Annotated in this window: 38 protein-coding genes; 17 read left to right on the plus strand and 21 right to left on the minus strand. The window is 46.9% G+C overall.

Going from position 1 to position 45014, the window contains the following annotated elements; translation table 11 throughout:
- Nucleotides 1-94 precede the first annotated feature (94 nt).
- The 10 genes from MMG82_RS15495 to MMG82_RS15540 form a co-directional block, all read right to left on the minus strand.
- The gene (locus tag MMG82_RS15495) at nt 95-682 is read right to left on the minus strand and encodes a cytochrome c3 family protein (protein ID WP_037418266.1); all 588 of its coding nucleotides are present in this window, start codon (nt 680-682) and stop codon (nt 95-97) included.
- 8 nt (nt 683-690) lie between these two features.
- Complete coding sequence (locus tag MMG82_RS15500; RefSeq protein WP_240292029.1) at nt 691-1176, minus strand: nitrate reductase cytochrome c-type subunit; 486 nt, start codon at nt 1174-1176, stop codon at nt 691-693.
- A 10-nt stretch (nt 1177-1186) separates the two neighbouring features.
- A complete protein-coding gene (gene napA, locus MMG82_RS15505) occupies nt 1187-3676 on the minus strand; it encodes a nitrate reductase catalytic subunit NapA (protein ID WP_140907067.1) in 2490 nt (829 codons plus the stop codon).
- Between the two features lie 2 nt (nt 3677-3678).
- Nucleotides 3679-3936, minus strand: a complete 258-nt coding sequence (locus tag MMG82_RS15510; RefSeq protein ID WP_047537299.1) for a chaperone NapD — start codon at nt 3934-3936, stop codon at nt 3679-3681.
- A gap of 43 nt (nt 3937-3979) precedes the next feature.
- Entirely contained in the window at nt 3980-4138 is a 159-nt protein-coding gene (locus MMG82_RS15515; protein ID WP_241407065.1) for a periplasmic nitrate reductase, NapE protein, read from the minus strand.
- Nucleotides 4139-4837: 699 nt separating this feature from the next.
- Nucleotides 4838-8719 (minus strand): ATP-dependent RNA helicase HrpA, encoded by a 3882-nt coding sequence (gene hrpA / locus MMG82_RS15520; RefSeq protein ID WP_241407066.1) that lies wholly within the window; start codon nt 8717-8719, stop codon nt 4838-4840.
- 114 nt (nt 8720-8833) lie between these two features.
- The gene (locus MMG82_RS15525) at nt 8834-9250 is read right to left on the minus strand and encodes a CBS domain-containing protein (RefSeq protein WP_172590838.1); all 417 of its coding nucleotides are present in this window, start codon (nt 9248-9250) and stop codon (nt 8834-8836) included.
- Between the two features lie 294 nt (nt 9251-9544).
- On the minus strand, nt 9545-10003 hold the full coding sequence (locus MMG82_RS15530; protein WP_277622235.1) for a low molecular weight protein-tyrosine-phosphatase: 459 nt from the start codon (nt 10001-10003) through the stop codon (nt 9545-9547).
- A 68-nt stretch (nt 10004-10071) separates the two neighbouring features.
- Nucleotides 10072-11088, minus strand: a complete 1017-nt coding sequence (locus MMG82_RS15535) for a hypothetical protein (RefSeq protein ID WP_047533424.1) — start codon at nt 11086-11088, stop codon at nt 10072-10074.
- 103 nt (nt 11089-11191) lie between these two features.
- Nucleotides 11192-12100 (minus strand): DNA ligase, encoded by a 909-nt coding sequence (locus MMG82_RS15540; RefSeq protein WP_172590839.1) that lies wholly within the window; start codon nt 12098-12100, stop codon nt 11192-11194.
- A 243-nt stretch (nt 12101-12343) separates the two neighbouring features.
- Between MMG82_RS15540 and MMG82_RS15545 the strand changes: the two genes are divergently transcribed.
- On the plus strand, nt 12344-12715 hold the full coding sequence (locus tag MMG82_RS15545; RefSeq protein WP_037430715.1) for a diacylglycerol kinase: 372 nt from the start codon (nt 12344-12346) through the stop codon (nt 12713-12715).
- Between the two features lie 101 nt (nt 12716-12816).
- Here MMG82_RS15545 and hdfR read toward each other — a convergent pair whose 3' ends face one another.
- The gene (hdfR, locus tag MMG82_RS15550; RefSeq protein ID WP_037430718.1) at nt 12817-13677 is read right to left on the minus strand and encodes an HTH-type transcriptional regulator HdfR; all 861 of its coding nucleotides are present in this window, start codon (nt 13675-13677) and stop codon (nt 12817-12819) included.
- Nucleotides 13678-13785: 108 nt separating this feature from the next.
- Between hdfR and MMG82_RS15555 the strand changes: the two genes are divergently transcribed.
- The 3 genes from MMG82_RS15555 to MMG82_RS15565 all read left to right on the plus strand — a co-directional run bounded on the left by MMG82_RS15555 (nt 13786) and on the right by MMG82_RS15565 (nt 16514).
- On the plus strand, nt 13786-14244 hold the full coding sequence (locus tag MMG82_RS15555; protein WP_037430721.1) for a DUF413 domain-containing protein: 459 nt from the start codon (nt 13786-13788) through the stop codon (nt 14242-14244).
- Nucleotides 14245-14264: 20 nt separating this feature from the next.
- Entirely contained in the window at nt 14265-15224 is a 960-nt protein-coding gene (locus tag MMG82_RS15560) for a RimK family alpha-L-glutamate ligase (protein ID WP_037418145.1), read from the plus strand.
- Nucleotides 15225-15650: 426 nt separating this feature from the next.
- Nucleotides 15651-16514: a hypothetical protein gene (locus MMG82_RS15565; RefSeq protein ID WP_037418173.1), complete on the plus strand. Its 864-nt coding sequence runs from the start codon at nt 15651-15653 to the stop codon at nt 16512-16514.
- Nucleotides 16515-16807: 293 nt separating this feature from the next.
- Here MMG82_RS15565 and MMG82_RS15570 read toward each other — a convergent pair whose 3' ends face one another.
- Nucleotides 16808-18433, minus strand: coding sequence for a M28 family metallopeptidase (locus MMG82_RS15570; RefSeq protein WP_241407067.1), 1626 nt, complete (start codon nt 18431-18433; stop codon nt 16808-16810).
- Nucleotides 18434-18592: 159 nt separating this feature from the next.
- Between MMG82_RS15570 and MMG82_RS15575 the strand changes: the two genes are divergently transcribed.
- The gene (locus MMG82_RS15575; RefSeq protein ID WP_241407068.1) at nt 18593-19618 is read left to right on the plus strand and encodes a GGDEF domain-containing protein; all 1026 of its coding nucleotides are present in this window, start codon (nt 18593-18595) and stop codon (nt 19616-19618) included.
- 80 nt (nt 19619-19698) lie between these two features.
- Here the strand turns inward: MMG82_RS15575 and MMG82_RS15580 are convergent, their stop codons facing one another.
- The 3 genes from MMG82_RS15580 to pdsO are packed head-to-tail and all read right to left on the minus strand — an operon-like array spanning nt 19699 to nt 23505.
- Entirely contained in the window at nt 19699-20385 is a 687-nt protein-coding gene (locus MMG82_RS15580) for a class GN sortase (protein ID WP_241407069.1), read from the minus strand.
- A 9-nt stretch (nt 20386-20394) separates the two neighbouring features.
- Complete coding sequence (locus tag MMG82_RS15585; protein ID WP_241407070.1) at nt 20395-22662, minus strand: marine proteobacterial sortase target protein; 2268 nt, start codon at nt 22660-22662, stop codon at nt 20395-20397.
- A 45-nt stretch (nt 22663-22707) separates the two neighbouring features.
- Nucleotides 22708-23505, minus strand: a complete 798-nt coding sequence (pdsO, locus tag MMG82_RS15590) for a sortase-associated OmpA-like protein PdsO (protein WP_241407071.1) — start codon at nt 23503-23505, stop codon at nt 22708-22710.
- Nucleotides 23506-23737: 232 nt separating this feature from the next.
- Here pdsO and pdsR point away from each other — a divergent pair, with 232 nt between their 5' ends.
- The 3 genes from pdsR (at nt 23738) to MMG82_RS15605 (ending at nt 27947) form a co-directional block, all read left to right on the plus strand.
- The gene (gene pdsR / locus MMG82_RS15595; RefSeq protein ID WP_023268247.1) at nt 23738-24430 is read left to right on the plus strand and encodes a proteobacterial dedicated sortase system response regulator; all 693 of its coding nucleotides are present in this window, start codon (nt 23738-23740) and stop codon (nt 24428-24430) included.
- Nucleotides 24431-24462: 32 nt separating this feature from the next.
- Nucleotides 24463-26622, plus strand: a complete 2160-nt coding sequence (gene pdsS / locus MMG82_RS15600) for a proteobacterial dedicated sortase system histidine kinase (protein ID WP_241407072.1) — start codon at nt 24463-24465, stop codon at nt 26620-26622.
- Between the two features lie 125 nt (nt 26623-26747).
- Nucleotides 26748-27947: a cystathionine beta-lyase gene (locus MMG82_RS15605; RefSeq protein WP_047538058.1), complete on the plus strand. Its 1200-nt coding sequence runs from the start codon at nt 26748-26750 to the stop codon at nt 27945-27947.
- Nucleotides 27948-28045: 98 nt separating this feature from the next.
- Here MMG82_RS15605 and MMG82_RS15610 read toward each other — a convergent pair whose 3' ends face one another.
- The gene (locus MMG82_RS15610) at nt 28046-28555 is read right to left on the minus strand and encodes a CreA family protein (RefSeq protein WP_156143192.1); all 510 of its coding nucleotides are present in this window, start codon (nt 28553-28555) and stop codon (nt 28046-28048) included.
- 22 nt (nt 28556-28577) lie between these two features.
- A complete protein-coding gene (yegD, locus tag MMG82_RS15615) occupies nt 28578-30032 on the minus strand; it encodes a molecular chaperone (protein WP_241407073.1) in 1455 nt (484 codons plus the stop codon).
- Between the two features lie 319 nt (nt 30033-30351).
- On the opposite strand from yegD, the gene ppk1 reads away from it, so the two are divergent.
- Complete coding sequence (ppk1, locus tag MMG82_RS15620) at nt 30352-32514, plus strand: polyphosphate kinase 1 (protein WP_173944698.1); 2163 nt, start codon at nt 30352-30354, stop codon at nt 32512-32514.
- 42 nt (nt 32515-32556) lie between these two features.
- On the plus strand, nt 32557-34074 hold the full coding sequence (ppx, locus tag MMG82_RS15625; RefSeq protein ID WP_144375053.1) for an exopolyphosphatase: 1518 nt from the start codon (nt 32557-32559) through the stop codon (nt 34072-34074).
- A gap of 103 nt (nt 34075-34177) precedes the next feature.
- Here the strand turns inward: ppx and MMG82_RS15630 are convergent, their stop codons facing one another.
- Entirely contained in the window at nt 34178-35047 is an 870-nt protein-coding gene (locus MMG82_RS15630) for an ion transporter (protein WP_037418109.1), read from the minus strand.
- A 157-nt stretch (nt 35048-35204) separates the two neighbouring features.
- Here MMG82_RS15630 and MMG82_RS15635 point away from each other — a divergent pair, with 157 nt between their 5' ends.
- The 3 genes from MMG82_RS15635 to MMG82_RS15645 all read left to right on the plus strand — a co-directional run bounded on the left by MMG82_RS15635 (nt 35205) and on the right by MMG82_RS15645 (nt 36894).
- On the plus strand, nt 35205-35720 hold the full coding sequence (locus MMG82_RS15635; RefSeq protein WP_050991306.1) for a L,D-transpeptidase family protein: 516 nt from the start codon (nt 35205-35207) through the stop codon (nt 35718-35720).
- A 66-nt stretch (nt 35721-35786) separates the two neighbouring features.
- Nucleotides 35787-36401 carry a VOC family protein gene (locus tag MMG82_RS15640; RefSeq protein ID WP_172587315.1) on the plus strand — a complete coding sequence of 205 codons (615 nt, stop codon included), beginning with the start codon at nt 35787-35789 and terminating at the stop codon, nt 36399-36401.
- Between the two features lie 232 nt (nt 36402-36633).
- Entirely contained in the window at nt 36634-36894 is a 261-nt protein-coding gene (locus MMG82_RS15645) for a DUF5062 family protein (protein WP_011626406.1), read from the plus strand.
- Nucleotides 36895-36964: 70 nt separating this feature from the next.
- On the opposite strand, the gene MMG82_RS15650 is transcribed toward MMG82_RS15645, so the two are convergent.
- Together MMG82_RS15650 and MMG82_RS15655 are read right to left on the minus strand one after the other, a co-directional pair.
- Nucleotides 36965-37885 carry a M23 family metallopeptidase gene (locus MMG82_RS15650; RefSeq protein WP_241407074.1) on the minus strand — a complete coding sequence of 307 codons (921 nt, stop codon included), beginning with the start codon at nt 37883-37885 and terminating at the stop codon, nt 36965-36967.
- A gap of 65 nt (nt 37886-37950) precedes the next feature.
- Complete coding sequence (locus MMG82_RS15655; protein ID WP_037426454.1) at nt 37951-38826, minus strand: 6-carboxytetrahydropterin synthase; 876 nt, start codon at nt 38824-38826, stop codon at nt 37951-37953.
- Between the two features lie 505 nt (nt 38827-39331).
- Here MMG82_RS15655 and ccpA point away from each other — a divergent pair.
- Nucleotides 39332-40333 (plus strand): diheme cytochrome c5 peroxidase CcpA, encoded by a 1002-nt coding sequence (ccpA, locus tag MMG82_RS15660; RefSeq protein WP_047534893.1) that lies wholly within the window; start codon nt 39332-39334, stop codon nt 40331-40333.
- Between the two features lie 125 nt (nt 40334-40458).
- Here the strand turns inward: ccpA and yejK are convergent, their stop codons facing one another.
- Nucleotides 40459-41487 carry a nucleoid-associated protein YejK gene (gene yejK, locus MMG82_RS15665; protein ID WP_037418093.1) on the minus strand — a complete coding sequence of 343 codons (1029 nt, stop codon included), beginning with the start codon at nt 41485-41487 and terminating at the stop codon, nt 40459-40461.
- A gap of 77 nt (nt 41488-41564) precedes the next feature.
- Between yejK and MMG82_RS15670 the strand changes: the two genes are divergently transcribed.
- The 3 genes from MMG82_RS15670 (at nt 41565) to MMG82_RS15680 (ending at nt 44781) form a co-directional block, all read left to right on the plus strand.
- The gene (locus MMG82_RS15670) at nt 41565-41783 is read left to right on the plus strand and encodes a YejL family protein (protein WP_011622981.1); all 219 of its coding nucleotides are present in this window, start codon (nt 41565-41567) and stop codon (nt 41781-41783) included.
- A gap of 66 nt (nt 41784-41849) precedes the next feature.
- Nucleotides 41850-43640 (plus strand): DUF3413 domain-containing protein, encoded by a 1791-nt coding sequence (locus MMG82_RS15675; RefSeq protein WP_047534904.1) that lies wholly within the window; start codon nt 41850-41852, stop codon nt 43638-43640.
- 199 nt (nt 43641-43839) lie between these two features.
- A complete protein-coding gene (locus MMG82_RS15680; RefSeq protein ID WP_172590845.1) occupies nt 43840-44781 on the plus strand; it encodes a GGDEF domain-containing protein in 942 nt (313 codons plus the stop codon).
- Nucleotides 44782-45014 lie beyond the last annotated feature (233 nt).

Genomic DNA, 45014 nt, shown 5'->3' on the forward strand with positions numbered 1-45014 from the left:
TTCAGATAGATAAATCATAGATTGCAATCTAAAAATAAAAGGCCAAGTGTGGAGAGCACTTGGCCTTTGACTGGAGATGAAATATTACACGCGATTAGAAACCTTCAACGCCCGCCATATCGGGAAGATGATGGGCAATACCTTTGTGGCAATCAATACAGGTCTTCTCACCACTGGCCAGCGATGTGGAGTGCATCTGCGCGGCGCGTGGTGACTGCCTAGTAAAGTCCATATAGGTAAAGTTATGGCAATTTCGACACTCGAGCGAGTCATTTGCCTTTAACCTTGCCCATTCATGTTCAGCCAGCTCGCGACGTTTACTCTCAAACTTTTCGCGGGTATTGATGGTACCAAACACTTTACCCCACACTTCTTTCGATGCCTGCATCTTACGGGCAATTTTATCGGTCCAGTTGTGTGGCACATGGCAGTCAGGGCAAGTTGCACGCACCCCACTACGGTTAGTGAAATGGATAGTCGACTGTAACTCTTGGTAGACGTTATTTTCCATTTCATGGCAACCAATACAAAAGGCTTCTCTGTTCGTGGCTTCAAGCGCAGTGTTAAAGCCCCCCCAAAAGATCACCCCTGCCACAAAGCCACCTAAGGTTAGAAACCCTAAACTGTAGTGCACACTCGGACGATTGAGCACTTGCCAGATCTTTTTAAGTTTATCTAACATGCTGACTCCTAGTGTTTTTTCTGCTCAGTGTTCGCTTTAATCAGATGATCCATATCCACAAAGTCGTTCTCGACCAGTAATTTGGCATCCAGTTGCGGCACATGGCACTGAGTACAGAAATAACGCCTTGGTGAAAGCTCAGCTAAAAAGTTGTTATCCCTATCCATATAGTGCGTCACGCTCACCATAGGCGCTTGGGAATCCCCTGTGCGGTGTCTGGCATGGCATGACATACACTTGTTGACCTTAAGATCGAGCTGATAGCCGTCGATCTTGTGCGGGATCACCGGTGGCTGCATTGGGTAGTTACGCACCTCTTTGATATCTTTATTCAGCACTGCCTGCATCGCGGGCGGTGTTGGCTCAACGTTAATCGGCGCCTGACGTAAGGTATCGATCTTATCCTCAGGAATACTGGCTGCAGTCACACTGGTCATCATCAGGGCTGAAAAGGCAAGCGCACTAAATGCTGAAGCTAATTTGAATGTTTTCATCCTGTACTCCTTATACCTTGACGATTTTCACGGCGCATTTCTTAAAGTCGGTTTGTTTCGACAGCGGATCTGTCGCATCCAAGGTGACTTTGTTAATGAGCTGACTGGCATCGAACCAAGGTACGAACACCAAACCCACCGGCGGCTTGTTGCGGCCACGGGTTTCGACACGGGTTTTGATTTCACCACGGCGAGACACGACTCGAACTTCATCACCACGGCGTAAACCACGTTTTTTGGCATCTTCTGGATGCATAAAACACACAGCATCGGGGAAGGCACGGTAAAGCTCAGGCACACGTTGGGTCATCGAGCCCGAATGCCAGTGTTCAAGTACACGACCCGTGGATAACCAAATATCGAACTCTTCATCAGGAGACTCTGCTGGTGGCTCATAGGGCAGCGCAAAAATCACCGCACGGCCATCAGGATGTCCATAAAACTCAAAGCCTTTACCCGGTTTAACATAGGGATCCGTTCCCTCACGGAAACGCCATTGGGTTTCTTTGCCATTAACAACTGGCCAGCGAAGGCCATGGGCTTCGTGATAAGCATCAAACGGGGCCAAATCGTGACCATGACCACGACCAAAGGTGGCATATTCTTCAAACAACCCTTTTTGAACATAGAAGCCGAAATGTTTCGCTTCATTGTTCAGATACTTAGGATCAGTATCTGCCAACGGGAACTTATCAACATTGCCGTTTTGGTAAAGCACTTCAAAGAGGGTTTTGCCTTTAAATTGCGGGTTTGCAGCTAAGACTTCCTTCGGCCAGACTTCGTCGGTGGTGAAGCGTTTAGAAAACTCCATCAACTGCCACAGATCTGAGTGTGATTCGCCCGGCGCCTGCACCATTTGATGCCAAAATTGAGTGCGACGCTCAGCATTACCATAAGCGCCCTCTTTCTCAACCCACATCGCGGTTGGCAGAATTAAGTCCGCAGCTTGAGTCGTTACTGTGGGATACGCATCGGATACCACAATAAAGTTGGCAGGATTGCGATAGCCAGGTAAGCCTTCCTCATTGATGTTAGGCCCTGCCTGCATATTGTTGTTCACTTGCACCCAATAGCAGTTCAAGTCGCCATCTTTTAAGCGGCGGTTTTGTTCTACGGCGTGATAACCAGGTTTTGGTGGAATAATACCGCTGGGGATCTTCCAAATTTCTTCGGCGTGTTTTCGATGCTCAGGGTTAGTTACCACCATATCCGCGGGTAAACGGTGGGAGAACGTCCCGACTTCACGAGCCGTACCGCAGGCAGAAGGCTGACCGGTTAACGAGAATGGGCTATTACCGGGAGTTGAAATCTTACCTGTTAGTAAGTGGATGTTATAAATCAGGTTGTTACACCACACACCACGGGTATGTTGGTTAAAGCCCATGGTCCAGAACGAGGTGACCTTGGTATCAGGATCGGCATAAAGCTTCGCCAATTCGATAAGTTTAGCTTCAGGTACGCCCGACATCTTGCTGACCTTCTCCACCGTATATTCGGCGACAAAGGCCTTAAAGGTATCGAAATCAATCGGAGTCGAATCCCCTGCCGTTTTCACGTTTTTGGCTTTCTGCTCCAGCGGATGGGTTGGACGTAAACCATAGCCGATATCCGTGGTACCTTGGCGGAAGTTAACGTGCTTCTTCACAAAGTCCCAGTTTACTTTATCGTTTTGAATGATGTAGTTGGCGATAAAGTTCAGGATGGCTAAGTCGGTTTGTGGCGTAAATACTATCGGTAAATCCGCCAAGTCGAAGGAGCGATGCTCAAACGTCGAGAGTACCGCAACCTTCACATGGGATGCGCTTAAACGGCGGTCAGTCACTCGAGTCCATAGGATCGGGTGCATTTCAGCCATGTTGGAGCCCCACAGCACAAAAGCATCGGCCGCTTCCATATCATCGTAACAGCCCATAGGCTCATCGATACCGAAGGTACGCATAAAGCCGACCACGGCTGACGCCATACAGTGACGCGCATTCGGATCAATGTTGTTAGAGCCAAAGCCCGCCTTCATCAGTTTAACCGCGGCATAGCCTTCCCAGACGGTCCACTGGCCCGAGCCAAACATTCCAACTGCGGTAGGGCCTTTGGCCTTGAGGGTTTCTTTCCATTTTTGCGCCATGATATCAAAAGCGCTGTCCCAGCTAATGGGAGTAAATTCACCGTGCTTGTCGTACTTGCCATCGGTCATTCTGAGCATTGGCGTGGTCAAACGATCGCTGCCATACATAATTTTCGACAGGAAGTAACCTTTAATACAGTTAAGGCCGCGGTTCACTTCGCTGTTTGCATCGCCGTGGGTCGCAACCACTTTGCCATCACGTGTCGCAACAATCACAGAGCAGCCCGTACCACAGAAACGGCAAGGCGCTTTGTTCCACTCTAATTTGGTTTGCTCTGAGCTAGTAATTAAATTGCTGGCTGATGCCGGCAGCGCTAAGCCTGCGGCGCCCGCTGCTGCAATCACCGCATTGGCTTTAATAAAGTCACGTCTATTCATGTTCATTCTTCACCCTCTTCGAGCTGTTCACTCTGGTGGTAAACCATAGTGGCGGACAAGACGCCAGGAATGGCATTAATCTGTTCGATACCGTCCATTAAGGCACGTTGGGAGTTACCTTCAAGTACAACGACGAGTTTTACTTCGTTATTGACAGAGAGTTCGGCATTCTCAATCGCCATAATGTGTTGCCTAACATCCGCCATCTTATTTGGCATGACTTGCACCACGAGACTTGTGATATGCAGCTCTTTGCTCATCCGACACTCCGCTTTAATTCTGTTGTTATTATTTTGTATTGACTCAACCAGCCCCAGGTGGGCCGGTGAAGATTTGGCTAAACCATATGGCAAATCCCAATCCACTCACCAAGAACACGGATAAGAGGGGGGCGAGAAATACGGTTAAAAAGATAAAAATTTTCAGTTCTAAGGATTTTTCTGCTGCGCTGTTAGCACTCATGCGTCCTCCAAGAGGTTCGTTCCTGTGATGGATTACTCTGATCACTACAGGATTTATAGGTATCTCTATTGCATCTTTGATCCACCAATTGATCATAGCGTTAAGGTGTTAACAAACTGTATACCTCAAAATCGGTAAACCCTTTGATGCTTGATCCAGATCATCAATTTGGCGATAGATTTAATTAGATCATGGTTTTTGAGCGTTTTTTCAGATTGTAAACAGGTTGATTAGTTATGTTTTTTTATTAACCAATTGCTAAAGCATGGAAAAGAGATAGGCGTTAGGCAACTAAACCGCACAAGATTTAAACAAAATATTCCTTAAGGAGTATTAGGGGATGGTAAAGGAAGGCACAAATTACCGATTATCCGCAGCGAAATTGGCTTAACATCTTCGTCAAATCGTTAACTCGCTCAAGATATAGCCAAAGTCCCTACCGTATTGGCTAACTGTTTATCAATTAAAAGCCATTAGGGGCCATTCATTCGCTACCTACTTTGCCCTTTGGGGTTAGCCTGTGATAGCCGATAGCAAACAATCACGCCTGCAACGACATGCTGATCGCGGCTAATTATAGTTAGGTGAAAATGAGCAATAAAAAAGCCGAACCCTAAGGTTCGGCTGTTAATGCTAAAGATGATGCATTATGCATAACTGACTGAATCTACAGTTTCAGTCAGTTATGTATCAACATCATTAACTCAGCAGGATATGATTTAATATACGTTTTTCTGAAATGGGATACGCTGTACCAAGCGCCTGGGCAAAGCAAGATACGCGGTACTCTTCAATCATCCAACGGGCTTCAATCAGTGCCGCAGGCACGGGCTGTGAGCGTGGCACCTTAGCAAGTTGAGCCGCTAAAGCCTCCTGCACTTTAGTGATACTCTGCATATGCAAGCGGTCACGTGTCGGGTCTACAGGTAATTTATCGATGCGGATTTCAATCGCCTTTAAGTAGCGCGCCACATCGGCTAAACGCTTCCAACCGCAAGCTTCAACAAACCCCTTAAAGACTAAGTGGTCTAATTGGCTTTGAATATCACTCATAGCAAAAGCGATATCTAAGCTGATTTTACCCTTAGTCCGCTTTTTAATGCCTTGGTAGAGCGTCAGAATTTGTTCCACCTTAAGTGCAATTTGCTCAGCGGTAGGATTCAATTCTTGGCGCACCCAATCCTTGGCCGCATCAAACTGCGTTGCATCGCGCACATCCAGCGCCTTTTCATCAAGCAATTGCTGTACCGCTGCGGCAATGATGTCATCAATCAGAATTTGCACTTGGCCAAATGGATTGAAATACATCGCCAATTTGGCCTTGTTGGGTAGTGCCTGTTGCAGGTGTTTTACAGGTGAAGGAATGTTGAGTAACAACAAGCGACGTAGACCTTGACGATGCGCCGCCTGCGCCTCAAATTCATCATCAAATAATTTGATGGCAACTGAATCTTTATTGTCAATCAATGCGGGGAATGCCCGCACTTGATAGTTACCCTTACGCTGCTCAAATTGCTTAGGTAAGTCGCCAAATGACCACTCAGTGAGTGCTTCCTTTTCAATCCCCTTATCCGCCACCTGACGAATCGCCTTCGCGACCACGCCCTGTAACTCGGCCTTTAAGGTATCAAGCACCCGCCCCTGTGCCACTAACTTGCCCTTGTCATCCTCAATCTTAAAGTTCATCAGCAAATGCACTGGCATCTGCGAAACATCAAAATCTTCAGGATTGACGCGCGTGCCACTCATACGCAGCAGCTGTTTGCACATGGCCTCGAGTAAACTGGCGCTAAAGGGCTGCATCGCCTGCACGCAGGCACGGGCATAATCGGGCGCAGGCACAAAGTTACGTCGCAGCCCCTTTGGCAGGGATTTAATTAGCGCGACGCATTTCTCCTCACGCATCCCCGCTACTAGCCAATCGAAATCCGTATCATCGATTTGATTAAGTAACGCCACAGGAATATGCACAGAGACGCCATCATCACTCGCAGCTGGGTCGAAGTGATAACTGAGTTGCAGGCGAATATTGCCCTTGTGCCAAGTATCGGGAAAATCGAGCGCCGATATGTGATCGGCACTGCGCTGCATCAATAGCGACTTATTAAAATCGAGTAAATCGGGCTGAGCTCGGCGCGCTTCTTTCCACCAGCTAAAGAACTTAGGCGCGTTATAGATGCCTTCGGGAATGCGCGGCTCGTAAAAGTCCATCAACACTTGTTCATCGACCAAAATATCGCGGCGGCGGGACTTGTGCTCGAGCGCTTCGACGTCTTCCAATAACTTTTGGTTAGCGATAAAGAAGGCTTCTTTGGTTTGTAATTGCCCTTCGGCGAGCGCGCTACGGATAAAGATTTCCCGCGCTTCAACAGGATTAATCGGCCCATATTGCACGCGGCGGCGATGCACCACGGTCAAGCCATAGAGCACTTGATTCTCAAAGGCGATCACACTGCCCTGTTTCGCCTCAAAATGTGGCTCTAGGTGATTCTTTTTAATCAGATGTGCTGCTAACGGCTCGAGCCACTCTGGCTCAATTTTGGCGCAGCAGCGGGCAAACAGCTTAGAGGTTTCCATCAGCTCCGCCGCCATAATCCATTTCGGGCCTTTCTTAGCCAACGGAGAGCCGGGGAACACAAAAAACTTACGATTGCGTGCGCCTAAGTATTCGTTGTTATTGTCCTTAAAGCCAATATGGCTGAGCAGACCCGATAACAGTGCACGGTGCAGCGCATCGTAGTTCGCAGGCGTGTCGTTTATGCGCCATTTTAAGTCGTGAACCGCTTGTTTTAGCTGAGTATATAAATCCTGCCATTCGCGCACACGCAGGTAGGCTAAATATTCATCACGACATTTTTTACGGAACTGACTGGCGGATAATTCCTTTTGTTGCTCTTTTAAGTGCTGCCATAAGTTTACCCAACTGACAAAATCAGACTGGGGATCGGCAAAGCGGCGATGGGCTTCATCGGACGCCTGCTTTTTATCCATGGGCCGCTCACGGGGATCTTGAATAGACAGCCCTGAGGCGATCACTAACACCTCATTTAAGCAACCAAGTTGGTGGCTTTCGACCACCATACGCGCTAAACGTGGATCGACGGGGATTTGCGATAACTGCCGCCCAAGCGGCGTTAACACAATATTGCCCTTCTGCTGCTTAACCGCCTGTAATTCCTCAAGCAGTAAGAAGCCATCACGAATATGGCGCGGATCGGGCGGCTCAATAAACGGGAAAGCAGCTATATCACCAAGCCCGATGGCGAGCATTTGCAAAATCACCGACGCCAAATTGGTTCGTAAGATTTCGGGATCGGTAAAGGCTGGGCGGTTATTAAAATCCGCCTCATCGTATAAACGAATACAAATCCCTGGGCCAACACGGCCGCAGCGGCCTTGACGCTGATTGGCACTCGCCTGTGAAATAGGCTCAATCGGCAAACGCTGCACCTTAGTGCGATAGCTATAACGGCTGATGCGCGCTGTTCCTGGGTCAATCACGTAACGAATACCCGGCACAGTCAGCGAGGTTTCCGCTACGTTAGTCGCAAGCACGATACGACGCCCTGTATGACTACTAAAGACCTTGGACTGCTCGCCGTAGGAGAGGCGCGCGTAGAGCGGCAAAATCTCAGTATCGCGGTAATTACGCCGATTAAGCTGCTCAGCAGTATCGCGAATTTCACGCTCACCGTTCATAAAGATCAAAATATCGCCTAAGCCTTCGGCAACCAGCTCATCAACGGCGGCAAAAATCCCTTCAATTTGGTCGAGATCGGCCTCAGTATCTTGTAACAATGGGCGATAACGGGTTTCGACCGGATAGGTACGCCCTGACACCTCAATAATCGGCGCATTATTGAAATGCTTAGAGAAACGCTCAACATCAATGGTCGCCGAGGTGATGATGATCTTAAGATCGGGGCGTTTTTTAAGAATTTGCTTAAGGTAACCCAAGATAAAATCGATGTTGAGGCTACGTTCATGCGCCTCGTCGATAATGATAGTATCGTATTGATCTAAATAACGATCTGAAGTCAGCTCCGCCAGTAAAATCCCGTCGGTCATCAGTTTGATATAGGATTCACTCTTAAGCGCATCGGCAAAACGCACCTTAAAGCCCACGACTTCGCCGAGCGGGCTTTGTAATTCTTCAGCCACCCTTGACGCAACACTGCGCGCAGCTAACCTCCGCGGCTGGGTATGACCAATAAAACCACGGCTGCCTAAGCCCAGTTCTAAACAGATTTTAGGCAACTGAGTGGTTTTACCCGAGCCGGTTTCACCCGCAATGATCACCACTTGGTTTTCACTGATGGCTTTGGCGATGTCTTCGCGCATGCCACTGACGGGCAGATTGTCAGGATAATTGATCTTAGGGCGAGCCTTCAGGCGCTGCTCTACTTTCCCGAACGCTGCTTGCGCCTGCTCAGCAAGTTTGGCTAATTCTTGTGTTTTTTTGTCAGAATCGGCTTCTTTATGGAGCTTAAATAAACGGCGGCGGATCCGCGAGGCATCACTTTGAAAGCATTGCTGGAGAAAAGCGCTCGATAGCGGATGTTTGTCAGAGTTCAAAACCAAATTCCATTGCTAGCATCGAAAAAGGCGATCCTAGCAAGGAACCTGGTTTATTGGTATGGCTAATTGTTCAAAACACACCGTAAACCGCGGGAAATTAGCCACCCAAATAACGGCTTAAGCGGGTGCAAGATAACATTGCTGCATGTACACATTCATCGCCTTCAACACATTGGTGCGATTGATTGTGCCGATGACTTTGCCATTATCCACCACCGGATAGGTCTTTGGTTTAGCGCCCAGCATCTGCTCCGCGAGTTGTAAAATACTCTCATCAGGACCGACATACAGGACTTCAGTGCGCATACAATCCTTCACCACTGAGGTTAAGTCACAGTGATAGCTGCTCTTTAACATGACAGCTAAGCAGTCTTGCTGGGATAAAAAACCCACTAAATTACCACTGTCATCCACGACAGCTGCACCCATCTTGTTATTATCTAACAATTTATCAACCGCAGTAGCCAGTGACATATTTGCACTGAGCAACACAGGCTGACGGTCCATATGGTCGCGTATTTTGATTGAATCCATAGCAATCTCCCCAAACTTACCTGTAACAAACTCACTTACCTGAGCTTTGAGTCTAGTCAAAATCTCGCAAGAGTTAAGCAATTAATATCGATTGAGCTTATCTGACGACTAGGGCATGTTGACGTTTTAAGGTTATAGCGGTAAGAACTGTTTGAGATAGATTTAGTATCCCGAAATAAGCTTAGTTAACGCTTAATGAAATTAATCCAATGATTTTACGTTCTATTGCATAGGTAAGCAGGGGTTGATACTTTGACTCATCGAGGTTCTAAGGTACCTACTCCGCCTTAATCATTAATCTGTGTCATTCGTTTTTCCTGCTAATTGATCTAACAAGCTATCGATACTCTGTTCGAGCAAATCGAGGACTAATTCAAATCCTTGAGTACCGCCATAATAGGGATCGGGGACCTCATCAATTTCACTATTTCCGTAAGACAACATTAGCTGAAGTTTGTATTGATACTCAAGCGGACAACGACTACGTAAATCCACTAAATTACCATTATCGGCTGCTAAAATAAGATCAAAATACTCAAAATCGGCATCAACAATTTGTCTTGCGCGCATACCATCGAAACTTAACCCGCGTTTTATACCCGCAGCTATGGCGCGACTGTCAGGTTTATCTCCTTGGTGATAACCAATGGTGCCAGCAGAATCAACTTCAATATTGAGGCGACGTTCACGAATTTTTGCACGGCAAACGACCTCAGCCGTGGGCGAACGACAAATATTCCCCATACAGACCATTAAAATTCGTCTTATATTTTTTGCTTTTAACGCTTTATCTTCTAACAACTTAGCATCCTCTGGCAGTGCTATTTAGGGGGTGATGCGATTTGCCCAAAGGCGGGAGAAATACATTTTTTCACTTCAAAATGATAACCGTATTTCTCGTTAGCAGACTCGGTGATTTCCAGTATTTCGTAATCGTTTAACTCAACCACCACAGAATTGGCTAATTTTTCACAACGACTACGGCCATCGGCCTCAAACTTATAGGCAAATAACGCGATTAATTCTCGGATCCCCTTGTAGTATGTGTGCCCAAAAGTTCTTAAGGATTCGATAGTGCCATCAGCAGATTGCATGGTGAGATCATTAGCCGCTTTCTCTGCTTCAGTCTGGGCTTTTTCGGTTATTTTGACTTCAACAACAGTGTTTGCAAGACTCACTTTTTCATTTTTTTGTATTTTGTTCGCAACGTTCTCCAATAAAGTTTCACCATCGGAGATGGCAACAAGATTCATTAATAACACCACAGATAACACCATACGTAAAAATGCCGTTGTTACCACAAAGCGTTTTTTATTGTCCTGTTGGTTGGTCTCTAACCCTAAAATCCGTAAACCGATATGGAACAATAAATAACAAGGGATCACAATTTGCAGAAGCAGTAACGCGAGAATAGAAATACACACGAACCAAATGGGTAAATACAGCAAAATGGCAAAGTTGTGGGTGTAAGACAAATGTGAAGCTGAAACACCTGTGATTTCATTAACCACACTACCACTGGCGGCCAAGGCAAAGTTGGCAATAACGGCATAAAAGAGTAGGAAAATGGCTTTTCCAGCCAATGAATGCCACGCTATTGCAAATTTTGGCCAAAATTCAATGATTAATGCAACCGCAGTGATAATAGCGGCTAGCCAAATGTCTGACTGAAATAGCAATAAAGCAATTAATGCTAATAGATAACAGCGCTGGGCAATGGTTAAACTTTGCAAAAAAGCTTTAGCGGTGACAATGGGCTGCTTAGTCCATTTGGGGACCGTTAAGATTTTAGCCAAGCGTTGCTTCAAAGAATGTTCACTAAATTGAATATCAACCAAAACCTACTCCTTGGTGTTATTGCCTATTAATAATCAGTATGATACCCGGCAAAACCCTTATTGATAGCGTTCGATTTTTATCAATATCCAACAATTTCGCAACTTATTCTTTAACTTCTTTATCCTCAGGCACAATGTCTGTCCTGATCCGTAAATAACTAGCAAATCGCGGCAAGCCATTCACCGTTAATCCTAGATACTTGTAAGTGATAAGTGTACCGATAGCTGGGGGATGCTGACGCTCTGCAAGGTTAAAACCTGTGCCAATACTAAAAATTCGCCCCTCTGGTGTTTGCACTCTTAAGGCACCCATTTTCCCAGCAAATTGCCCTTTGCCAGCAACATAACCAATCACCGTCGCTTCAGCATCTAAATAGGGCTTTAACTTCATTACATTAGGATTACGTCCCGGCGTATATACCGCAGTGCGTCGATGTAACATTAATCCTTCAGCGCCAAGGGCAACTAAGGTATTTAAAGTGTCATAGAGGGCCTCGACACTATCGACACTAAATTGCTCAATAACTTGAAGATAAGCCGATTTTCCCTCGATAAGAGTTTGCATTTGTAGATAACGGTCTTCAAAGCTCCCCTTGGTTGTCGGTAAATCAAATACCATAAAGCGTACCTTTTGCCAGTCCGTATCCTTTGCCGATGTTTGACGTATTAATCCTGAAATCGCCTCAAACTGCCCTCGCCCGAGCCATAACTCACCTTCCATTGCGATAGTGGGAAACTCGGCGGTAAACCAACTTGGGGCCAGAATGGGATTCCCCTGACGAGTAAACAAACGTTGCCCATCCCAGTAACCACGCACACCATCAAGTTTTTCACTGACCAGAAACGCGCTGATTTGAGTATGATCGTCGAGTGCATATTCGGTTGCTAATTGAATATTCGGTGCAGGACTTGCATAGCTAACCGCAATAAATAAGCTGCAAAGACCAATGAGAAGCCCAAAGCACTTGGCAAGTGCATTTCTTAAAAAAAGTACGCGAATTGTCAGAGTCATTCCTTTGTCTCTCTGTAAGTCATCCCACTGCAAGCTTAGTATTTAGCCTTGACTGCCGCTAATCCGGCCGCAATATGATCCCCCTATCAGAGCGAGCAATTTGTATAGTTAACTATTTATACACATAAATTATCGGGCTATACTGCGGCCTCTTTTTTAAGCTAGTTCAAAAGCCGGCAGACAAGTCGTATTCGGTTTGAACGAAAATGCTCACGAACAACCGCCCAAGTCGATGGAATAATTATGAAACCAGCAAATAACCACGGTATAAAACGCATCTTTAGAGCGACGGGATTTTCAATGAAGGGCTTAAAAGCGGCGTGGGTCCATGAAGCTGCGTTTAGACAAGAATTGATGCTTGCGGTGGTGATGCTCCCCATCGCCCTATTGGTCGATATCAGCACCATGGAACGCTTAATGCTGATCTTAACGCTGTTTATCGTGTTAATTGTAGAGCTATTAAATTCTGCTATTGAAGCAGTTGTTGACCGTGTTGGAAGTGAGATCCATCCCCTGAGTGGTCAAGCAAAGGATATCGCCTCTGCTGCGGTGTTCATGAGTTTAGCGCTCTGCGGGATCACTTGGCTCGTGGTGTTATTACCGCGCTTGATATAATCCTTTGTGCGCATTAACACTGATTTAGGTCATTAAATTCGCTGATAAAAAAAGCCTTTAGGAATTATCCCAAAGGCGTTTTTTTATCCAACTCAACAAATTTAGTTATCTTCAATTACGAGCTTATCCGCTAAAAAACTTATCGCCTGCTTAATTTGCTCTAGTCTGTCATTTTCAGCCCAATAGGCGACATACACACTGCGTGAAATCGCACTCGCCCCCGCGACCAAATTCAGTTCGCCTCTTTGAAGCAAAGGCTGCACCAAATGCTCGGGTAAAAATGCGCAGCCGCCGTTATTTAAGATAAAATCTAAGGCGATTCGAGCCGAACTGGTATGTAAAGTTGGCACAGGTAAAGCCGCATATTCCTGCGCATGAATAATATTAAAGGCCGTCCCCCAATCGACTTTGACATATTGTCCAGCTTGCACCTCATTAACGGCCACATCCCGGGATTTAGATACCAGCAGCAAATTGATTTGGCCTAATTGGATTAATTCAAATTGGTCAAGTTTGGGTGGATCAAAAGAAATCGCTAAATCAAGGGTGCGGTCCATCAATTGCCGTGTCATTACGGTGAGTGGCAAAACCTCGGTCCGCAATGCAACCCCAGGAAGTCCCACATGCAGATGCTGTAAATACCGCTGTAAATAGGCATCCCAAATATTGGGACCCGCACCAATCGCTAATTGAGTCGATTGTAACTGACTAAGCGAAACATCCTGCTTGGCGCGCTCCCATGCTGTCAATACCGCTTCCGCATGGCCCAACATCCGTTCCCCAGCAGGGGTCGGCTGAATATTATTTCGTTGGCGCTCAAACAAGGCAACACCAAGAATGCTCTCAAGCTGTTTAACTCTAAAACTTACCGCACTACGGGTAAGGTAGAGGTTTTCCGCCGCCTTACCAAAATGGCGGGTACGAGAGACTTCCAGAAAGGTCTTTAGTAAATCGGTATCCATAAAAATTCTTGACCAACATAGGCAAATTTTTTTGATTTATAAATCAATAATACTAGCCAATACTCCACTTGCAAATCTTTGTATACCAAAATCTAGAAGGTAACAGCCATGTCTGAACAGTCTTTTTCAAACGCTAACAGGGGTTCTGAGACGCTGAACGGCTCAGCTGCCAGTTTTGTATCTCACAAACGCTTTTACGACGATACTAATTTCCCCAAAGGTTTTAAGCGCAGTGGCGACTTCACTAGTAAAGAAGCCGAACTGCTCGAATTACATGGTCATGCCATGAAAAACCTTGCTGAAGGCAAAACACTCCCAGTGACCGCCGACGAAGCACAATTTGTCGAAGTCATCAAAGGAAACATCGCTCCGAGTAGCTTGTTAGAGCAGATCTGGTTAAAGTACCGCAAACTCGCCCGGGGTAAGCCCTTTTATGCAGTGGTTGGTACGGTTCATTTACCAGCAACCAAACCTGAGGTTGAGCCAGAAGCGGCATTCGATGTAGATGTGGATGTTGAAATTGAAGATGATGTTCAGGATGAAGCTGAACCCGAGGACAAAGCATGAAAATGAAGGTTTGCGATTAAATGCGTGGTTGGATTTTATATAAAGAAACCGCGACTCAGCTAAAACCTGAATGGTATGAAATCGAACGTCTGTTGGCGGCAGCTAAGGCCGACAATATTGAATTAGCCGTTTATGCGCCGGATGAGTTTGATCTCACCGTGACGAGAGAAGATAACAAAAGTATTTTGTTAAATGGACAACCCGTTGAATTGCCGGATTTTATCATTCCGCGCATGGGTTCTGGCACCACCTACTTTGCGTTGGCAATCATTCGCCATTTAGAACGCTTAGGGGTCTATTGTTTAAATCCTTCAAAAGCCATTGAGATTGTTAAAGATAAGCTCTTCTCCCAGCAATTGTTGGCCGAGAAGAATTTACCGACACCAAAAACCATGTTGGTCAAATTCCCGGTTGATATTGATCTGGTTGAGCGACATTTAGGTTTTCCCGTAGTGATTAAAACGCTCTCAGGCTCTCAAGGCAGTGGTGTATTCTTATCACACAAAGCCCGTGAGTTTGATGACTTAATGCAACTAATCGAAGCGACTAATAAAAACGCCAACATTATTTTGCAAGAGTTCATTGCCAATAGTCATGGCCGCGACTTGCGAGTCTTTACTATTGGCGGACGCGTTGCAGGCTGCTACGAGCGACGTGGGCAAGAAGATAGCTTTAAAGCTAATGTCAGTGCGGGTGGCTCGGCGAGGCCCTTTGAAATCACCCCTGAAATCGAATGGCTCGCGACGCAAACCGCCAATATTCTCGATTTAGATGTGGCAGGTATCGATTTATTGTTCGATAACGGCCATTACAAAATCTGCGAAGCCAACTCATCACCTGGGTTTGAAGGATTAGAATCGTGCTTAAATGTGGATATTGCTGCGCAAATTTTGCACTTTATCCGCATCCGTTTAGGCATGTTTAACAAGGACGAGAAAAGCAGCGAGCCAACATCGGCCGCTAACACGCATAACAATTGATGCGGTCTCGTTAAGCTCTTATCGGCGGCTCAGTCTCTACTGGGCCGTTTTTTTAGGCTTTACGACATATTCCCGTCACTAGGGCGTGTTGACGTTTCAGGGTTATTTTTGCAGTAATGTGGCTGGCTTTTATGCAAGGCAAAGTCCGTACAGTGTAGTTATTCTACATAAATGGACGATAACGCAGCAGAAACCTCAACACGCCCTAATCACCAAGATGTAAATTACTGTGATCCCTCCCTCAAGCCTGCGATACCAAAGCGATTAACCATACAACTTTTGTTTTAAATCACGAAAATCCACACTTTTCAAAACATTTTATTCACATTTAAAGATTTACTGATACACTCCAAATGGTCATAACTTATGGCACTTAAGTCTGATGTTATCGCTGGATATAATAAGAAGAATACTGGAGTAGCGTTGATTTCCACTCGTCTAACCCCCTTAGTGATCGCCCTTCTCACTTGCACTCCTGTGCTGGCGGGCGAATTCAGCTTGGAGCTAGGGGGATTTTATTCGCAGTCAGATACCAATATGGAAGTGACTAACCCGAATACCGCGAGTAACTTCACCTTAAACTATGAGTCCGATCTGCAACTGGCCGAAAACGAATTTTTGCCCTTTGTTGAGCTAAATTATCACTTCAACGAACGCCATCATCTTTACCTCGACTGGAAACAACTACACCGCACAGCCGAAACCCAAGCCCTTTCCAAACCATTCCAAATTGAAATTAACGATACAATTTACGATATTAAAGCAGGCGGAAAACTCAGCTCCACCTTAAATATCGATATTCTACGTGTTGGTTACGGTTTTGATGCAATTCAAGGCAGTAACTATGATGTTGGTTTGTCTCTTGGTTTACACACAATGTTTATCAAGACAGGATTTGAAGGCATTATCGGCGTCTGTAAAGCCTCTGAGTTACTGAATAATGTCTGTGCGAGCCAGGCAATACCGCAAATTGTCGATGAGAATATCACTGCACCACTGCCGGACTTTGGCGTCTATGCTAATTACGAATTTATTTCTGGATGGGATTTAACCACTCACGCCCAGTATTTCTATATCAACCTCAATGATGTCAAAGGCGAGTTGGTTGATATTAAATTAGGCATAGATGCGCAAATTACTCCCAATTGGCGTATGAGTGTTGCCTATAACTATTACAAAGTTGACGTCGATATCGCACAAAAGTCCCCAAATAAAGAGACTCAAATTGCCGATTACAATATTTACTACAGTTTTATCGGCCCCATGCTTTCTGTTAGCTACACCTTCTAGTTAACCTGAACTCGGGATAACCAGTGTCGAAAAAATCTAAATTTAACAAACTAAATCAATGCTATAAATGATTCTTTTGAAAAGAAAAATCTTTTTTCTAACGGAATGCGCAGATTTTTGCGCATATCAAGGCGCTCAGTCTTATGCCATAGCGCGCTATGGTGAGACAGAGCAATGCAGAGAGGCGCCCGAAAAGATGCCTATTCAGCGGCTCTGCTTATCCCGAGCTCAGGTTAATTAATTGAATAAACATAAAAAAGGACGCAGCAGCGTCCTTTTTACCTTAATCGGAATTACTTTTTACGGCCATCCTGCTCACGCTTAGTCTTAAAATCCGATGCTTCTAACCAATGCGGCCAATCTTTACCATTGGCTAAGGTGGTTAACATACTCGCCATCAGATCTAAATCCTGCTTCACCCCTTCGAGGGTCCAGTTAGGATCATAATCATCGGCTCCTTTATGGTATTTATGGGCAATGTAGTCAGGATCCGTATCCCCAAGGCTCATAAATAACAAGCCGGGCACGCCTTGCTGGGCCAGAGCGAAGTGGTCCGATCTAAACATCAAACCATTTTGTGGTCTTGGATCGCCCTTCACCATCCGCCCCTGCGCCTTAGCGGCCTTATCCAAATAGGTTTCTAGCTCAGACACGCCCTCACCATAGCGCAGAATATAATCTACCCCTTGGTTCATATTCATGCCGTCAATATTTAAAAAAGCGACAATGTTTTTGGTCGGTACAGTGGGATGCTGAGCAAAATGCTGAGCACCGATCAGCCCTGTTTCTTCGGCGGTAAAGGCACTAAACAGAATCGAGCGCTCAAGCGGCGCCGTTTTTGCTTGTTTGGCAAAGTAACGCGCAAGCGCTAACACACCTGCCACACCACTGGCATTATCGACCGCGCCATTAATGATTTCCGGTTTATCGTCTTCTATCACTGTACCTAAATGATCCCAATGGGCATGCATCATCACCACCTCATCAGGGCGGCTTTTTCCAGGTAATAGTGCCGCCACATTGTGGGATTCGGCGCGTTCAATCGTATTATTTAAACTAACATTCGCCTTTAGCTTTAAGGGAATGGCCTTAAAGTTTGGCTTAGCGGCTTGTTGTTTTAAGGTATCAAAGTCCATACCAGCCTTAGCAAAAATCTTTTGGGCGACATCATGTTGCACCCAACCCATCACACCAACCTGCCCTTGATTATTGTTGGCATCGATGAGGGTAAACTTGGTACCTGTGTTAGAGTTTTGCACGACACCCCAGCCATAGGCTGCGGGTTCAGTTTCATGCACAATAAAAACAGCTTCAGCGCCTTGACGCGCGGCCTCTTCGTATTTGTAGGTCCAGCGGCCATAGTAGGTCATGGCATTGCCTTTAAAGACCTTGGGATCTTGAGTTGCAAAACCAGGGTCATTGACCAGCACTATCACGGTTTTACCTTTTACATCGAGTCCCTGATAGTCATTCCAACCATATTCAGGCGCATTAATCCCATAACCGACAAACACCACATCGCTATTACTAAGGTTGACTTTATCGCTAATTCTCTGGGTTCTGGCGGTAAACTCGCTGCCATTGGCAAACTTAAGCCCTCCCATATCAAGCTGCATATTTTGATCGGCGGTAATTTTCGCCAGTGGCACAGCCTGCAAGTAACTATCGCCAAATCCAGGCTTAAGCCCCATTTCTTTGAAGGCTTTCTCAAGATATTGAATGGTGAGTTGCTCGCCTTCGGATAAGGGCGCTCGGCCGCCAAAGGCGTCACTGGCTAAGGTTTTTACATCTGTACGATATTGGTTCAAATCCATGCTGTCACTCAACGACTGGGCGGCAACAGCGGGCAAGGACAGTAAGGCGCTTAAGGCACTCGTAAGGATGAAATTTTTCAAGAGTTTCTCCCAAGTTATTATCATTATTTAGTTTTAGCGATAAACTCTAACATATCCCCTTTGCCTTTTGGCAGGTTTATTCAACCCGCTTTTGGCTTGAGTTGTAACGGGATTTGACGAGCAAAATACTTACCCCTATGTGGTGCACATAGTTTATCGATTTATATTTATTGGGATTAATCCATGTCACGAGATTTATTACAAACCGCAGCCTTAAATCTTAAAAAAGCGGTTCCCTTAATGCTCAAGCATCAAATCCCCACGACTCCCATTAATTACGCTCTTTGGTATACCTACGTAGGTGAACAAAATCCGGCATTAAATGCACAGCTCGATACGGTTATCGCCCATTACAATACCTGCCCTCCCGTGAGTAGTGAGCTGTTATATCGTCAATATGTGGCAGACCCCATAGAACTGAATGTGCGAGATATGCGGCTAAACCTTGAGGCCATGGCCACTGAGTTATCGCAGTCGATTAAGGATACCAATCTGGATGCGACTGAGTTTCAAACCTGTATCCATAATAACTTTGCCAAACTGAATGGTATCGAAGAAGGTACGCTCAGTGTTGATCAAGTGCTCGATTTAGTACGTAATTTGGTCAAAGAATCCGACAATATTCGCTCGAGCACCGAGTTTTTTACCGCTCAATTGCAAAAAGCTCAGACAGAGATTGATGCACTGAAGCAAAAGCTTGAGAAAACAGAAAAAGATATGCTTTATGACGCGCTGACAGGCTGTTTAAACCGCCGCGCCTTTGATGCCGATATCGCCGGAATGCTAGCGCAAGCAGGGGAAGGAACCTGCCTAATCTTAGTTGATATCGATCATTTTAAAGCGTTCAATGACAACTATGGCCACCAGTTAGGCGATCAAGTATTAAAAGCGGTCGCGAAACGCTTACAGGAAGCCTGTCGAGATGGCTGTAAGTTGTACCGCTTTGGCGGTGAAGAATTTGCCATTTTAGTACCCAAGAGCCAGTTGAGAATTTCGCGACAACTGGCCGAAGCGATGCGCCGCGGGCTTGAAAAACTAAGCCTTAAAGATAGGCGCAAAGACCAGCGAGTCGATAATATTACTGCATCATTTGGCGTTGCCCAATGGCAAGAAAAGCAATCTGTTGAACAGCTGATTGAAAAAACAGATAAATTGCTTTACGAAGCCAAACGTCTAGGCCGTAATCGAGTCATGCCGATAAACAGCTAATGCCACGCTCATTCTATGGTAGCGATAACTCATCAAACAATATGCAGGCCGAGTGACTACTCAGCCTGCTTTAGCGATTATTAAGCTACCTTTTGCGGAATTTCGACCATATCTTTACTTTGATCAAATAGTTGCGGAGCATTCGTCGGTGAGGTAATCGGCACCGCTTGCACTACAAACCGCAATTCAGCCCCGCCTTGCAGCGCATCGAAGGGATAACAAGTGATGAGCGTTAAACGATTATCGTCAGTTGCCGCCATTAACTCAGTTTGCGATTCGTGTACTACTTCGGTCGCCACTACTTGATAAACAATTTCCTTGCCCGTCGCGGTTTGCAGCGCCAGACGGCGTCCAACACTAATGCCATTTAACATCGCAAAATGCGTATCCCTGTGCCCAGCAATCACAGTGTTACCTTGCGCGCCAGCGGGTGCACTCGATAGTACTAAGGCTGGCCCGAAGGCCAAATTACGGCCAGATGCGCCCGCCAACACATATAAGCTGTCATTGGATGCAGGACCATCGAAGTGATTCGGTCTTTTAGCCTGCTCGATGGAGAGCTTAGCCACGGGATAGGTATCGGCCCAGGACCAAGGTTTATGGGATTGACCATCGATTAAGGTTTTAGCCCAGGCTTGTTCAATCAAATATTGGGCAAAGTGTGCTTTCGCTTGCATATAGAATCCTTTTCCAAACAACGTGATGCCAAGTAATACCAATCCCACCAGCAACCCTATTTGTATCTGTTGAGTCATGCGCATACTCATGGACATGACTCAAGTATTCAGCGCTAATGACAGCGCGCGTTGCTGCCGCTGCTGGCGACGAATCGACAGCGCCAACATCAAGGCAAGTAGTAACACGCCGCCCCCTAAGAGCATGTCGAAACGGCTCGAGGTCGATGTTTGTGGCAAAACGCCCATTGGCTGCCACCCCAAGGGTAAATGCTGGCGCACCACTGCATCGCGGCTTATCGCATTAGTGGTGATGGGCGTTAAATCCACCGCGACCAAACTGGTATAAGGGCTGACTAAGTGATAGTTCAGCGACAGCGCCGTGACCTGCTCTTTGACCTTGTCATCGTTAGCGCCGTTTTTACTCAGCTCTAACGCCGCAATCTGTTTGCGCGCCCAGAGTAAATCGAGCCCGGCTGCTGGCTGCGCTACATCAGTTGCAGAATGGCTTGCGCCATTGGTTTGTAAAGATAACGACTGCTGCCAATTTTTATGGCCCTGACGACCGGAGATCACCAGTTCCTGAGGCTCACGAGGATGGCGCTTTAGGCTAATCAACACCGGTTCACCGCGGTAAAGATCGGGGATTGGCGCTGGCCAGTAGTCAGGTACAGATCCATCGTCAAAGCGCACCTGTAAATCGGTGAGTACCGGATACTGGATTTTGCCCAGTAATTGGCTAATCTTTTGCTCCACTTCATCCACATCACCAATGTAAGTAAAAGTGCCGCGCCCAAGTTCAGCCGCACGCTGCATAAAATGCGAGTTCGGCGCCGAGCCAATACCGACGGTGAAAAGACGGTTGTCGCCGATTTGATTGCGGATTAACTCAAATAGCGCCGATTCATTGCCGACGGAGCCATCGGTCATAAAGATCACTTGTCTTAGCGACTTATCCTCAGCCGAAGCTTTGTTAAACGCCTGCCTTGGCAGCGCGGCATTTAAAGCCAGCGCCATTTCGGTGCCACCATCGGCCTGCAAACGATTCACAAACTGACGCGCCTTGTCCAGATTAGTCGCTGTCGCGGGCAGCGGTGTGGACGATAATAAAGACACATCGGAGTTAAATTCGATAATGTTAAAACTGTCCTGTGGCCTTAAACCGCGCAGCGCATAACGCAGGGCATTTTTCGCCTGAATGATGGAATCTCCCGCCATCGACCCCGAAGTATCAATCACTAAAATAAGCTCACGGGGCAAGTTAACTCGTTCACTGGCCTCGACTTTGGGCGGCAGAACCATCACTAAGCTGTAGTTATCTGTATTGCTACTATTACCAGTTGGACCTGTATCCGCACTCGCATTGTCGTCCTGCGTCGTATGGGTTTTGCCCGCTTGGTTGAATACCCAAGCCACGGGACTCGTGCCCTGCTTAAGACGCCATTGCAGCACAAAGTCACGATTGGCGGGCACGCGATTAGCTAAGGCCGCCGTCAGTTGGCCCTGTTTTTCCGCTATCGTAATGGGATGATACGGACTCACCACGGCTGATTTTTCCACGTCGTCACCAAGCTTGACCTTAATATCGGCCTTGAGCACGGGATCCGCCTCACTATTGGCATCGCGGTTCGGGGCGATAATCCGGTCGGCATCGAAGACTTGGCTGCTGGTTACACGCTCACTCTGGTTCCCACCGAGTGTTAGGCCTGAAATATAGCGCGGCGCCACCACCAGCGGAAAACGTAGGCTAAAGAGACCATCTTCATAATGAATGGTTTCTTGATAGCTGATTTCGACCACCAACTTTTCAGCGGGAGCAAGGTTAGCGACTTCGGTCGTGAACATATTGGGCCGTTCTTGACTGACTAGACTGGCGCGTTTCCCTTCGGCTTTGGCCTGTTCAAAAATCTGTTTTGCTTGCTCTTTTAGGTGAATTTGACCTTCGATGATCCGCTCACCAATGTGTAAACGCAGTGAGTCTACTGCCGCCTCATTGGGTAAAGGGAACAGATAGCGGCCATTGAGGACAAATCCCGTTTGATTACTGAAAACCTGCTTTACGCTCACCCTATTGGTTAACCCCGAGACCTGCATCGACACTTGCGTGTCCACGGGTAAAGATGGCATTAAACGGCCGCTGGCGGTTTGATACACCAACATCCCTTGGGTGACATCATCGAAACTAAAAGCTGGCAATGTGCTCGCCGTGTGTTCTTCGAAGGTCGCCGCAATATTTTGTGGTGCCGATAATGTGCCCACACTGTTTGGTGAAGCTAACACCGCAAAGGGGAGCCCCCAACAGATGGAGGCGCCGATCATTAGCATCGCCAGTGTTTGACAAACTTCTTTTACCCTTTTCCCTGTGATCATCACAAAGGCTCCTGATCTTGATTGAATACGATTGATATTGTTGAATTATTCGGTCACGCGGCTCGCCATCAGCCCTTGGTTAGGCTGCATGGTCAGAGTGACTCGGCGATCGAACACATCGGATTCACTGTCTTGCTGATCATTGAGTGGCATTCCGGCGCCGAAGGCTTGGGTGGTGATCCGCTCGGGGGCTACGCCTTGTTTAATCAAGTAGCCCCGCACTTCTAACAAACGTTGCTCCGAGAGCGCTTGGTTGTAGGCCAGATCACCGCGGCGGTCGGCATAACCTTTCAGCTCGAGATTGGACTCGCTCAAGCGCTTCATCACCTTGGCGACATTGTCTAATTGGGGCAAAAAATGGCTTTCAAGCTCCGCAGAGCCAGTACGAAACTGCACATTCATACCCAGCGCCAATTCACTAAACAGTTGTTGTTGCTCGGCGAGCAGTTCATCGAGTTGCTTTTGGGTTAAGGCGTATTCGGCGGCGCGTTGCTCGCTAGCCTGTTGTTTGGCCGATAAGCTCGTCAATTGTTGACGCTGCAAGGCAATATGTTGTTGCTGAGTTTTAACCATGTCGGTATCAGATACCGACTGGCCGATTAAGGTGCCGGTAAATCCGCCGATAATGGCGCCAACGGGGCCACCCACTAGGGCGCCAAGTAGCGCTCCGCCGCCAAGACCTATCAGCGCTTCGCCGTCATCCTCCTCTTGCTCAATCATTAGCTCTATCTGTGGCTCTATGAGCAGAGGTTGATTTTGAAGCGACACCTTTGCCGATACATTGGCGATGGGCGCGGCGAACACACTTAGGATCAACATATTAATCAGCGTCTTTTTCATCATCTCATTCCTTTTGATTTGTGCTGCGTTTACCCGCCTAAGTCATTAGCGCGTCGGGTAAAACGGAATGAGCGTATTAAACACAAGTGCCATGGCATAAGCGGGGATGGAAAATGGCAATGCGACTATCAATTGTGGCAACAAAATGGCAATTGCATTCGGGAGCTTTTCTCAGAAATAAATTCCTGTATAGTCACGAAAACTTATCCCCAGCAGTCAATAGGAAGATGGCTAAATGAAACGTATCGCCATTGTGGAAGATGAAGCGGCCATTCGCGAAAATTACAAGGATGTGTTGCAGCAACACGGTTACAGTGTGCAAACCTATGCCGACAGGCCATCGGCCATGTTGGCGTTTAATACCCGTCTGCCGGATTTAGCCATTATCGATATTGGCCTTGGCAATGAGATTGACGGCGGTTTTATGCTGTGTCAGTCCCTACGCGCCATGTCAAACACTCTGCCGATCATCTTCTTAACCGCGCGGGATAGCGATTTTGATACTGTGTGCGGCCTGCGTTTAGGCGCCGATGATTACCTGAGCAAAGAAGTGAGCTTCCCCCATTTGACCGCTCGTTTAGCCGCGCTGTTTCGTCGCTCTGAGTTAGCCACCAGCCAAACACCACAGGAGAATTTACTGGAGCGCGGACCGCTCACCATCGATGCTAATCGAATGCTGGTTTCTTGGAATCAGATCCCGATAGAACTCACAGTAACCGAGTTTTGGATGGTGCACGCCCTTGCCAAACACCCGGGGCATGTCCGAAGCCGCCATGAGCTGATGCAGGAGGCGAAGATTTTTGTCGATGACAGCACTATCACCTCCCATGTGAAGCGCATCCGTAAGAAGTTTATGGCTGCCGCGCCCGAATTTGATTGTATCGATACCGTTTACGGCATGGGCTATCGCTGGGACAGCCTAGCCTAAACCATGCCCAATAGCAGATTAGCCAGCATTCTATGACACGTTTTCCCTTCGGTCTTCGCACTAAAGTCATTGGCCTTAGCCTGTTTTTACTCTGCCTACCTTGGCTGGGGTACCAATATGTGTGGGAGATGGAAAAATACCTGCGCCACGGTCAGGAACGCACCTTAGAGGGCACCACCCAAGCCTTAGCGACCGCCCTGCACGAGCGGCCGAAACTGTTCGATGGTCAAGCCAGCTTTTTAAAACAGGTTGAAAAGAGCCGCGATCTCTATGCTTACCCCCTAGCTGGCGCCATTCTACTCGATGGCAAACTCAATGAATGGCAGGAATATCAGCACAGATTTATCCAATACGGCGAGGCGAATCTCATCATGCGTGCCGATCCCAGCGCGCCGCTCACCTTAAGTTTTACCCATATGGTGGGTCAGTACGATGGTTATCTGTATGCCTTTTTTCAGGTGGTCGATCCCAATGTGGTGTTTCGTGGCAAAAATGCCTTAAGTGTCGATAGGAACGATCACCTGTCGATTGCGACCCTTGCTCCCGACAATAAATTTAAGCGTTATATCGTGGCTACGACCCAGCCCGGTTGGATCAGTGCCTTCGAGCTGCCCGCCAATCCTAAACAAACCGTGCCAGTGACACCCGAGGTGCGTATTCAAGGGCAATGGGCGACCACGGATGTGGGCTACAATATCGAACTGCGTATTCCCTTAGACATGGTGGGCAGCAAACTGGGGTTTGCCATTGCCGATGTGAATGACAGCAAATACCGCGATATCACAGCCGTTGTCGGCACCTCCGCCTTAGATACCGTCGACAAACTCGGTACAGTCTTAGTGCCATCACCCGAAATTGAGAATATTATCAAAGGGATGAGCCACTATAGCTCGCGGATTTGGGTGGTCGATAAACACGGCCGTGTGCTCGCGAAGTCTGGCGATATCCGTGACAGTAACAGTGTGTGGACGCGCACCCTCGATGATGAAAATAGCAACTCACTATGGCAGCGGTTTCAGCGCGACTACCTACACCCACTCTACTATAAAATCCTCACTAAACCGCCGAAGGATTTTATCGATTCCCTACAGGACTCGACCGAGCTAGACGGTAGCCATATTCAAAAGGCACTTGCGGGACAACAAAGCTCAACGTGGCGACTGACGCCGGACAATAAAGCAGTGGTGCTGGCGGCCGCCAGCCCGATTTGGATTGATAACAATGTGATGGGCGCAGTGGTGGCCGAAGAAACCACCCACGGTATTCGCACCCTGCGTAACCGCGCGCTGGAAAAACTGTTTAACGTGATCCTGACCATTATGAGTATGGGCACCTTAGCGCTGTTTTTCTTCGCCTCAAGTATTTCGAATCGTATCCGCAAACTGCGCGATGAAGCCGAGAATGCCATCGACAGCCAAGGCCGGGTGCGGAACCATTTAAAACCCTCTAAGGCGCGGGACGAGATTGGCGACTTATCCCGCAGTTTTGCCAGCATTGTCGGCCGTTTGGGCCAATACACCCATTATTTGGAGAATATGTCGTCACGCCTGTCCCATGAACTACGCACGCCGGTGGCAGTGGTGCGCTCCTCTTTAGAGCACTTAAATCTGCAAACCTTAGATAAAGATACCCAAAAATATGTCGACCGCGCCCAAGAAGGGGTAAGCCGTTTAAGCATGATTTTGAACAATATGAGTGAGGCAACGCGCCTCGAGCAGAGCCTCACTCAGGCCGATGTGACTAAGTTCCCGCTATCCCAAGTGGTGAGCGGCTGTATGCAAGGCTATCAAATGACCTACCCTGAGCAGCAATTTAGCGTCAAAGTGCCTGAGCAGCCGTTGATGATGCAGGGCGTGCCCGAATATATCGCCCAATTGATGGATAAACTTATCGCCAATGCCATCGAATTTTGCCATCAAGGCAGTGCGATTGAAGTGACTCTCACCCAAGTTGGCAAACAAGCCACATTGCTTATCAGTAACTTAGGGCCGCAGTTGCCAATCGACATGTCGGAGCAGATCTTCGATTCCATGGTCTCGGTGCGGGTCAATCAAGCCCAAGATAAACCTCACCTCGGCTTAGGTTTATATATTGCGCGGCTTGTGACCGAATTCCACCAAGGGAAAATTTTGGCCCGCAACCGCAGTGAAAACGATGGGGTCGATATTCTGGTTACCCTGCCGCTTAGCTAATACAAAGACTTACAACTTGAGGCAAACTCATCTGTTTGCCTCCTGCCATTTTCACGGGCAGATGCTAAGATGACGGCCATCACAATGGATAACAACATAAAAACTGACTCGCCAAGGTAAGCCCTATGACAGATAAACATCAGCTAGCCACCCAAATCGTCAGCGTCGGTCGAGATAAAAAATGGACCAAGGGTGTGATTAACCCGCCCGTATTTCGCGCATCCACTATCGTCTTCGACACCATGGAAGATATGCGTCACGCCGCCAAAAACAAAACCAATGGCGAAATGTTTTACGGCCGCCGCGGCACCCCGACCCATTTTGCGTTTCAGGCGGCGATCAGTGAGCTCGAAGGTGGCGTAGGTACGGCGCTGTATCCCTCGGGTGCAGCAGCGATTAGTGCTGCTTTATTATCGTTTTTACAGGCGGGCGATCACCTGCTGATGGTCGACAGTGTTTATGAGCCGACCCGCGATCTTTGCAGCCATATTCTGGCGGGCTTTAATATTGAGACTACCTATTACGATCCCCTGATTGGTGAAGGTATTCGCGCGCTTATCCGCCCCAACACTAAGGTGCTGTTTTTAGAGTCTCCTGGCTCCATCACCATGGAAGTACAGGACGTCCCGACCCTATGCCGTATCGCCCATGAATATGGATTAGTGACTATTCTCGACAACACTTGGGCCTCGCCAATCAATAGCAAGCCCTTCGAGATGGGTGTCGATGTGTCGATTCAAGCCGCGACCAAATATATCGTCGGTCACTCTGATGTGATGATTGGCACCGCGACAGCCAACGAGAAACACTGGCCGCAGCTGCGTGAGCGCAGTTATTTATTGGGACAAACCACTTCCCCAGATGATGTGTATCTCGCCACACGCGGATTACGCACCCTAGGCGTGCGCATGGCGCAGCATGAAAAAAATGCCCTTAAAGTGGCTAACTGGTTGAAAACTCGCCCCGAGGTTGACCATTTACGTCACCCCGCCTTTGATACCTGCCCAGGACATGCGTTCTTTAAACGCGACTTTAGCGCATCAAATGGTTTGTTTTCCTTTGTATTAAAGCAAGGGGATCAGGAGGCGGTGACCGCGCTCGTTGAAAATATGCAACATTTTAAAATGGGTTTTTCTTGGGGCGGTTATGAGAGTCTGATCCTAGGGATTTTCGGAATTGAAAAAATCCGTAGCGCCACTCAATGGGATGCAAGCAAACCATTGATCCGTGTGCATATTGGCCTAGAAGATCCCGATGATTTAATTGCCGATCTCAGTGCGGGCTTCGAGCGCTTTAATGCCGTATTTGCTGCCAAGGCCAAATAAGGCTTAAACAACTTATATGTTAAACAATGAAGGCGGGAATTATCTCGCCTTCATTTTGCCCCGCCTTCGTTTAACCCCACCTTATTTTGACTTCGGCTTTACCCACTTTTACTGTTTGGCTGCGCCGCACTTATTGCGGGGTCAACCCACGCCTGAGAGCCGTATAAAGGCACGGTCGATAAGGCATGCTTGTGGCTGCCATTAGTCTCTTTGGTTGAATAAGACAAATACAACAGCGTTTGATTGGGCGCATCGTAAATTCGGCGCACTTTTAAAGTTTTAAATAAGATGCTTAAGGATTCGGTAAACACCACTTCGCCGTGTTTGCTCTTATCGATTTTGGCGATATCGGCGGCGGAAATCGGCCCCGTTTGACGGCAGCTAATGCCCATATCGGAGGGATCGGCAAAATCAAGATTCGCTTCGATACGGCTAATATGGCAGGTCACGCCGGGGATTTTCGGGTCATGCTTGGCATCGATAATCACGTCTTTCGTGGTAAATAAACCGAGGCTCACTTTACCTACGTCATCGCCGCAGCCCGTGAGCAGTGTCCCCGCCAACGTCACGGCCAGCAAAGACATTAAAGCCTGATTAACTTTCTTCATCTGTTTATCCTTATTCATCATCCTATTGAGCAAAACACTTTTGTGCCCAACGCGTTAAACCAGCCGTCACCGAACCAAAGTGATCCCCAACCACCACAGGCGTATCGGGATAAAGGCTAGTGATTTTAGCGTAAATTGCTGGGCTTCGTGCGGTACCGCCCGTCACATAAATCACATCGGGTTGGCACTCATAGGTTCCAGCCTCGACAGCCAGTTCTTCAGGTGCTAATCCATTGCCAGCAAGACTCTTGGCTGCCTGAGTCAGTGCTTGGTGCATTAAGGCTTCTATCTTAGTCAATGACGGTTCAATGGCATTTTCAAAACAATCGCGACTCACTTCAACATTGAGCTTGGCTTCAATAAATTCCAGTGGACTTTCAGTTGTTTGAACCTCAGACAAGGCTATTTTAGCCCGCTCGGCTAAACGTACAATTTGGTAGCTTAACTGTTGTTGCTGCACTTTGAGCAATCTTTTTAATAAATGTGGCTGCTCAGCTTCTTTGATCAGTTCATCTATCAACTTGCGAGTGCTTAAGGTGGCAAACTCACGCTGGGCACTGATATCGTTAACGGCAACCGCATTCCAAAAGGGATTACTCGGCATAGGTTTACCATTACTCATCAGCGAACCTAAACCAAAGTGCGGCATAAAGGCATTCATCGCCAATGCGATATCCAGATCGTTACCACCAATACGCTGGCCGCTGTGGCCAAGACAATCGGCACTGCGATCGAAATTCGACTGATGCTTAGGCCCCATTTTAACTACAGAACAGTCGGTGGTACCGCCACCGACGTCGACTACCAGTACGGTTTGATCGGATTTGAGGCTGGCTTCATAGTCCATACCCGCGGCAAGCGGCTCAAACAGAAATGCCACATCGACAAACCCCGCCCGTTTCGCCGCTAAGGTTAAAATAGTCTCGGCTTGGCGGTTACTCTCTTCACCACCAATGCCCTGAAAGTTCACTGGGCGACCAATCACTGCATGGGTAATGCTGGCTTCGCCTGCGGATGTTACGCCCTTTTCGGCGAGTACGGCTTCGGCGCGCATTTTAATATGCTGCATCATTAAAGTGACTATGTCTTCAAACAGGGCAACTTGCTCGGGTCTAAGGCCAGTTGCACCTAAAAAGGATTTTGGCGAACGGACATAAAAACCTTCTTCGGGCATTTCAAGATACGCGGCCACGGCCTGCTCACCCACAAACACCGCTGGCGTCTCGGCATCGAGATCTAATTCATGACGTACCATACGGGCGCGGCTTAATTGCGCGGCGCGCTTTTGGGCATAATCGGCTTTTAATTCTGTGGGAAGAGCGCGATAAACGGCTTCGGCAATTAACTCTCGGTCCATCGCATATAGCGTTGACGGTAAATAAGTTGAATCGGTGGATATTGGTAAGAGTGATACTTCATCTCCCTGCATGATCCCAACGGCACAGTTGGCACTGCCATAATCAAATCCAACAAACATCCGCTTACCTCTAAGTCATACCACAATAAAAAGCCGAGCACGTTAACACAGTTTGCCTCAATCCCAAAGAAAGCCTAGTGCATATCCTACCCTTTACCTTGTAAACTCGTGACTAGCCAACGTTAAGTTAAAGTCACATTTTTGTCACAATGGTCATCAATCTGACATATTCCGTTCGTATCTTTATGGACTTATGACTTTCGCCCGAAGGGGAATTTGCCTTTAAATCCCTTCATTTGTAGCAGTAAATCTGATTGCACTCCGATGTATGAATGCTATTGTATACTGCGCCATGACGCTTGCTTAAAGGAGCTGTGCAGTGTCCCCGAATACCGATAAACTGTCGATTGATAAAGAACTCTCTTGGTTGTCATTTAATGAGCGAGTGCTGCAAGAGGCCTGCGACCCCAATGTGCCGATTGTTGAGCGCGTGCGCTTTTTGGGTATATTCTCCAATAATATGGACGAGTTTTTCCGGGTGCGGGTCGCAGCAGTTAGGCGCTCTATATTACTGTCTTCCCTGCAGGAAGGGCGTAGTAATAGTCGTCACTTAATGGCAAAAATTCAATCCAAAGTGATGGCACTGCAGGAGCGTTTCGACAGTATCTATGCCGAGCTGATGCGCGAATTAGTTCGCCGTAATATATTGTTAATTAATGAAAAACAATTAAGCGACTTCCATAGTAACTGGCTTAAAAAGCATTTTCGCGATCATTTTAAACGTCATATCGCGCCGCTTATCGTCAATAACAATCGCGACCTCGTAAAACATATCAACGATGATGCAACTTACCTTTGCGTATGCTTATACACTAAGTTGCGCAGACAATATGCTCTCGTAGAGGTACCCACCAAAAATGTCCCGCGTTTTATCGAGTTACCTGCTGAAAAATCTAAAGCCAAAAAATACCTGATCCTGCTGGATAATATTATCCGCCACTGTGTGGATGAGTTGTTTGGACCGTTTTTTGAATACGATGCGATTGAAGTTTATTCGATGAAGCTCACCCGCGATGCGGATTTTGATATTACCGATGAGCTAGAACAAACTCAGCTAGAAAAAATGACCAAGGGTCTGAAAAAGCGCCTGACGGCTGAACCTGTGCGTTTGGTATACGACAAAGAAATGCCCGAACATATGCTTGAAATGCTGAAGGAAAATTTAAATATCAGCTCTACTGAATGTTTGATCCCAGGCGGGCGTTACCACAGTTTCAAAGACTTTATTGGCTTCCCCAACCCCAGCCGTGATTACCTCGAAAACGAGAAACTGCCCGCGCTCAATAGCTCGGGCTTTGGCCGCAGTGCCAACAGTTTCGATGCGATCAAAATGGGCGATATTATGCTTAATTATCCGTACCATAAGTTCTCCCACTTTACGGAAATGGTACGTCAAGCCGCCTACGATCCTGCGGTACGGTTTATTCGCATCAATCTGTACAGGGTAGCGAAAAAATCCCATGTGATGCAGTCACTTATCGATGCAGTCAAAAATGGTAAACAAGTCACTGCGGTAATAGAACTACGGGCTAGATTTGACGAGCAATCCAACATTGAATGGACGCGAGTACTCGCCGAAGCCGGCGTAAAGGTCCACCATGGGATCACCAGCTTAAAAGTACACTCTAAGTTGTGCTTAATTGGCCGTGAAGAGCAAGGCGAAATGAAGCTTTACTGCCATGTCGGCTCAGGCAACTTTAACGAAGGCACGGCACGGGTCTATACCGATTTGTCCCTCTTTACCGCCAATCAGGAAATCGCCCGCGAAGTGGAGCAAGTGTTCGACTTAATTGAACATCCCTACCGCCGTGATAACTTCCAGCATTTGATTGTGTCACCCTATGATGCGCGACAAAAGCTCACCCATTTGATTGATAAAGAGATTGTTAACGCCCAAAGCCATATTAAGGCGGCGATTACTTTAAAATTGAATAACTTACTCGATGAGTCTCTAGTACAAAAGCTCTATGAAGCATCAGCTGCGGGCGTCAAAGTCAAATTATTGATCCGCGGAATTTGCTCGCTGATACCGCAAATTCCGGGGATCAGCGATAACATCGAAGTTTACAGTATTGTCGACCGCTTTTTGGAGCACTCTCGGGTGATGCTATTTCACGCGGGTGGCGAAAATAAGTTGTTTATTTGCTCCGCCGATTGGATGAGCCGCAATATTGATAACCGTGTTGAAGTGAGCGTACCAATCTATGATCCGCGTCTAAAACAAATGGTGATGGATATTTTATCGTTACAATTCAACGATAATACTAAGGCTCGCATTATCAATAAGGAACAGAGTAATCCTTATCGTAATCGCGGTAATAAACGTAAAGTGCGTTCTCAAATTGCCATTTATCAATATCTGATTAATTATGAAAGGCGGTTACAGCAAGAATTAAACGCCCAACGGGAAGCTGCAAAGCTTGAAGCAGAGCAAGCACAAGCACTGACTCTCGATCCCGCATTACAGGCCAAAGCCAGCTAACGCTGGCTTTATTTTAGTCTCGATTGCCTAAGGATAATCCGATTGGTTGCCACACATTCACAGCCGCGACACTTTGTCGCCATCGACATGGGCTCAAACAGTTTTCACTTGGTTATCGCCCGAGAGCAAGACGGCAGTTTGCAGATATTACACAAAGAAAAACAGCAAGTTCAGTTAGCGACAGGCCTCAATGCGCAAAATATTCTCAGTGCTGATGCTATCGAACGCGGCCTAAATTGCCTACGGGACTTTAATCAGCGTTTTTCAAACCTCGACCAAGCGCAGGTACGCTTAGTCGCCACCCACACCTTAAGAGTAGCTAAAAACCGTGAGCAGTTTATTGAGGCAGCGCTGCGTATTATGCCCTATCCAGTGGAGGTGATTTCTGGCCATGAAGAAGCACGGCTCATTTATAACGGCATTGCCCAAAGCCAAGTACTTGGGAAACGTAATATCGTTATCGATATCGGTGGCGGCTCTACCGAAGTAGTGCTCGGGCAAAAAAATACCCCTACCCATTTATCGAGCCTACGCTGTGGCTGCGTGAGTTTTAATGAACGCTTTTTTATCGATGGCCAAATTACTCCAGCGTCGTTTCGCGGGGCGCAAAGCGCTGCCGACAAACAATTTGCTTCACTGTCGAAGGAATATTTCAGTGGCGATTGGGACTTAGTGCTCGGCAGCTCTGGCACCGTAAAAGCTATTTGCGAAGCAATCCAAGAAGAACATGGTGATGAAATCGTCACCCTCGCCCGCCTCAAACAATTAAAGCTGAAACTGATTAAGTGCGGACACATCAGCCAAGTGCACTTTGCCAATGTCGATGATAAACGCACGCCGCTAGTGCCTGCTGGCCTTGCGATTTTAATCAGCTTTTTTAGACGTTTACCCATTGAGCAATTGGAGTTTAGTCCAGGCGCCCTGCGCGAAGGCGTGCTCTACGAATTAGCCAAAATCGGTCAATATCAAGACATTCGCCACCGCACCGTTGACAGTATTGCCCAGCTTTACCATGTGGATATGCCCCATGCGGCTAAAGTGCGTGACACCGCCATGGCGCTGTTTGAGCAAGTCGCCGATGAATGGGGATTAAGACCCCATGCACGCTTACTATCCTACGCTGCGACCCTGCATGAAATTGGGTTACACATCAACTCCAAGGCATTACATAAACACGGTGCTTATATCATTAGTAACAGTGATTTACCGGGTTTTAGTGAGGCGCTGCAACAGGATTTAGCCAGACTGATCGCAAACCACCGTAAGAAACCCAATCAATTGCTACTGGCCGAATTAGAGCTTAGCCACAAACTCACCCTCATTCGTCTCGCCTGTCTACTGCGCTTGGCGGTGTTAGTGCATTTAGGCCGAATTGCCAAAGCCCTAGTGCTTGAGAAAATCCAAGTGATTCCAGATGGCCTCATGCTAGTGCTACCCAGCCATAAACGTAAAATTAGCCTGTTTATGAAGGATTTGCAGCGGGAACAGAAACAAATGGCGTCCCTAGGGATGCAGTTGCGTTTTGTTTCAAGCCTTGAGCAGCGCCAAGAGAAACCGTAAGAAGTAAAAAGTGGCATGCTAAACAGCATCGCCAGTGAATAAAAGCATTTCATCCCTCAGAGACATTGAGTGCTCTAAGGGATGAGCTGATAAACGCCTTATGCTATTTATCCCCCTTCCCTTGAGGTATCTCGAGCTTATCAAGCTCACAACCACAGCGATTACAGTAGGTTGCATCTAAATCATGACCCATTTTATGGCATTGATTACAAGTACGCAGATCCCTATGCCGTCCCGCTTCTTGGGAAATTTCAGCGGTTAAAATGCCCGTAGGGATCGCAATAATGGAGTAACCCAGCAACATGGTAAATGCGGCAATCGCTTGGCCTAGTTCGGTTTTCGGCGTGATATCTCCGTATCCTACCGTCGTGATGGTCACAATAGTCCAATATACTGACTTAGGAATAGAGCTAAAGCCATTCTCAGGCCCCTCAACGACATACATCACGGCACTTAATACCATGATGATTAAACTCACCGAAAAGAAAAATAGGAACACTTTACGGCTAGATTGCATCATCGCCTTAAGCAGCAAATTACCCTCGCTTAAGTAGCGCAGTAATTTAAGCACCCTAAAAATCCGAAAAAGTCGCAGCACACGAATCACTAAGGTGAAATTAGCTCCAGGAATAAAGAGCGCTAGATAACTAGGCAGTACCGATAATAAATCCACTAACCCATAAAAACTGCGGGCATACAGTACAGGATGGGTCGCGCAATAAAGCCTCAAACCGTATTCAACGGTAAAAATCAGCGTAAACACCCACTCTAACACCCGAATAATGTGTCCATAATCCCGATGAAACGCTTCCACTGTATCAAGAAACACCAACGCCACACTCAGTACAATACAAATGATCAGACCAAGATCAAAATAACGGCCTGCGGGTGTATCGGTACCAAAAATAATGATGCGTAACTTACGTTTAAATGGGCTTTCAGTGTCCAGTTTTTCAAGCGAATGGTTTGACATTGGGGAAAACATCCTTGCGGTAAATAGCGTTATCTGCTCCTAATTTCCAAAGTCTGCCATGCAATTGCTACTCGCTCAAAATTATCTACTCACATTGGCAAAAATTTGCGGTATGATGCGCAAAAAAAGCGTTAACAGCGTCATTTTAGAGGAAGACATGCGCGTACCACTACTTTCCAAATCCATTACTGTGGCATTAACTCTCGCCGCACTGATTTCTCCCCAAGTGCTCGCCTCATCGAGTATTGGCAAAGTCGATTTAGTGGTAATCACTAAGTCTGAATCCAATATGGCCTTATTAAGGGATGGCAAAGTCCTGAAACAATACCGCATTGCTATGGGTGACTTGCCGACAGGCCATAAGTTGACTGAAGGAGACCAACGTACACCGCAGGGCCGTTATATTCTGGACTATAAAAAGTCCGATAGCGCCTATTATAAGTCCATCCATATTTCTTATCCGAATGAAGAAGATAAGTTAAGAGCCAAGGCGCTAGGGATCAGACCCGGTGGCATGATCATGATCCATGGCCAGAACCCACGCTCGCCTCTCCCTCCTGAGCAAGCACAGCAATACAACTGGACCGATGGTTGTATCGCCATTACTAACGCCGAGATGGACGAAGTGTGGAAAGCCGTTGATGAAGGTACACCCATCGAGATTTGGCCCTAAGCCATCACAGAATACGCCCAGTTAAATGGGCGTTTTTATTTGTGTTACCTGCTTTAAGGATTTTTGATGTCAACAGCAAACACAGAAGCTAATGTATTGAGCTTCAAAGCATTAGAACAGACATGGCCTGAATTTGAGGCGAAGATATTGGCGTTTCTAGACCAATTGGGCTTAGCAGATAAAGCATTGCATTGCGATCATGTCGCCCTGAGGGTGAACAGTATCGCCGCTGCCGATGCACTCAAGCAAGCCTTAAGTGCCCGCGGGCGGATCATCTCGGATAATCAAATTAATGGTCGCACAATCCTGATCATTGAACTGGATAAGCCCTTAAGACTCGGCAACTTTAGCATCGACTGTGTCGAACTCCCCTATCCTGGCGATACCGTTTATCCTCAAGAAGGCTGGGAGCATATCGAGCTGGTATTGCCATCCACTGCACAGGACTGCGACAGTCTAAGCCAAGAACTGACTCATTTGAGCCCCTCACTTGTGCCATTACTCCAAGGGCATTCGGTATCCTTAACCGAAGCGCCAATAAAAGTGAAATTTAGCTCGCCTAAGGGCGATAAAGAACGCTTAGCTAACCCCACCATCGCCTTTAAACGAGCCGATGTCTGTATCAAAATCCACCCGCACAGCATTAAAGCAGTTATCGCCAGCGAACAGGCGGAGATATAAGATCAATCGAGGCGCAAACCGTTGACATTAGGAATGTGACAGCAATTCCAATGACTTATAATGGATTGCATTAAACAGGCAGTTTGCGAAAAAATCAGCAGCAATAACGGTTGAAATAGCCTAGATTCAAGCTATTAACACTTTGGTTAGTGATTAGGTTTTCTCGATTTTGTGTTATCGACCACGGAAGTCGCCGATGCGCATTGCCGTGATACCCATAAGGATGCAGCACATGAAGCCACATAAGCACGAGGCACAGCTACTCAAACTCGCCCTCGAAATTGGGATCGGCTACGCCAAAAAACGCGGTTTTGATGACTTTGACAAGGGTGTGTCGCCCAAGGATAAAGTGGAATGTATTTATCGACTTTTAGTGACCGATAATCTGATCCAACCCTTAGCAAAAGATAAAGAAGACGGCCCGAATATGAAGCACAAACTGGTACTGTGGATCATCCGCCATCTGCCGACAGATCATCCTTTATTGCAATAAGCGCTCAAACACAAAAACAGGGCGCCAATGATTGGGTGCCCTGTGTGGAAATAAGAAATAGACGCGGGAGTTACTTCGCGACTTTTTGCACTTTCTGTGCTTTTTCCGCCGCCAACACAGTGGCCATCGGTGGCACTATGGTTGTCGGATCGAGGCGCATTTGGAACCAATTCAATCGCCAATCTAAATGCGGACCATTCGCTCGCCCTGTCGCCCCAACTTCAGCCACAGCTTGCCCTTGCTTAACGGTTTCGCCCGCATTCACATAGAGTTTGCTTAAGTGTAAAAAACTTGAACTCACGCCATAGCCATGGTCGATAACCATAGTCCCGCCTGAATAAAACATATCGGGAACCGACAGGCTAATCACCCCATCGGCGGGTGCGACCACCACAGTGCCGGTTTTCGCCGCCACATCCACACCAAAATGTGGGTTGCCAGGCACATCGTTATAAATACGCTGACTACCATATACACCCGAGATCCTGCCGGTTAATGGCCAAATAAACGATTGTAAAAACGCGGTTTGTTCACTAAAAGTCCCGCGTGCCGCTTTGACCTGCGCCGTATCCTTTGCTGCTCGCTCCTGCGCCACGGGATCGGGCTTCATAATCTTATTGCTGATCCCTTTAACATTCTGAATATTGTACTCTCGCTTCTTGATATTTAACGGTTTAACTTCAGTTAAGCCATCGGGATACATCAAACGTAATTCTTGAGTCAGCTGCGCATCCCTCTCAAAACCAAAGGCAAAATGACCATCAGGCGTCACTTTAACGGCCTCACCATTAAGACTTACCTGCGTACCCGCTGGGGCTTTACCACGAATTAACGCACCCTGTTCAAATTTACCGTCAAAACTCACTTGTGCTTGAGTCGATAAGCTAAACAGGGTCAAAAGTGGCAATAACGCCGCCTTACAAGTGCGCGATAGCATGTTCGGCAACGTTTTTAACAACTTAGGTAGAGCCTTAGGTACAGCGTTTAGCATATTTTCAAAAATCCTTATTCAAACAATAACGCCCTAAAGATTAGGGCGTTAAAAAATCGACAGGGTTAATTCCCTTTGGTCACTATGGCGCCTTTACCCACACCTTCGTAGGCAATCACAGTAAACTGGCTTGAAGGCACTTTCGTGGCTAAAGTGGTTGCCATATAGTCTGCCAGCAATTCGACCGTGGTATCGTGCGGGATCAAATCACAACATTCCTTGGGCATCGCCAGCTGGAAATCCCCCTGAGGCGCTTGATAATGGAAACCATAATGGCTGTCATCGCTGATCCGCGTTTGTGGCGATAGGTTTAACGTCTTCACCGAGACTAAATCCTCTTCGCTACCGAGGTAGATATCGTGCCAACGCTTGGCCCAATACTCATCCCATTTCGGCGCGGACACTCCATTCTCAAACACTTGTACTGGGCTGCGATGACCATGGGCAATCCGCTGGCAATTACCATCGTGTTTACGCAAACCATGGCTGTAGTGATAGTAAGGCGCGTTCAGGATCTCATGCCTTAAAGTGAGGCTAATTCCTTCAACATTATCAGGCAGAGTTTCCCGTAGGGCTTTTTGCAAGAAGGCATTGACGCTTGGAATATCAATCTGTTCCGATGGAACGAGTGCAAAGGCTTGGGAAGGACAAGCTAAGTGGATCTCACCGAGCGCGCTTTCAAAATCCATCCACACCCGATCGCCCTGCTGCTGCCAACGCACGCCGCTGCAGGCGGTAGGCACCAATAAACGATGGTCCGCCACCGCATCAATCGTGTGCTTAATAGCACGTTTGACCTTGGCAAAATCGAGCACCATATTTTGCTCGTCTAAACCGCCTTCTAATACGACATCGACAATCCAGCTTTCCCCCACCATGCCACGCTTAGGGCACAGGTAAGAAAAATCGATCACGGTTAAATCTTTTACAAACAGTTGCATTGACTCTCCTCGGCAGAAAAACAGTCCGCCTTAATAGGGATTGCGCCACTTAGCGATGGCCGAGCACGCTCACTTGGACAGACACCAAGCTTACCCAAATAATAAGGATTCTAATCAATTCTGCTTCGCCCTGCGACAAATGAATCCTTTCTTAGATACTTTTTATCTTAAGACATGTGTAAACGAACTTGAGCCCACCATTGTTTGCTATCGCAATGAGTAACAAACACGAAATAACGCAAACCGTTTAATCGGCCATATCGTGACCGACAGATAGTTTCAGCCGCACACTAATAGACACTACAGATTAGCAAGCAAACCCCTAAACGAAACACCGCAAACCCTACAGAGTTAATCGAGTAAAAACAGCGAATTAGCTCACAAAAATCTAATCAACAACAGCGATAGACCCAATCGAAACAAGGCGTTATCCCTAAGCCATTTTAGTCGTTACTATCGCCCTATAAACCATACAACTAACAAGGTTAATAAGGGAGAAAACCAGATGACAAAACTTACCGCTATCGCGATAACCCTCACAGCTATAGTAGCGAGTAGCTATGCCGTCGCCGCCGAACCGATTGAAGTAATTTCCCCAGCAAAAATCACTGAACCCGAAAAGGTGGAACTGGGTAAAATGCTGTTTTTTGAACCAAGGTTGTCTAAATCAGGTTTTATTTCCTGTAACTCTTGCCACAACCTCTCCACCGGCGGCGTGGATGCCCTGCCCACATCGATTGGTCACCATTGGCAAGAAGGCCCAATAAACTCTCCGACCGTGCTAAATGCTGACTTTATGCTGGCGCAATTCTGGGATGGCCGCGCCAGCGACTTAAAAGAACAAGCCGCGGGCCCAATTGCCAACCCCAAAGAAATGGGCTTTACCCATGAACTCGCCACCGAAACCATTGCCTCAATGCCCGCTTACCGTGCCCGCTTTGCCAAGGTTTACGGCGATGAAAAAGTCGATATTGACCGCTTAACCGATGCCATTGCCGCCTTCGAAAAAACCTTAGTCACGCCAAATAGCCCATTCGATCAATATCTATTAGGTAAACAGGATGCGATAAGCAGCGAAGCCAAAGCGGGTTACCAACTGTTTAAGGACAAAGGCTGCGTCAGCTGCCACAACGGCCCTGCGGTCGGTGGCACTATGTTTATGAAGATGGGCTTAATCAAACCATTCCACACCAATAATCCTGCCGAAGGACGTAAAGGTGTAACGGGTAAGGATGCGGATAAGTTTGTGTTTAAAGTACCAACGCTGCGTAATATCGAGCTCACCTACCCCTACTTCCACGATGGCAGTGTATGGACGCTCGAAGAAGCGGTAAATACTATGGCGGATATTCAGTTAGGGCAAAAGCTTACCGACAAGGAAACCAAGGAAATGGTGGCGTTCTTAAATTCACTGACAGGTGAACAGCCACAGATCACCCTGCCGATCCTACCGCCATCGAATAAAGAAACTCCGCGCCCAGAACCTTTTGCGACGGGAGCAAAATAAGGGTTAAATCTAAGAAGCATTTAGCATAAAACAAAGGCCGAGGATAAACTCCTCGGCCTTTTTGTTTAATGCTTGGTGCTTAAAAAGCTGACGCTTAAAGCTTAAGCGATATTATCCCAGGCGGCTTATTCGCCCTTAAGACGTCTATCTAGCTGATCTTTTAAGTTTGCTGGCACGCCTTTAATCAAAATTGTGTCGGAAATCGGATCGTAAATCACTCGCTGACCCAAATGCCCACCGTCAAAACTTATCGTCACGCCACCACCGGTGCCGGAGAATTTCTTTAATTGTCTTAGGGTCGACTTATCCGCAGGAAATTCTTCATCCAGCTCATAACTGCCACCACGGGCAAAGTCATAGAAAGACTCCATACCTTGATCGGCAAGCTCATCCGCTAAATCTTTGATCTCAATATCGGCGCCTTCGTCGAACCGCTCGGAGCAATATTCAAACACTTTATTACGACATTGCTGGCGTTCTTCTTTGGTCAGGTCACTACTGGCGACAAAGTCTTCAACCGCGTTCATCAAGGTTTTGTTTTGCGCCTTGGTATTCACCCCTTCGACACAGCCCATAAAGTCGAGGAAAAAGTCAGCGACTTTACGGCCCGCACGCCCACGGATAAAGGAGATGTACTTGCGAGAATCTTTATCAGCCTGCCATTCGGTGAGATCGATTCGCGCAGCCAACTGGATATTGTTTAAATCCAAATGGTTATTTTGTGACAGCTCCATATCATCGAGTACCGTCATTGACGATTTTGCACTGAGTAGCGCCACAAACAAATAATCACTCGCCATGTTGGTGTAGCAGGACATCAACAGGAATCCGCCTTGGCTAAAATCATATTTGGCCAACTCTTCCTGCAACAACTTACTGGCTTGGCCGGTAAATTCGACAAAACCTAAATCCCCTGCACGGTATTCCTTTAGCGCATTGGCAAACGCCGGATTAGCCTCACCATCATCACCGTGAATACCAAAATAACCGAATCCTTTGCCGGATTTGCTGGTATAAGTCTGATGCAACTCTTCGAGCATCATCTCGACAGCCTGACCGTTCAGCAGAGGTTGAGGACGTAAACGGCAGCGTAATTGACCCTGACTGTCCTGGGAAATCTCGTGAATAATTGCTTGTTCGATGTTAATACTCATAAGCCCTGATAGTGATGCTGGAATAAATCCGCTATTATATGCCGCTAATCCATTCCAAAGTGAAACATTTTTTGATTATGGCAATCCAATCGAAATACTCAAACGCACAAGTTGAATCATTAATCGCCGAAATTTTAGCGGTACTCGAAAAGCACAAAGCTCCTACTGACTTAAGCCTGATGGCGCTAGGCAACTGTGTCACTCACCTGCTCGAGCGCAAAGTGCCAAGCGAATCTCGCCAAGCGGTCGCCGAACAATTTGCGAAAGCGCTCGCACAATCGGTGAAATCCAATTAAGTTAGTCGAGTAACAATGATTAAAACAGCATAAGATACAACGCCTTTTAGGAATAAGCGGATCACTATGGTCGAGCGAAAAAAACAAATGAGCCGCGATCGCGTATCGCGACTTATCAACTGGGGACATTGGTTCGCCTTCTTTAATGGCCTATTGGCTATGATCGTCGGCACACGCTATTTAAGTAGTGTGGGTTATCCCGAAACCTGGTTTGGCTGGGGCTATCTCGCCGTCAGTACCATTGGCCAGTTCAGTTTTCTTGCTTTTATCGCCTACTTGATCTGCCTATTCCCACTGACCTTAATCTTACCTTACTCCAAGATACTCAGAGGCTTAGCAGCCGTTATTGCGACTTTAAGCCTGTGTATTTTATTGTATGACACGATTGTTTATGCCGATTACGGCATGCACTTGAGCCCCTTCGCCTTTGATTTAGCCTGGGCCGATTTGAGCGCCCTACTCCACGGTACGTCCTATATCGTCACGCCAATCGCCATTTTGGTGATTGAGCTAACGGCGGCGAACTTCCTGTGGAAACGGATTGAAAAAATCCAAAAACTCAATCTTGGCAATAAAGTCATAGCCTTTGTTGGAGTATGCTTTGTTAGCAGCCATTTGATCCATATTTGGGCAGATGCCGCTGATATCACCGAAATCACCCGTTTCGATGACACGTATCCGCTGTCGTACCCCGCAACGGCTCGTAGCTTTATGGAAAGCCACGGCATTGACGGTTCATCCCAAATCGATGATGACGCAAATCATGCCACTAATGTGCTCAGCTATCCTATCCAGCCACTGCAATGCCAAGCAGATAATAAACCAAACGTATTAATGCTAACCATCGACAGCTTACGTGCCGACATGGTGGACGCCAAAACCATGCCGTTTTTGCATCAATACACCTTGCAGAATCAGCATTTTACTCACCACTACAGTGGCGGCAATCAATTTAAGACGGGCATGTTCTCCCTACTTTATGGTTTACAAGGCAGCTATGGCGATGCACGCATCTTCAATACTACAAGTCCAATCATCACCCGCAGCTTTAAGCAGGCAGGTTATGAACTAGGCTTGTTTATCCCAGAAACCAATCTGAATTTGCGTGCAGCCCAGGCCATGTTTAATGACTTTACCCCCGTCATTGCCAAAGAAACCAATGGCAGTGCCGAGGCGGATATTCTTAGTGTTGGCCACTTTACACAGTGGCAAAGCGTGCAACAACGTCCTTGGTTTGCTCTAGTAAACCTTAAAGCACCCGAGAATTTTGATACACCGGTAGGCTTCCTCGGTATCGAAACTGTCAAAGCCGATGCGAATTTACAACCCGCGCAAAAGGTATTATTTAACCAATATCGCCAATCATTGAATTTTATTGATAAGCAAATTCAATCGATTGTAAGTCAATTACCTAGCGATACCTTAGTGGTGATCACCGGCGTCAACGGCAAAATGTTTACCAGCAATAGTGACGAAGCGCTGCGTAATTTGTCACCAGATAGCGTTAGAGTCCCACTGGTTATCCACTGGCCAAATGTAGGAGCTAGCACGGTTAACTATCGCACTAGCCACTATGGTATCGTTCCCACTTTAATGACCCATGTCTTAGGCTGTACCAATAACCCCACAGACTACAGTGCGGGCCGTAGCCTGTTGCAACCAAGCCAAGAAACCTGGATTTACATCGGTGACAGTCGCATTTTTGCCATTTACCAACAGTCGGAAATCACCGTCATCGACCGCCATGGCAAATACCGCATTTACGATGAAAACTTTGAGCACAGACTGCACAAAAAGATGAGCGCACCTGAGCTTATTCAAGTGATGCGCGAAGGCAGGCGCCTTTACAATCACTAAAAAGTATTTTACCTCAAAGCCCTAAATCACTTAGGGCTTTTTGTTTTAACAATTTCATTGCGAGTAGCGTGTTGCAAAGCCAACAACTTGATCACATTAATCACACCATGACTAAACTAATATCAGACAGTTAGTCCATTAAATGCTAAAATAACTATATGACTCATAAATGATATTTTTATTTGGCTGATTTCATTCCATGACTCTTATTAAAAACGATCAGAATCAAGCCTTTGACGCCATTCATACTATCCTCAACAGCCTAGATGCGCTGGTCTACGTTTCTGATTTACACAACTATGAGCTACTGTATTTAAACGATTATGGAACGGCCATTTGGGGCAAACCCGCCGGTAAAAAGTGCTATCAACTCCTCCAAGCAGGCCAAAATAGTCCCTGTGCTTTTTGCACCAACCACAAACTGATTGGTCCCGAGGGCGACGCCACTGGTGTACATGTATGGGAGTTTCAAAATACACAAAATAAGCGTTGGTACCAGTGTCGAGATCAAGCGATTCGTTGGACCGATGGCCGCCTAGTTCGGATAGAAATCGCCACTGATATCACTGAACGTAAACACATGGAACAGGCATTAATCGAAGCTAAGTTCATCGCAGAACGCCTTGCCAATACCGACGAGCTCACAAAACTCTTCAATCGCCGCGCCTTTTTCCATTTTGGGCACCCTACAGCACATCAGTCAGGCCAAGCGCTAGCGTTTATTATGTTTGATATTGACCATTTTAAGCGCGTCAATGATCAATGGGGACATGCTACAGGCGATGCTGCCCTTATCCATATCGCACAGCTGACGCAAACTAAACTGAGAACAAATGATATTCTTGCTCGTTTAGGCGGCGAAGAGTTTGGGCTGATTTTACCCAACACCCAACATGAACAAGCATGGCAAATTGCAGAGTCGATTCGCCATGGATTTGATACACAGCCACTTTACCTTGATGGACACACCATTCATTGCACCGCAAGCTTCGGCATATCATCCTTGATCTTGCCTCAAATCAATCATCCCGATGAAGCACAAGCACTCTTGGAGACTCTATTCAATAATGCCGATCAGGCCATGATGCGAGCAAAGCGCACAGGCAGAAATCGAGTCTGTGATGGGGAATCGTCACTGTAGATAAGTTTCAACCATTTAAGAAATAGTTTAGCGTCTATTATCATGCTTTATATGGAGAAACATAGCGGGTATATTTAACACTTACAAGAATACCTAAAAGCTATGTTTTTCTCTAAATTATTACCATTTACTAAAATTAACAAAACTCTAAAAAAACATTCATGAAAACAATAATTGAATAAAATAAATTAGTTAATAAACACTCCAGCGTAATGCACAGCTACTTATCGACA

Origin of the sequence: Shewanella sp. MM_2022_3 (genome assembly GCF_022557375.1) — a bacterium.
Classification (GTDB): Bacteria; Pseudomonadota; Gammaproteobacteria; order Enterobacterales; family Shewanellaceae; genus Shewanella; species Shewanella xiamenensis.

Coding starts and splice junctions, on each gene's coding strand:
- MMG82_RS15500 (WP_240292029.1), bottom strand. CDS start 1,176: ATGAAAACATTCAAATTAGCTTCAGCATTTAGTGCGCTTGCCTTTTCA.
- MMG82_RS15555 (WP_037430721.1), top strand. CDS start 13,786: ATGTCTGAACAGTCTTTTTCAAACGCTAACAGGGGTTCTGAGACGCTG.
- MMG82_RS15575 (WP_241407068.1), top strand. CDS start 18,593: ATGTCACGAGATTTATTACAAACCGCAGCCTTAAATCTTAAAAAAGCG.
- ccpA (WP_047534893.1), top strand. CDS start 39,332: ATGACAAAACTTACCGCTATCGCGATAACCCTCACAGCTATAGTAGCG.
- pdsR (WP_023268247.1), top strand. CDS start 23,738: ATGAAACGTATCGCCATTGTGGAAGATGAAGCGGCCATTCGCGAAAAT.
- yejK (WP_037418093.1), bottom strand. CDS start 41,487: ATGAGTATTAACATCGAACAAGCAATTATTCACGAGATTTCCCAGGAC.
- MMG82_RS15510 (WP_047537299.1), bottom strand. CDS start 3,936: ATGAGCAAAGAGCTGCATATCACAAGTCTCGTGGTGCAAGTCATGCCA.
- MMG82_RS15515 (WP_241407065.1), bottom strand. CDS start 4,138: ATGAGTGCTAACAGCGCAGCAGAAAAATCCTTAGAACTGAAAATTTTT.
- MMG82_RS15530 (WP_277622235.1), bottom strand. CDS start 10,003: ATGGTCTGTATGGGGAATATTTGTCGTTCGCCCACGGCTGAGGTCGTT.
- MMG82_RS15610 (WP_156143192.1), bottom strand. CDS start 28,555: ATGAAGAAAGTTAATCAGGCTTTAATGTCTTTGCTGGCCGTGACGTTG.
- MMG82_RS15580 (WP_241407069.1), bottom strand. CDS start 20,385: ATGAGTATGCGCATGACTCAACAGATACAAATAGGGTTGCTGGTGGGA.
- MMG82_RS15605 (WP_047538058.1), top strand. CDS start 26,748: ATGACAGATAAACATCAGCTAGCCACCCAAATCGTCAGCGTCGGTCGA.
- MMG82_RS15645 (WP_011626406.1), top strand. CDS start 36,634: ATGAAGCCACATAAGCACGAGGCACAGCTACTCAAACTCGCCCTCGAA.
- MMG82_RS15630 (WP_037418109.1), bottom strand. CDS start 35,047: ATGTCAAACCATTCGCTTGAAAAACTGGACACTGAAAGCCCATTTAAA.
- MMG82_RS15560 (WP_037418145.1), top strand. CDS start 14,265: ATGCGTGGTTGGATTTTATATAAAGAAACCGCGACTCAGCTAAAACCT.
- MMG82_RS15640 (WP_172587315.1), top strand. CDS start 35,787: ATGTCAACAGCAAACACAGAAGCTAATGTATTGAGCTTCAAAGCATTA.
- MMG82_RS15570 (WP_241407067.1), bottom strand. CDS start 18,433: ATGATAATAACTTGGGAGAAACTCTTGAAAAATTTCATCCTTACGAGT.
- MMG82_RS15670 (WP_011622981.1), top strand. CDS start 41,565: ATGGCAATCCAATCGAAATACTCAAACGCACAAGTTGAATCATTAATC.
- MMG82_RS15635 (WP_050991306.1), top strand. CDS start 35,205: ATGCGCGTACCACTACTTTCCAAATCCATTACTGTGGCATTAACTCTC.
- MMG82_RS15540 (WP_172590839.1), bottom strand. CDS start 12,100: ATGACTCTGACAATTCGCGTACTTTTTTTAAGAAATGCACTTGCCAAG.
- yegD (WP_241407073.1), bottom strand. CDS start 30,032: ATGTTTGTTGGATTTGATTATGGCAGTGCCAACTGTGCCGTTGGGATC.
- MMG82_RS15495 (WP_037418266.1), bottom strand. CDS start 682: ATGTTAGATAAACTTAAAAAGATCTGGCAAGTGCTCAATCGTCCGAGT.
- MMG82_RS15675 (WP_047534904.1), top strand. CDS start 41,850: ATGGTCGAGCGAAAAAAACAAATGAGCCGCGATCGCGTATCGCGACTT.
- pdsS (WP_241407072.1), top strand. CDS start 24,463: ATGACACGTTTTCCCTTCGGTCTTCGCACTAAAGTCATTGGCCTTAGC.
- MMG82_RS15585 (WP_241407070.1), bottom strand. CDS start 22,662: ATGATCACAGGGAAAAGGGTAAAAGAAGTTTGTCAAACACTGGCGATG.
- hdfR (WP_037430718.1), bottom strand. CDS start 13,677: ATGGATACCGATTTACTAAAGACCTTTCTGGAAGTCTCTCGTACCCGC.
- pdsO (WP_241407071.1), bottom strand. CDS start 23,505: ATGATGAAAAAGACGCTGATTAATATGTTGATCCTAAGTGTGTTCGCC.
- napA (WP_140907067.1), bottom strand. CDS start 3,676: ATGAATAGACGTGACTTTATTAAAGCCAATGCGGTGATTGCAGCAGCG.
- MMG82_RS15655 (WP_037426454.1), bottom strand. CDS start 38,826: ATGCAACTGTTTGTAAAAGATTTAACCGTGATCGATTTTTCTTACCTG.
- MMG82_RS15545 (WP_037430715.1), top strand. CDS start 12,344: ATGAAACCAGCAAATAACCACGGTATAAAACGCATCTTTAGAGCGACG.
- MMG82_RS15650 (WP_241407074.1), bottom strand. CDS start 37,885: ATGCTAAACGCTGTACCTAAGGCTCTACCTAAGTTGTTAAAAACGTTG.
- MMG82_RS15680 (WP_172590845.1), top strand. CDS start 43,840: ATGACTCTTATTAAAAACGATCAGAATCAAGCCTTTGACGCCATTCAT.
- MMG82_RS15525 (WP_172590838.1), bottom strand. CDS start 9,250: ATGGATTCAATCAAAATACGCGACCATATGGACCGTCAGCCTGTGTTG.